Raw genomic sequence first — 57,671 nt, 5'->3', positions numbered from 1 at the left:
GCCTTGCAGAGCCAGGCCCTGGACACCGTGGCGCCTGGGGCGCTGCCTCGGCCTGGCCTGCTGCAACGTCTGTTCGGCGACCGGGAGACGCCGCAGGGGCCAGCGGCGCCTGTCCAGGATGCCGTGCCACAAGCACAGCCTGGCCCCGTTGATCCAGCCCCGACGGACGGGCCAGACCGACCAGAACCCTCCCTGCTGGCCGAGCCGGACATGCTCGACCTGACGTCGCCAGCACCTGGCATTGCAGCTATCGCGGTGCAAACCCCCGCCGCGACCGTCCAGGAAGAGCCGGGGCCAGCCGTGGCGAACGCGCCTCCAGGGCAGGTGCAAGGCGACGCCAGGCCAACGGCGCAGCACGGCAGCGGCGAACCTGCCGAGATGCCCGGCACGCACGCGCCAGGCTCGCCCGGCGACGGTGGGCAATCGAGCGACGCGTTCGATGACGGCCCCTATGCGCTGCCCGATGCCGTCGAACCCCCCTACAGTTCGGTAGCCGCGCACATCGAGCAGACCTTGCTCGGCCTGCTCGACGAGCTGGACCTGCCGGAACGTCACGAGGCCCAGGCCCTGGCGATGCGCGAACGGGTCGCCCGTGGCTTGAACTGGTATGAACTGATTCCGGTACTCGATGATCTCGCGGTGTTGCTACTGGCAGTCAATGACAGTGGCCAGCATGAGTTCGAAGCCTATCTGCAGCAGCTCAACGGCCGGCTGGAAACCTTCCAGAGCCATCTGCGCGAAGCCAGTAGCGGGCATGCCGACAACAGCTCGGCTTCGCGCGAGCTCGATGACCAGCTGCGCAGGCAGGTCGACGGCTTGCAGAGCAGCGTGCATGGCGCGGTCGACCTGGCCAACCTCAAGTCGCTGCTCGAAGGTCGCCTGGAAGACCTGCTCGGCACCATCGATGCGCACCAGCGCAAGCGCGACCTGCGCGAGCAGGAACTGGCCGAACACCTGCAAGGGCTTGCGCAACGGGTCAGCCACATGGAGCAGGAAGCCCTGGAGTTTCGCGAGCATCTCGAAGAGCAGCGGCAGAAAGCACTGCTCGATCCGCTTACCGGGCTGCCCAACCGGGCGGCCTGGGCCGAGCGGCTGGAGCAGGAAATGCGCGCCTGGGACGGGCAAACCGGCGAACTGCTGATAGCGATCCTGGACATCGATCACTTCAAGCGCATCAACGACAGTTATGGCCACCTGGCCGGTGACAAGGTCCTCAAGATCATCGCCGGGCAGCTGCGCAAGCGCTTGCCGGCCCAGCACTTCATGGCCCGTTTCGGCGGCGAGGAATTCGTCCTGCTGCTGCCTCGAACCTCAGCGCTCGCCGCACTGCAACAGCTCGAAGCCTTGCGCGCCGCCGTGCAGGGCTGTCCTTTCCATTTCAAGGGGGAACCGGTGGTCATCACCGTGTCGATCGGCATCAGCTTGCTGCGCGCTGGCGAGCCTGCCGAAACGGTGCTCAAGCGCGCCGACCAGGCGCTCTACCGTGCCAAGGCTCAAGGCCGCAACCGGGTCGAGGCGTGCCCGTACCTGCCCACGCCTGGGCGCTGAGCAGCGCGCCGACGACCCGGCGTGCGCCGCCTGGACAGGTCGGTATACTGGGGCGCTTCACTAGCCCAAGCCGACAGATGCTCTCTTCATGAAAAGATTCCTCATAGCTTCCCTGCTGTCATTGCTGGCCGGCTGTGCGTCGGGCCCGCGCATCGACCGCAGCCATGTCTCGGCCAATCACGACAACCGTGTCCAGTTCGTCGTGCTGCACTACACCAACGCTTCGCTGGAGCGCTCCCTGGCCTTGCTGACCCAGGGCGAGGTCAGCAGCCATTACCTGATCGGCGATGGCCCCGCGACCATCTATCAGCTGGTCGATGAAAGCCGCCGCGCCTGGCATGCCGGAGACAGCCAGTGGCGAGGTCGGACCTGGCTCAACTCCAGTTCGATCGGTATCGAAATCGTCAATCCCGGGTTCACCGACACGCCGGCCGGACGGGTCTGGCACCCCTACAGCGAAGCGCAGATCCAGTCGTTGATCGTCCTGCTCAAGGACATCGTCCAGCGCAACGGCATCGAGCCGCGCAACATCATCGGGCACAGCGACATCGCCCCGCTGCGCAAGCTCGACCCCGGCCCGCTGTTCCCGTGGAAACGCCTGGCCGATGCCGGGCTGGGCATCTGGCCGCAAGCTTCGGCGGTTGCCAGGCAACAAGCCTATTTCCACGCCAACCCGCCAGGCATCGCCTGGTACCAGCAACAGCTGGCACGTCTGGGCTATGGCCTGGAACAGACGGGGGTCCTGGACCAGGCCACGCGCAGTACCTTGGCAGCCTTCCAGATGCATTTCCGCCCGCAACGCCACGATGGCATGCCAGATGCGCAAAGCGCGGCTATCCTGCATGTGCTGAACAGCATGCGTTGACGCCGTCGGGATGGACAGGCCGACTTGCCGGACAGTTGCCTTGACCCATGTTACCCAGGCGGATGTTGCCGATGTCAGCTTCTCTCATCTTGCGTCATGTGCTCGAACGCCCCTGGCTGCTGTCCGGCATTGCCACGCTGGTCAGTGGCGGCTTGCTGCTGCTGGTCAGCCTGGTGCTTACCGTGCAGCAGGCCAAGCAGAACGAGAGCGCCCAGATGAGCGCCCGTGGCGTCCGCTTCCTGGAGCGGCTAGAACAGGTCTTCGGCCAGTTGCGCGAAGGCGTCGACCAATTGCAGGTGCAGCCGCCGGGGCCATGCGACGCGGCGATGCTGGCTGCCCTGCAGCAGCCGGGCCTGAGTTACCGGTTCGTCTATGAAGCGGCCTATGTCGACGGCACGATCGTCTGCTCCAGCCGTGGTGTCGAACGTCAGGGCACGGTGCTGCGGGCGCCGGATATCCATGGCCCGACCTACAGCATCTGGCTCAATACCAGCGCCGAGCCGAACGACGACCGCGCAGCCTTGATGCTTGGGCGCGGCCACTATCTGGTCTCGACCTCGCGTGGGCACTTGACCGATGTGGTCGACCTGCCAGCCGGCGGCAGCCTGCTGGTGCTACTGGACCATAGCAGCCGCGCGATCCCGGTCCTGGGCCCGGTCCAGTCCTGGCCTCCCTTGCCTGATTGGGACCCGAGCTCCGAGCAATCGCCGATCGAGCTGCCCGATCGGTTGATCTACCGGATGCCTACCAAGTCGCCGGATTACCAGCTGGCCCTGATCGTCCCGCGTACCGATGTCCCCCTGGAAACGAGCGGCATGCTCTGGCTGCTGTTTCCCGGCAGCGTGCTGATCGCCAGCTGCATCGGCTGGCTGGTGCTGCAACTGGCCGAGCAGCGTCGCTCGATGAGTTCGGCGCTGCAAGGGGCCTTGCGCCGTGGCGAGTTGCAGGTGCTCTACCAGCCCATCTTCGAACTCGACAGTCGGCGTTGCGTGGGCGCTGAGGCGCTGGTGCGCTGGCGTCGGCCGGATGGCAGCCTGACCAGCCCGGAACTGTTCATCCCGCTGGCGGAAAACACTGGGCAGATCCGGCAGATCACCGACTTCGTGCTGCAACGGGTACTCGAGCAGCTCGGCCAGTTGCTGCGTAGTCATCGGCATTTGTACATCTCGGTGAACCTGGCCGCTTGTGACGTCACGGTGCCACGCATCGGCGAGGTGGCTGCCCGCCTGTTGGCCCGGCATCGCGTCGCCGCCCACCAGATCGCCTTCGAGGTGACCGAGCGCGGCCTGGTCGATGTGGTCGTGGCGCGCGACAACCTGCAGGCATTGCGCAACGTCGGCCATCCGGTGCTCATCGATGACTTCGGTACCGGCTATTGCAGCCTGGCCTACCTGCAGACCTTGCCGGTGGATTGCCTGAAGATAGACAAGGCGTTCATCGACGCTCTGGGCCATGACGCCGCCAGCAGCGGCGTGGCTCCCCATATCATCCGCATGGCCCATGCCTTGCAGTTGCGTGTGATCGCCGAAGGCATCGAGTACGAGGACCAGGCCGAGCTGCTCAGCAGCGAAGGGGTCGACTATGGACAAGGCTGGCTGTTCGCTCGTCCCCTCAGTGCCCGCCAGTTCACCGAACTGGTCGTGCACGGCCGGCGATGAACCAGGCGCGCCAGCGGCTGCCGTGACGGCTCAGGTCGGCAGCGCCATGTAGAACTGGGTGCCTTGCCCGGGTCGGGAAAACACCCCCATGCGCCCGCCATGCAGTTGCACGATTTCCTTGCACAATGCCAGGCCCAGACCGGCGCCACCCTTCTTGCGTCCGACTTGCACGAAGGGTTCGAAGATCCTGCCTTGCTGGCCATAGGCGATGCCTTCGCCATTGTCCTCGACACTGATGATCACGCGTTCGGCGTGGCGTCGGGCATGCAGGCGGATCCGCCCGCCAGTGCCCGTGTGGCGAATGGCATTGTGCAGCAGGTTGTCCATGACCCGGTCCAGCTGGCCGCTGTCCGCCTGGATGCGTGGCAGCGGCAGCTCGAGCTCGGTGAGCAGCTCTATCTGCTTTTCGGCGGCCTGTTCCTCGAAGCGCGCCAAGGCCCGCTCGAGCAGGTCATCGATGGCGCACGGCGACAGTTCCAGTTTCTGCAATCCGCTCTGGTAGCGTGAGAAATTCAGCAAGTCGTTGATCAGCTGGGTCAGGCGCTGCATTTCCTCGCCAATCGTCTCGAGAAGATCGCTTTCGCGCGCCTCGGCAGGGAACTTGACCCGTTCGCGCAGCAGGCCGAAGGCCATGTGCATGCCGGTGATCGGGGTGCGTAGCTCATGGGAAGCACGCAGGACGAATTCGCTACGCACGCGTTCGAACGCACGTTGCTCGGTCACATCATGCAGCACCATCACGGCCCCCAGAATAGGCCCTTGGGGGTGGCTGACCGGGGTCAGGCTGTAGGTGAGCAGGCGCGACTCGTCATCCACCGTCAAACTCAGATCCTCCGGTGGCCGGTCCAGGCTGCCGCCGCGCAGCACCTGGCGCAGCTGCTGTTCCAGTTCCGGGCGCTGCAAGGCTTCGGCCAGGCCGGCCCCCAGGCGACTCTTGTCCCAGCCCAGCTGGCGCTGGGCCACCGGGTTGAGATGCTCCAGTCGGCCCTGGCGATCGATGATCAGCAGCCCATCGTCGATACTGTCGAGTACCGCTTGCAGACGCTGCTGGCCGGCCAGCAATTCGTCGATGTTGGTTGCCTGGTGCCTGCGCAAGGCATCGGCCATCAAGCCGAAGCGCTTGGTCAGCAGGCTCAGTTCGCTGGCCTGGGTGACAGGCAGCGTGACGTCGAAATTCCCCTGCCCGACCTGGTCGGCTGCCTTGGCCAGCGCCTCTATCGGTTGCCCGAAGCGTCGGGCGATATTATGCGCGGTGATGAAGCCGAGGATCAGCACGGCCAGGCCCATGAAGCCAAGCAGGCCGCTGACCAGCAGGGCACGGTCCTGGGCCTGTTTTTCGCCGGTGGCCATCTGCGCGATGGCCCGCTGGTGGGACTCGATCAGCCCGCCGCGCAGCTGGTTGAAGGCCGCGCCGAGCGGATCGTCCGGCCCCATGTTGCGGGCCGGTTCCGGCGTGCTGCGGTAGATCTGGCGGAACGCCTGGTAATCGCGGCTGGCCTTGTCGAAACCGTTGCGTCTGCCGCCCTGCTCAACGCCTTGGTCGAGCAAAGCCTGGAACTTGTCCTGCAGGGCGCTCACCCGCTGCGCATCGACGTCCTTGTCGAGGATCAGCGCCAGCTGGTCGCCCAGGTTCTGCCGAAGCTCGATCCCCAGCTGCAGGGTCTGGGTGATGTCACGCACCTGGACTTGCTGGACCGCAGCCATCTGCAACACGCTGACCAGGCCTAGCAGCAGGCCCAGCAAGGCCACGCTGACCAGTGCCGAGATGCTGAGGAAAAGCCTCGTGCGCAGTTTGATGGTCCATCTCATAGGTGATACTGCTTGCGCTTGCGATACAGGGTCGAGGCGTCGATGCCCAAGGTCCGAGCAGCCTGTTCGAGGGTGTCGCTGGTCGCCAGGACCGCGCCGATATGCGCGCGCTCCAGTTCATCGAGACTCAACGAGGCGCCAATGCGCGGGGCATTGCTCGACGGCTGCTCGGCCATGCCCAGGTGGGCCACCTCGACGCGCTCCTGGGCACAGATGATGCTGGCCCGTTCGATCACGTTGCGCAGCTCCCGGATGTTGCCAGGCCAGCGGTAGTTGAGCAGCGCCGCACGCGCCTCGTCACTGAAGCCACGGGCCGGGCGCGAGTAATCCTTGACGAAACGGGCCAGGAAGCGGTCGGCCAGGGTCAGGATGTCCTCGCTGCGCTCGCGCAAAGGCGGCAAGTGCAAGGTGATGACGTTCAGGCGATACAGCAGGTCTTCACGGAATCGACCTTCGCGGACCATTTCCTCGAGGTTGAGATTGGTTGCGGCAAGGATTCGCACATCGGCGCGACGGGTGACCGGGTCGCCGACACGTTCGTATTCCTTGTCCTGGATGAAGCGCAACAGTTTCGGTTGCAAGGTCAGGGGGAAGTCGCCGATCTCGTCGAGGAACAGCGTCCCGCCGTCTGCCTGGTTGACCCGTCCCAAGGTGCTTTCGCTGGCTCCGGTGAAAGCCCCGCGACTATGGCCGAACAGCTCGCTTTCCATGAGTTCGGCGGTCAGCGAGGGGCAGTTGATCGTCACGCAGGCCTTGCGGGCGCGCTTGCTCCAGCCGTGGATGGCCCGCGCCAGCTCGCCCTTGCCAGTGCCCGACTCGCCAAGGATGAGAATGTTGGCATCGGTGGTGGCCACCTGGCGCGCAGTCTCGAGCACGGCCATCATCGCCGGGCTATGGGAATCCAGGCCGTCCTTGGGCTTGCGGATCTCGCCTTCCAGCGCTTCCAGACGGGCGGACAGCTGGCGCACCTCGAGCTGCTTGGCCGTCGCCAGGCGCAGCTGGTCAGGGCTGCAAGGCTTGACCAGGTAATCGGCCGCCCCGGCCTGGATGGCATCGACAGCGGTATCGATCGCCGAATGCGCGGTAACGATGACCACGCGCATCCAGGGCGCCTGGATACGCATCTGCGCCAGGACATCCAGGCCATTGTCTTCACCCAGGCGCAGATCGAGGAAGCACAGGTCGAATACCTGCCGTTGCAACAGTGCCTCGGCCTGCGCGGCGCTATTGGCCGTGGCGACACTATAGCCTTCGTCTTCCAGGCAATACCGGAACGTGCGCAGGATGGCGGATTCGTCATCCACGAGCAGTATGCGGCCTTGGCTGTCCTGGGCTGACTCCATTTCCTACGCTCCTTTGGGATTTGTCTTGGTTAGTGTCGGAAAAATCGGGCAAGTTGCATGGTCAATTCTGATTGATTTTGCTGATTGCATGCTAGCTGCTTGATGTCGCAGCTGCTAACTCTTTGATTTTGCAAAGATCATGTCATCAGACGGCTTGGTACACCTGTTGCCAGGGCTTTTCCCTTTATGCCTCAGAGGAGTTCCCCTATGCCTGCATCCAAATCAAACATGGCGTTGCTTGCCGGCCTGCTGCTTGGGCATGCCTGGCTGTCGCCTCTGGCACAAGCCGATGAAATCGCCGATGCACGTCTGGAGGGCTCGCTGAAGACGGCCTTGTCCCTCAACAGGGTGCTCAATCCCTTCCGCATCGAGGTGCAGGTCAAGGACCAGACAGTGCGTTTGGCTGGAGAAGTGGAGAACGAGGTAGAGCGAGCCCTGGCCGAGCGGGTGGCCTTGGCCACGCGAGGCATCGATCGGGTGGACAACCAGTTGCAGGTCGACCCTCAGCTGGTGGAGCAGCCACTGGAGCTTCGAGCCTATGCCCAGAGGCTGGAGGATGAAACGCTGGCCGCGATCGTCCGTTCGCGTCTGGTCTGGAGTCGGATCACCCAGAAGGCGCCGATAGAAGTGCAAAGCCGCGAAGGCGTGGTGACGTTGCGCGGCAAGGTCGACAGTGTCGAAGCCAAGGAATTGGCCGGCGTGCTCGCCGAGGGCACCGAAGGCGTCTACCTGGTCAACAACCTGGTCAGTCTGGATACCGCAGCCATGGCCAAGGCTCGGGAAATGCCCGTGGATGCGCCGTCGGGTCCGCAACCGAGCGACAGCTGGGTAGTGGCCAAGATCCAGCAAAGCTACCGTTTCAGCCGCCATCTGGACGGGCTGAACATAAGGATAAGCAGCGACCAAGGCCTGGTTCGCCTGTCCGGCGAAGTGGTGAGTCGCGAGCAGAAGAACATCGCCGTCGAGGTGGCACGACAGATCGTGGGTGTACGTGGCGTGGATGCGGACATGCTGAAGATCGCTACCAAAGTTCAAGGGTGATCGTGCAAAAAGCACGAGATTCTAGCGCGCATCGTGCAGGATACGTCCTGGCTTCTACCGAGTGTCTTGACCAACCCATTGTTTTATAAGGGTTTTTCAGTTTTTAAAAGGCTGGCATGCAGGCTGCACTGTTCACCGTACGTGGCACATAAAAAGTACAGCAGGAGGAGCCGGCATGAACCGTCAAACCATCGATCGTGAGCAGACCACCACCGTGTCGCTGACCCAGGTGCTGTTTCTCACCCTCGCGATGATGCTGACGGTGGTCGCTGGCCAGCTCTACCACACCTGGCAGGCCGCCCGACTGGCAGATCAGGTGGCGGCCCAGACCGCGGTGCTCGCGCAGATCCAGGCCAGCCGTGCCAACACCTTGGTCAGGGCCTCCGAACAAACGCCCGTGACAGAGGCTTCACCGGCCACGCTGGAAAGCGTGGTGCCCCAGGGACGTTGGGTCTTCTGATTCCGACCTGGGCAGATTTCGAAAAAAGGAAACAAGGAGAATCACCATGCTGAGTTGGGCTATCACGTTCCTGATCATCGCCATCGTCGCCGCTGTACTAGGCTTCGGAGGTATCGCGGGCGCAGCAACGGGGATCGCGAAGATTCTGTTCATCGTCTTCCTGGTCCTGTTCGTCGCTTCCTTCTTCTTCGGTCGTGGCAGGAGATAGCAATGAAGGCAGCACTCTGCCGGGCCGTGGCCGTAGCCTTGCTAGGTTGCAGTGCCACGGCGCTGGCGGCCAATGATGGTCAGGTCCGGGTCAACCAGTTGCTTGGCTCGGACCAGGAGTACCGGGAAACCTGGCAAGGCGTGGTCAAGGGGCAGGAGCGTTTGCCCGATTGGGTGATCAACCTGAGCGGTAGCTCGCCACAGCAGATGTCGGCGGTTACCGAGGAGGGCGACCGATATCTGGTAGGGCCGCTCTGCGAGGCCGAAGGCAAGTGCACCTACAAGCGCCTGATCGTGGCTTTCAGTTGGGACAAGGAAGATGCCTACGGCATGTTGGTGGAGGTGCCGGAAGGCCTGCCCGGCGACAAGTCGCCGACTCGGCACGCCAGCTACAGATGGCTGGGCGATCCGGATGACGGCATGAAGGCATTGCTGCAAGAGCAGCTCAAGCGCGATCCGAACTGGTACTGACCAGCGGTCAAGGTTGTAACGAAATGGAAGCTGAACCTTTTTATGATTACAGCTTCTATGCTGCGTCGTACCGAGGAGGCACGACGCATGACCAGGGGGCCGGGCTGCTCTGATCGTTACAGGATCGGAGCGGCCTAGGGGTACAGGGAGTACCTTCCGTATGGGGTCGGGTCAGGTGAAGCGGCATCGGAAGCTACAGGCCAGTCGGGTTCACACCAATCCTACGACTGGCCTGGCTTCCGAAGCGCTACTATACGATCGCTTGTCCTCGAGATCGCCAGGACTCGAAAGGGCTGCGCTTTTCTACCGCGCATCAATTTTTTTCTTTCCCCCTTTCCTTCGAGAACACTTTTCTCACGTCTGTCGAAGCGGCGTTCGGATTGTCGAACAAGAAGCTGTATGGCTCGAAAAGACATGTAGAAATGCCAATTGGTGGCGGGAATGGCCTGTTCGGAAACCCGAATACACATTTTCGGGTGAATCTCAGCTTCCAAAAATTAGATGTTTCTTCATGCCGAACACGCATGGGGTAGTCATTTACGGCATTAGACTGGTCGGGTTGGCCATCGCGATAGTTGCCGCCTTTTTCACCGGCCCGAGCGCCTTTCGTCTGCTTGCGAAGATCCTGAATGTGATGTTCGAAGCAGAACCTGAACCATTGGCCAGCGCACGTAGTATCTGTCCGCATGGTTCGCTCGGAGCCCCCTGATTACCAGAAAAACGGGTGGAAACATGAAAAAGGCAAAAGTGAGTCTTGCCTGGCAGATCCTGATCGGCTTGGTCCTGGGCATTGCCATTGGCGCGCTGCTGAATCATTTCGACGCGCAAAAGGCCTGGTGGATAAGCAATGTGCTTCAACCGGCCGGTGACATCTTCATCCGCCTGATCAAGATGATTGTGGTGCCCATCGTGATTTCCTCGCTCATCGTCGGCATCGCCGGGGTGGGCGATGCGAAGAAGCTGGGCAGCATCGGGCTCAAGACGATCATCTACTTCGAGGTCGTCACCACCATTGCCATCGTCGTGGGCCTGCTGCTGGCCAACCTGTTCCATCCGGGCGCGGGTATCGACATGAGCACCCTGGGCACCGTGGATATCTCCAAGTACCAGGCCACCGCGGCGGAAGTGCAGCACGAACATGCGTTCATCGAGACCCTGCTGAACCTGATTCCCTCGAACATATTCGCGGCGCTGATGCGTGGCGAGATGCTGCCGATCATTTTCTTCTCGGTGCTGTTCGGCCTCGGTCTGTCGAGCCTGCAGGCCGACCTGCGCGAGCCGCTGGTACGCACGTTCCAGGGCGTCTCGGAAACCATGTTCAAGGTCACCCACATGATCATGAACTATGCGCCGATCGGCGTGTTCGCGCTGATCGCCGTGACCGTCGCCAACTTCGGCTTCTCCTCGCTGCTGCCGCTGGCCAAGCTGGTGCTGCTGGTCTACTTCGCCATCGCCTTCTTTGCCTTCATGGTGCTGGGCCTGGTGGCACGCCTGTTCGGCTTTTCCATCATTCGGATCATGCGCATCATGAAGGACGAGCTGATCCTGGCCTACTCGACCTCCAGCTCGGAAACCGTGCTGCCGCGCATCATCCAGAAAATGGAAGCCTATGGCGCGCCGAAGTCGATCTGCAGCTTCGTGGTGCCGACCGGCTACTCCTTCAACCTCGACGGCTCGACGCTGTACCAGAGCATCGCGGCGCTCTTCATCGCCCAGTTGTACGGCATCGACCTGTCGATCAGCCAGCAACTGCTGCTGGTCGTGACCCTCATGGTCACCTCCAAAGGTATCGCGGGCGTGCCAGGCGTCTCCTTCGTCGTGCTGCTGGCTACCCTTGGCAGCGTGGGCATTCCGCTGGAGGGCCTGGCGTTCATCGCCGGTGTCGATCGCATCATGGACATGGCGCGGACCGCGCTCAATGTGATCGGCAACGCCCTGGCGGCGCTGGTGATCGCGCGCTGGGAGGGCATGTACGATTCGGCCAAGGGCGAACTGTACTGGAACTCGCTGCCGCACCTGGCTGACGGCAAGTCCGCGCAGGCTGGCGAGACCGTGCGTCGTTGAGCTGACACGAGCGCAGCGCAGCCCCGATTCGTCGGGGCTTTTCATTTTCCGGGCCAGGCACCGCGATACGTTATCATCCAGGGCATTTTTCCAAGGGGGATCACAGGATGCTCAACGGCCTCTGGCTCGGTTTCTTTCTGGTGGCCACGGTATCGGCGCTCGCCCAGTGGCTGGTCGGTGGCAATGCCGGGATCTTCGCGGCGATGGTGGAAAGCCTCTTCGCCATGGCCAAGCTCTCGGTCGAGGTCATGGTCCTGCTGTTCGGCACGCTCACGCTGTGGCTGGGCTTTCTGAAGATCGCCGAGCAGGCCGGCATCGTCGAATGGCTGGCCAAGGTGCTGGGGCCATTGTTCGCCCGGCTGATGCCGGAAGTGCCGCCGGGTCACCCTGCCCTGGGCCTGATCACCATGAACTTCGCCGCCAATGGCCTGGGCCTGGACAATGCTGCCACGCCAATCGGCCTGAAGGCGATGCGCGCCTTGCAGGAACTCAACCCCAGCGCGACCACGGCCAGCAACGCGCAGATCCTGTTCCTGGTACTCAATGCCTCTTCGCTGACCTTGCTGCCAGTGACCATCTTCATGTACCGAGCTCAGCAAGGCGCGACCGATCCGACCTTGGTGTTCCTGCCGATCCTGCTGGCCACGAGCGTCTCGACCCTGGTCGGCCTGCTTTCGGTGGCGATCATGCAGCGACTGCGGCTCTGGGATCCGGTCGTGCTGGCCTATCTGGTCCCCGGCGCCTTGCTGCTGGGCGGCTTCATGGCCTTGCTCGGTACCCTCTCGGCGGCCGCGCTGGCGAGCCTCTCATCGCTGCTTGGCAACCTCGTGCTGTTTGGCGTGATCCTGCTGTTTTTGCTGGTTGGCGCACTGAAGCGGGTCAAGGTCTACGAGGCGTTCATCGAAGGCTCCAGGGAAGGCTTCGACGTGGCCAAAAGCCTGTTGCCCTACCTGGTGGCCATGCTCTGCGCGGTAGGTGTGCTGCGCGCCTCGGGCGCCCTGGAGTGGGCGCTGGACGGTGTGCGCTATGCGGTCCAGGCGATGGGCCTGGATACCCGTTTCGTCGACGGCCTGCCCACGGCGCTGGTCAAGCCGTTCTCCGGCAGCGCGGCGCGCGCCTTGCTCATCGAGACCATGCAGGCCCATGGCGTGGACAGCTTCCCGGCACTGGTGGCCGCGACCATCCAGGGCAGTACGGAAACCACGTTCTACGTGCTGGCGGTGTATTTCGGCGCGGTCGGTATCCAGCGCGTGCGCCATGCCGTGGGCTGCGCCTTGCTGGCAGAGTTTTCCGGAGTAGTGGCGGCGATCTGCGTCTGTTACTGGTTCTTTGCCTGAGGCCGCCAGCTATCGAGACCGCGCTGGGGCCGTCGAGCGACGATGGCTGACGGATGCCCATGCCGGGGCATGGGCAGGCGCAGTTGTAGCCGCATGACCTTCATGCCGCGGGTTCTTGCCCGTTCTCGACCACCTTGAAGCGCAGCACGCCGATCACCTGGCCATCCTCGGTCAGCACCCTGACCTGCCAGCGCCCGACCGGATCGGGCGGGAAGTTCTGCTTGTGGGTCCAGGCACGGTAGCCTTCCTTGCGACCGCCATGGATATCCAGGGCGATACGGTCCACCTCCTGGCCGTTGTGCTGCCACACATGATAGATGCGCTCGTTCAGTCCGCGTGGCGCGTTGATCGCCGTGTAGGCATACAAGCCATTGCCACGGATCTGGCTGGCTTCTATCGAGTCCAGCGGCTTGCCCGGCTTGCGGTCCTGCACCTGGGTACTGACCGCCACTTCGGTCATCCAGAGCGTGGCAGGCGGCACCCAGGAGCGTAGCAGCCACCCGCCGCCGCCCACTGCCAGGGTCAGCAGCACCAGGGTCAGCGCACGGCGCCAGTGCGTGATGGGAAAGCTGCTGACCAGGCTCGGGAAGGACAGCAGCATGGCTGCGCCAAGGGCCAGCTTGAAGCTTTGCGCGGTGGTCAGGTGAAGGATGATCGGCAAGGCTGTCAACAGCGCGGCGAACAGGGTGAAGGTATGCAGCGCCATGAACAGCCAGCGCCTGGGAGCCAGCCACTTGTAGTAGAGCGGGTCGACGATGGAGACCAGGCCGGCCGCGCCCAACAGGCCGGTGAATACCAACTGGCCGCTGTTCCAGGTCGTGGTGATGAAGAAGAACGGCAAGACGAAGAACAGGCTTTCCTGGTGGATCATCTGGGTCGCATAGCGCAGCAGCGGCTGCGGTATTTCGCGCTTGAAGACCCTGGCGAACAGGCCGGTCAGGCTGTTCTCCAGCATCAGCCAGACCCAGCTGACCAGCATCAGGATGGCGATCCAGCTGGCCAGGCTCGCCTGGCGATCGACCAGGACGAAGCTGCCGATGCCGGACAGGAAACCGCCCAGCGCGATGACGCCGGGATAGCGCTTGAGCAACTCGATCAGGCGCTGGATGAAACGAGACAGTGCGGGCATGGAGGAGAACTGCATGGAGAAACCCTCGTACGATACCGCCTCCTCATCGCTGGCGTGTAGCTCCGCTGGGACGAGGGGCTGGCTGGCGCCGTCGGCGCAGCAACGCCGCGGCCAGTAGCAGGCCGACCACCAGCGCGACAAGGCCGTAAAGCTCGTCATAGCCAAGCAAGGGCTCCTCGATGCGCAGGTAGCCCGGCTCGTTCAATAGATCGTGCAGCGCCGCGTCGGCCTCTTCCAGGCTGACCTCGCGCAACATCCGTGCCGGATCCTTGAAGCGGCCATCGGTATAGGTGTTCAGGGCGCCCCAATAATAGTCGGCCAGGGCACTGTTGCCCTGGGTCGTCCAGCTTTCACGGGCGATGGCGGCCTGCTTGATCCGTTCGAAGGTCTGCGCGTCCAGGCCCTTGTCGCGCAGTTGCTCGAACAATGCCTGAAGCGCCTGTACCGCTTTCTCGACATCGGCACGTTCGAGGTCGGCATTGAGGCTGAGCATGCCACTGTTGCCGAAACTTTCGCGCTGCACCGATGGCCCGTAGGAAAGGCCATGACGAAGCCGCAGTTGCTCGTACAAGGCCCAGTCGAGGTAGCGTGACAGCAGCTCGAGGGTCGAATCATGGGCGTTGTCCAATACCGGCTCGATGAACAGCCAGTGCAGTTTGACGTTGTCGCCCAGCCAGCCACGGGTCAGGTCGCGCCGCTGTTCGGCCTGTTCGGAGATGCTTTCCAGATCGCGCCGCTCCTGCGGCTCGGTGGCTGGCAATTCGCCATAGGTACGCTCCAGATAGGCCGGCAGCAGCCGATCGAGCCCGCCCACCACGATCAGGCTCATGTTGTTCGCGGCGTACCAGCGTTCGCGCAGGGCTTGCACCTGCTCCAGGGTCATGTCGTCCAGGGCGGAGCGCTCGCTGCACTTGAGGCCCAGCTCTACGGCCAGCTGGCTGCTGGCAGGATGACCAATGTCCTGGCGATCGAGCCAGCGCTGCAGATGACCATAGTGTCCGCCATCCTCGCGCTCGATGATCTTCTTCGCCGTCACCAGGTCCTGTTGGTCCAGCCGGGTCTGGCTGATCGTCTCCAGCAGCAGGTCCAGCACCTTGCGCTGGTTGCGCGCCGGAGCTTCGATGACGAACGTGGTGTCGGCGTTGCTGGTATAGGCATTCCACTCGCCGCCCAGCGCCTGCATGCGTGCTTCCAGTCCACCCTCCCCGGTCTCGTCGAGGCCGCTGAACAGCAAGTGCTCGAGCAGATGGGGCAGCTCTTTGCGCGGACAGTCGAAGTCATCCAGGCCGACCCCGACCACCAGACGAATCGACACATGGTCGCGTTCATATCCGGACTTGAGGATGACCTGCAGGCCGTTGGGCAACAGATAGCCTTCGACGCGTGAGCGATCCAGGGCAAGGGTAGGCAAGGTAACAAACAATAGGCAAAGCAACATCAGGTAGCGCACGAGGCAACGCATGGGCGAACTTCCGGGCCGGTCTGCGTCAGGGACGCGTTCAAGGCAGGCGGGCTTCATCCGGCACGCTATCGAGCATCAGCCCGCCCGTGTCCGAGCCACCCAGTACCACATAGGCACTGCTGCAGAACAAAGAGTTCAACCGTTTCATGTCAGCGATCAGCTCCAGGTGCAGCGAACTGGTCTCGATGCTCTGCGGGATCTTGCGTTGCAGGCGGCTGACATGGGCGTGCGCCAGGCGTCGTTCCTGCGCGCGAAAACGGCGTTTTTCACGCAGCAGCTGGCGGGCGCCCTGGGGGTCGGAGCTGATGAATACCGACAGGCCCAGACGCAGGTTGGCCTGCAACTGCTGCTGCAGGCTGGTCAGTTCCTGCAGGCCGACCTGGGAAAATTCGCGTCGTTGCGCGGTTTTCTGCTGCTGCACCTTGCGCAGCATGCGCTCGATCAGGTCACTGGCGAGCTTGAGGTTGATGGCCAGTTCGATGATCTCGGCCCAACGGCGATTGTCCTGCTCGGCGAGGTCCTCCCGTGGCATGCGGGCCAGGTAGAGCTTGATGGCGTTGTACAGCGCTTCAGCGTCTTCGCCCAGGACACGGATCTGCTGGGGGAGCGCCGACTGGACGCCACGCAGCGCATTGAGCAGGCCGTCGAGCATGGTGTCGACGATATCGCCCAGGCGCAATGTCTCGCGCATGGCATTGGCCAGCGCCAGGCTGGGTGTGTCGAGGGCAGCGGGGTCGAGGTGGCGTGGTCGCGTCTGGCCATTGGCTGGCTCGCGCTCCGGCAGCAGCGTCTGGCAGAGCCTGGCCATCGACCCGGTGGTTGGCAGCAACAGCAGGCAACGCAGGGTGTTGTAGGAGAGATGGAAGCCGATCACCAGCTCCTGCGCACTGAAGGGCAAGGTGCCCATCCAGCGTACCAGGGGATCCAGTGCCGGCATCACCAGCAACAGCCCGACCAGCTTGTACAGCAAACTGCCCAGAGCGACCCGTCGACCGGCGGCGTTCTGCATGCTGGTAGTGAGAAAGGCCAGTAGCCCGCTGCCGATGTTGGCCCCGATGACCAGGCCGATGGCCACCGGCAGGCTGATGACGTCCGCGCCGGCCAAGGTCGCGGTGAGCAGCACCGCGGCCAGGCTCGAGTAGGAAACCAGGGCGAAAAGCGCGCCGACCAGCGCATCGAGCAAGAGGTCGCCGGTCAGCGAGGCGAACAGGATCTTCACTCCTTGCGCCTGGGTGATTGGCGCTGCGGCCTGGACGATCAGTTGCAGGGCCAGGATGATCAGCCCCAGGCCAATGCCGACACGCCCCAGCTGCCCGGCGCGGGTCTGCTTGCGCGACAGGAAGAAGATCACCCCGAGGAAGATCAGCAGCGGCGACAGCCATGACAGGTCGAAGGTCAGGATCCGAGCCATCAACGCCGTGCCGACATCGGCGCCCAGCATGATCGCCAGCGCGGGCGTCATCGTCATCAGGCCTTGCCCGACGAACGAACTCACCAGCATGGCGGTGGCATTGCTGCTCTGGACCAGGGCGGTGACCAGGATACCGGCGACGAATGCCAGCGGACGCCGGCCCATGTTGCGGTCCAGTACCCGGCGCAGGTTCGAGCCATACACGCGCAGGATGCCGGTGCGCACGATATGCGTGCCCCAGACCAGCAGGGCGACGGCGGACAACAGATCGAGCAGCGTCAGCATTACCCAGAGCCCTCCTGGCGTGGCCGCAAGCAAAGATCCTCGACGCTTGCCTGGCGACAGGTGCCGGGGATGCCTGTTCTAAGCTGTAGTCGCTCGCCGGCCGGGGCGCCAGCCGGACCGCGACGCAAGGGGGCGCTGCCGCGCCCGGCACGAACCGCGGGGCAGTCCGTTGCGCCAGGCGCCAGCCATCAACGCCCGGCGTTATCCTTGCGCAGTTTCACCGCGGCAGGCTCCTGGCCCTTCTTGCGAGCCATGGCGGTGCGCATGCGGATGTTGATGGCTTCCACTGCCAGCGAGAAGGCCATGGCGAAGTACACGTAGCCCTTGGGCACATGCACGTCGAAGGACTCGGCGATCAGTACCGTGCCCACCACGATGAGGAACGACAGCGCCAGCATCTTCAGCGACGGGTGCTTGTCGATGAAGTCGGCGATGGTCCCGGCGCACAGCATCATCACCAGTACCGCGACGATGATCGCGGCGATCATCACCGGCACGTGGGAGACCATGCCCACCGCAGTGATAACCGAGTCCAGCGAGAACACGATGTCGATGATGGCGATCTGGATGATGGTGTAGAGAAACTTGCCTCCTGCCCCTTTCGGTTCATCCGTGGACTCTTCCTCGCCTTCCAGGCCATGGAAGATTTCCTGCGAGCTTTTCCAGAGCAGGAACAGGCCGCCGAAGAACAGGATCAGGTCGCGACCGGAAATTCCCTGGCCGAGGACGACGAACAGGTCCGCCGTCAGGCGCATGACCCAGGTGATCGACAGCAGCAGCATGATGCGCGTGACCATGGCCAGGGCCAGGCCGAAGATCCGGGTGCGCGGCTGCATGTGCTTGGGCATGCGGCTGACCAGGATCGAGATCATGATGATGTTGTCGATGCCAAGGACGATCTCGAGCGCCGTCAGTGTGAAAAAGGCAACCCAGATTTCCGGGCTGGTCAGCCATTCCATGTCTATTCCTTCGAACGATGAGGCCAAGCCCCGTGCGTCCGGAGCCTGGCGGTTAGGCGGTACGTTGTATTACAGACTACTGAACAGCGGGAAAATCCCCATCAGCAACGCGGCGAACATTATGCACAGGCACACCAGCACTGCCCATTTGAGCGTGAAGCGCTGGTGATCGCCGAATTCGATGCCGGCCAGGGCGACCAACAGGTAGGTGGATGGTACCAGCGGGCTGAGCAGGTGAACCGGTTGCCCGACGATCGAGGCCCGTGCCATTTCCACCGGGCTGATCCCGTAGTGCGCGGCCGCTTCCGAGAGGACCGGGAGCACACCGTAGTAGAAGGCATCGTTGGACATGAAGAAGGTGAATGGCATGCTGACGATCGCGGTGATCACCGCCAGGTAAGGCCCCAGCGCATCGGGAATGATCGCCAGCAGACTGTTGGACATGGCATCGACCATGCCGGTGCCGGACAGGATGCCGGTGAAGATGCCGGCGGCGAAGATCAGCCCGGTGACCGCCAGGACGCTGCCGGCATGGGCGGCGATGCGGTCCTTCTGCTGCTGCAGGCACGGGTAGTTGACGATCATGGCGATGCTGAAGGCGATCATGAACAGTACCGGCAGCGGCAGCACACCGGCGATCAGGGCAGTCATCAGTGCCAGGGTCAAGGCCGCATTGAACCAGATGAGCCTCGGCCGCCGGGCCTCGGGGAACTGCGATACGCTGATTTCGCTGTGGTCGATGTCATCGGTGGGCAGGTGCAGCTCGCCCAGCCGGGCACGCTCGCGCTTGCCATAGAAGTAGGCGATGGCCAGGATCGCCACCACGCCGAAGACCATCGCCGGGATCATCGGTACGAAGATCTCGGAGGGGTCGACATGCAAGGCGCTGGCTGCCCGGGCCGTCGGCCCGCCCCAAGGCGTCATGTTCATCACCCCGCCGGCCAGGATGATCAGGCCAGCCATGATCCTTGGGCTCATGCCCAGACGGCTGTACAGTGGCAGCATGGCGGCGCAGCAGATCATGTAGGTGGTGGCGCCGTCGCCATCGAGCGAGACGACCAGGGCCAGGGCCGCGGTGCCGACCGAGACCTTCAGCGGGTCGCCCTTGACCAGCTTGAGGATCTTGCGCACGGCAGGATCGAACAGCCCCGAATCGATCATCAGGGCGAAATAAAGGATGGCGAACATCAGCATCACCCCGGTGGGCGCGAGCTTGCTGATGCCTTGCAGCATCATCGGACCGATCTCGGCCGAGAAGCCGCCGAACAGGCCGAACAGGATGGGCACCAGGATCAGGGCGATCAAGGCCGATAGGCGCTTGCTCATGATCAGGTACATGAAGGTGACGACCATGGCAAAGCCGAGGAAGGTCAGCATGGCGATACTCCAGGCGAGGCGCGGCGAAAGGTTGGACGATTCGGGCGGGTCAGCGCGTCAGGCGCTGTGCGTGGAGACGCAGGAGGGCAAGGGCATGCAGGCGGGCACAGAAAAGCATCGGAATCACCATTGTTGTTGTTGATTGGGCCAGACCTAGGAAATTTCCGAGCATCTGGCTGACCGGTCTTACGCCGGCGGTGTCTTTATCCTATTGGCGAAAGCTTTCACCCAGCTTTCGCCCGGCTAAAGCGATGGGAGGAACGCTATGTCTGAAGTTCTGGAAGGAGGGTGCCATTGCGGTGCCCTGCGCTATCGGCTCGAAGGCGAACCGTCGGACGTCGCCCATTGCCACTGTTCGATCTGCCGACGTGTCAGTGGCGGACTGGTCGTCACCTGGCTGAGCCTGCCTCGCGCGGGCTTCCAGTGGCTCAAGGGCACGCCACGCTGCCATATCGCTCCGCCGAGCTGCAGCCGTTACTTCTGTGGCGACTGCGGAGCACATGTGGCGTTGATGACCCGGCACAGCCCGGACACGGTCGACATCACCGTCGCCACGCTCGACCAGCCCGAGCGGGTCAGACCGCGCCGGCATATCTGGACCGACAGCCGCCTGCCCTGGCTGCACCTGGACGAGCATCTGCCGGGCGAGGCCGGCGAGACGGCAAGCGGCGATCTATTCGATGATCACGCCGCCGAGGGCCTTGGGCGTATCGAATGAGGCGCCCTGGCGCTGGCTGCGCAGCTGCTCGGCCTGGCGCAGGATGTTCTGGGCCTGGCGATTGCTCGGATCCTGCCGCAGGACAGCACTGGCCAGGGCTCGGGCAGCATTGGCATCGCGTCGGGCCAGGGCGTTGCGGGCCTGTGACAGCTGCTGGCCGACCAGGCCTGGATTGATCGGTGCCTTGGCCTGGCGGGCAGCCGGCGGCGTGGCCTGGGCCTGGGCCTGGCGTTGGCGCTCCAGGTGCTGCTGTTGCTTGCGGTTGGCCTCGGCCTGCTGGTCGAGCAGTTCCTGCAAGGCCTTGGCCTGGCTGGCCTTGGTGCGTTCGCTGGCCAGGCGCTGCTGCTCGGCCAGTTCACGTGCCTGGCCATCGCGGCGCGCCTGCTCGGCCGCAGCCTGACGTGCCTGCTCGGCGGCGGCCTGAGCCCGAGCCTGAGCCTTGGCAACGGCGGCTGCCTGAGCCTTGGCGTCCTGCTGGCGCTGTTGGCGCTCCAGGCCAGCTTGGGCACGCTGCAACAGGCTGATGGCGCGAGGATCCTTGCTGTCGATGCCCAGGGCGCGTCCGGCATTGTCCAGGGCGCAGTCGAAGCGTTCACTTCGCAGGCACGCCTGACCTGCCGCCAGGTCTGCCTCGAACTGCTGCAAGGCCTTGCCTGCCCTTGCCTGGTAGGCGGCATAACCGCCAATCGAGACCAGGACCAGGGCCGCCAAGGCCAGTTGGCGCCCCCGCCCGCGCGGCTTGGCAGGGGCTTCGGCCATCACTGGGGCTGGAGCTGGAGCCGAAACTGGGGTTGGCGTGGCTACCTGTCCAGGCGCGCTGGCACCACCCGCGTCAGCAGCCGTTGGCTGCTCGACAGCCGGCCGTGGCGTGGCTGCGGCTGCCGCTCCGGACCTGGTCGGTGAAGGGCTGACAGGCGCTGCCGGGGCACTGGCTAGCGGGGCCGCCATCGGCGCCTGGGGGGTGGCACAGTATGGGCAGAAGCGCACAGGGCCCTGCAGGCGCTCGGCGCAAGCGGCATTGCTGCACTCCAGCGGGTACGCCGGTGTCTTGGCGGATGCGGACATAGACGGCCAGCCTCGCTCAGTTCAGGGGTGGTGGCGCCACCGGCGTGACCGGGGGCGGCGTGCTCGCTGCAGGCGCGAGCGGGGCGAACAGGGCGGCGAGTTCGAGTATCTGCTCGGCGGGCAGCCAGGCTGGCATTCCTTCGCGCCATAGCATGCTCTGGCGAGTGACCTGCTGACTCTGCACGTACTGTTGCAGTTGGCTGAAGGTATACGGGCCATAGTTGTTGCCCGCCACGTTCAGGTGATAGCTGTACTGTGGCGCCGCCATCGCTGGCGGCGGTACGATGCCCGGCGCCGACGGTGGTGGCGGTGGTGCCAGGCCGGGCGCGGCGGCCGCCGGCTGGTACAGCGCCTGGACCCAGGCGCTGTCGAAGAACGCCTTGCGCAGGGTGCGCTTCTCGGTGTGCTGGTCATGCACTTCGTCGCTGTACACATCGGCACGCGAACCGGGGATCACATCGGTGAACTGCTCGAGCAACTGGCGTGCCTGTTCCGCCAGGCGCTCGGCCTGCTCGGGAGCCTGGCGTTCGAGACGGCTGACGTACTCGTTCTTCAGCAGCTCGGCGATCTTGTAGGGGAAGGTCTGGTACAGCGAGGAGACGCCGATCTCGTCATGGCGCACCTGTGGCTTGTAGGTGCTGCGGCGCATGTCGTCGAACAACGCCACCATGCCAGCCAGTTGCTCTACGCAGCGCAGTTGCTCGTAACGCTTGCGCAGCTGATCCTCGATGTCCTTGCGCTGCAACTGGTTCAGGCCGTTCTGGCGAATGGCGAACTCGTCGCCCACCGTGAAATAGTCCTGGTCGATCATGAACTCGTAGCGATCGTTCTGGGTGCGTCGCAGCACGCCGAGGGCGACGGCGTGCAGGTACAGCTTGAAGTCCTCGGCGAACTGGCGGTACTGCTCCTGAGTGAACTGGATCGGCTGCACGAACTGGCTGATGCGTTTGTGACTGTGCAGCGGAATGGTAGCGCTTTCCTTGCGGTAGCTGGCCAGGTAGGTCGGTAGCGGGGTCAGTGCTGGCAGGGGGAAGCCGCTGAGCTCGGTGAAGCAGATCAGCTTGCCCGGCACGCCCGATTCGACGAACTGGATCTGACCGGCGGTCAGCCCGGTGCCCTGGGGCAGGCACTGTCCGAGCATGGCGCCATAGGTACGCTTGAACTCGGCGGCATCGTTGACACCTACCAGGCAGGTATAGCGATCCTTGGCGATGCCGAAACCACCGTTGAGGTTCAGCGGTGCCCATGGCATGGCGCGTTGCAGCAGCTGGCGGAACTTGTCGCGCTGCTCGTCCGGGGTCAACGCCGCCAGGGCGGTCAGCAACGGGTCGGTGCCTTGCGGCTGGCGCGGCAGCTGTTGTACGGCCTTGTTGCGCAGCTTGGCCAACAGCTCTTCCTGGCCCTCCTCGTCCTGCAACTTGGCAAACAGCGTCCTGGAGCCGCCGAAATCCTTGAAGGCCTCCTTGGCCCATTCGCGCACCTGCTGGGAATCGACAGGCTGCTCCTCGCCACCTTGCACCTGCGCCAGCGGAATCAGCGTGGCGTGCTTTTCCTTGATGCTGGCATCGATCTTCTCAATATCGCCTTCGATCCGGCGCAGCAGCTGATCCACGGCGTTACGGCCGTCCTGCAGGCGTCCGACGAAGCCGTTCCAGACCGCTCGACCGTTCTGGTCGACCGATTCCTTGCGACCGAGCCACTCGGAGACGTCGCGCAGCAACTGCGCCGCTTCACGCGCGGCAACGAAGCGGACGTAGAAGAGCAGGCTGTCGCGCAGGGTGTCCTTGACCTGGGCGAGCACGGTATCGGCCTGTTTCTCCTTGCCACTGAGCCGGGCCATCAGGCCCCCACCGGTGGTCTCCTTGAGCCGCTCGAACTCGCGGCCCAGCTCCGAGGACTCGAGCTTCTCGGCCAGTTCCCTGAAGCGCGCGGCATTCCTTTCCAGGGCCGGGATGATCCCGCTGCCTTCGTTTTCCAGACGATCCTTGAGCATTTCCACCAGCGCCAGGGTATAGTCCAGGCCGCCGCGCTCGTCGTCGTCCAACCGCCGGAAGAGCTTTTCCGGCAAGGCATCCTCGCGGACCAGTTCGGCCAGGCGACGGACACGGTTTTCGCGAATGCGCACTTCATGGTTGCGCTCGGCGCTGTCGACGCTGTTGCCCTTGGTATCGCGCTCGAGCTGCTGCTGGATCTCGCGTACATGGGTCAGCCACTGGTCCTTGTCGGCACCGCTGCTGTGCAGACGCTCGAAGAGCGTCTCGACCTTCTGCTCGATCTGCGCGGTGATGCTGTTGTCGCCTTCGACCAGCAGCAGGTCATCGGCCAGCTGGTAGTGGGTGAACTCGCCAGTGGCCAAGGTCAGCTCCACACGCGAGAGAAAATCGGGCAGCTCGGTGAAGGTCCGTGGGGTGATGTCGAGCTGCTCGCGCAGGAAATCGTCACGTTCGCGATCGGTGGGGCGATTGTCGTTCAGGCCACTGTTGGCGATGCCGAAGAAGGCCTTGAGCATCTGTTGTACCTGGCGGCTCAGGCGAACGTTGCGCCGCGCGTCGATCTGCGTGTCGAGCACCGCTTGGCCCACCGAGGAATAGGCGCAGGGGAAGCGCAGCTCGGTGTCGTCACCATAATCCTGCGGCAGTCGCACGGTATAGGAACGGATCTTGTGCTGGTTCTGGTTGACCGCGATCGACCGCTTCTTGTTGGCGAAGTCCTGGGAGGTGAAATCGGTGAACAGCACGTCCGAGAGCATCTCGTAGACGTCTTCCTGCTCGCTGGTCTTGGCCTGGGCGACGTTGCTGTTGTCGATGATGTAGACATCGTCGTACGGACGGTTGTCGATGAACAGGTTGTCGGTGGCATCCCAGTGGCGGACCAGGCGATTGCCGCGCATGCAGGTTTCCAGTTCCATCAGCGCCGCATGGCCGTTGGCCTGGACGCGCTCGGTGTTGTACGCATGGAAACCACCGGGCAGGACGAAGAACAGGTCGACCTTGCCGGCGATGTTGTGCTCCTTGAGGATCGCCTTGGCCAGGTAGCCCATGTCGAGGAACGAGCCTGAGCCCGTGCCCCCTGCAGCGGAACCGCAGATGACGATGCGGATCTTGCCGGGATCGATTTCCAGGCCAAGCTTCTTGAGCTTGTCGGCATTGCCACCAATGTTGCTCAGCAGGCGGCCGACCTTGTCGCGCAGCTTGTCGCGGATCACTGGGTACTTGTCGAAGAAATACAGGCGCGACAGCGCACGGATCTGCCCGGCGCCCTTGGAAGGGTCGATACCCAGGGCGCGGATCTTGTCCGGGGTCAGCGGGAACCACTGGGCCACTTCACGGTGTCGGTTGAGCTCGTCCATCGAGTGGGTGTACTTGCTCAGGTTGAGCGGCTCGATGATCTTTTCCTCGGAGGTGAAGGCCACCTGTTCGGCCAGCACATCGGTCTTCACCGACTTGCCGTCCTGGGTGACTTCCCCGGCGTCCAGGTCGAAGTTGACGAACTGCACCAAGGGGAAGTCGGCAATCTGCCGTACCTGGTTGTTGCCACCCCAGATGGCGTTGAGGATCCGCCGACGCAGGCGGATATTGACCTTCATGCCCGTGCCGCCCAAGGCGATGAATAGGGTCGGGTGGATCTTTTCGCTAACCGCGTTGGGTGCCGATGGGGTGGAAACGTGTGCTTGATCGTTCATCGTGAACTCCATGAGTCCTGGCGGGACTGGCCGGCGCAAACCGGCAGACTTGTCCCTGGATCGGGTTGTAACGGCCAGCGCGCCCGTGATGCCGTTCGCTCCAGGCAAGCCTGCGCAACGGCCTTCGTCTCGCGAGGCGAAGGCTGGCGACAGGCTTGGCTGAGCGCGTGCATGACGAGCGGGCCGGCCCTGGGGCCTGTGCCGGTCTCAGCGCCTGGCCGAGAAGGTCATCAGCCAGGCGACCAGCGAGATACCGGCGACGCCTGCCAGGGGCGCCAGGTACAGCGGCGTGAGGAACTGGCCGGCGTTGATCACCGCCAACACGGCCATGGCCGAGACCATCAACAGGCCGAGGAACAGGAACCAGCCCGAGGCGTTGGCCCGGCTGGGCGCCACACGCTCGCGCACACGCCAGTTGGCGTAGGCGTTCTTGATCACGAAGAACACCACGGCCAGCACCAGCAGGACGGCGACGCCAATCAGGGCGTCACGGCTGTCGACCTTCTTTGGCCCCAGGTCCAGGACCTGCGCAGGGACACTCAGGGTCGAGGTGCTGGTGGTGGCAGGGGCTTGGCTTTCTACAGGGGCTGGCAGTGAGCTGGTTTGGGCCATTTCGCAGGTTCCAGGATTTCCTAAGGTTATTTGAGACGGACGGCGACATCGCCGGCGAGCTTTTCCAGGGACGGGCCGAACAGCCCGCGCCTGACGGTGGCGACCTTGTTCTGGCGATCGTCGTAGACCGTGGCGCGGGTGAACGGCTTGAGCGGATACGTGTGCGCCACGCCTTCCACCAGGACCGTCACCGGCTTCTTGCCCGCCAGCACGGCGAAGGCCAACAAGGCGCCGAGCAGGACGAGGATCAGCAGGCCGAGCAGGAGCATGACCGGGCCGAGCGGGTAGTTGACCTGCAGCACGATCGGCAATCGGGTGGAAGAGGAGCTGGCTTCGCTCGATGGAATGAACACATCCGGCAGCGCGTCGTTGGGGAAGAGTTCGTTCATGCGCTCGATGAATTGCCGGGAGATCTGCAAGCGCTGGTCATCAAGGTGAATCTCGATGGCTCCAGTGCGCTGGTAACCACTGGACATGAGCACTTCGCTGGACCACTGCGACGGCAGGGCTGGCAACTGCAGGCTGATGTCCAGTTCGTCGGAGCGCGCGCCAGGTTGCAGGTTCGTCAGGCGTTGGGTGGAAATCGCCGACTGCAGCGCTTCGCCTGGCACGTCCAGGTGCAGCGAGACCTTGGCCGAGCGAATCTCGTAGGGGTTGAACTGGTTCTCGAAGCGTCCGACCAGCACGGCAGTCTTGGGCGAGCCATCGACATCGATGTCCAGGACCAGGGTCTGCTGGTCCGAAGCCAGCGAGGCGCTGACGTCGGGGGCGTCCTTGACCCCGGTGGGGATGAACCGGACCGCGGCCTGGGTCAGCGGCTTTAGACGCACCCGGTCGTCCTTGAGCAGGGCCGCCAAGGCGGGCTGGGCCAGGACCTGCTCGAGCGCGATGCCGGCTTTCTCGCCGTAGGCGATGGCATAGATCATCAGGCCATTGGCGCTGAAGTTGCTGCTCTTGACCGGCATCTTCTGCGCGAAGGCAGCGATGCGCGTGATTACCGCTTCCTTGTGCAGCAAGTCGTAGAACTCGCGGTTCCTGGCCTGGGTCTGGCTGTCGTTGTTAGGGCTGTTCTTGTTGTTGGTGATGAGCCAGATGATGCCCTCGCGTCCTTCCAGACCGGTCTGGATCGCTGCCAGCAAGGCCTCCTTGAAGTCGGTGTCGGCATAGGCGCCGCTGGCCTTGCGCGCCAGTTGCAAGGCTTGCACGCTTTCAGCCAGGCGCGCATGGGTGCCGGGGCCGCGGTAGGTCCACTGCGGAGACGGATGCTGGCTGTCGGCCTGGTTGAAAGCACCGATCACCACCTCTCCATCGCCGGCGGCCGTCGCCGCCAGCTGGCTGACCAGTGGCTTGAAGGTGGAAGTCGGGTCCAGGTAGAACGGCTCCATCCAGCCTGAATTCTGCACCAGAAGCACCTGGCGCAAATCGTCGGCCTGAACGCTCATGCCGGCCAGGCCGAGGAAAGACAGCGCAGCGCTGCACAGAAGGCGGATCAGGCGGTCCATCGGTAAAGCACTCCCGTCGAGTCGATATACAGCCACAAGGCGTTGTCGAAGAAGAACCACTGCGCATTCCAGGGCTGGGCGACCTTGAGCAACAGGCTCAACGGCGGTTCGCCGATACGTTCGAGACGGTATTCGGTGTCGATCGGCTGGCTGTTGTCGAACAGTTTCTGCAGGCCCGAGGTGTCCTTGACGCAGAAGGAAAGCAGATAGCGAGTGTCGCTGAATTCGATGAACGGATAGACCACGTCGCGTGTGGCAGGGTTGGTGTACTCATCGTTCTCTGCCCATGGGGCATCCAGTCGCGCCCTGAACTTGAAGCTCAGGTGGCCGGTGCCAAGACGCGACCCGCGGACTTCCCTGCGTTCGTCCGAGTCCAGCCGCAGGCAATACTGCTGCCCGCCCTCCTCCAGCAGCTGTTGCCAGGTGCCGTAGCCATCCTCGAACGGTGGACCATGTTCCGGTTGTGCCTGGGTATGCTCCGGCCAGCGCAACCACTGGGCACTGACCTGCTCGCCCAGGCGCAGGCTGAGGTAGCCGTGACGGCCGATCCATAGCAGGCGTCGGGCGGAAGGCTGGGACACTGGCGCGGCGAGCGTGTCGAGCAACTCGTCGGCGGCATCGATAGGATGGCTCTGCCAGCCTTCGGCCGTGCGCTCGATCACCACTGGCCGGCCATCAGGCAAGCGCTGGGCGACAAAAGTCCGACCTTCGAGGTTGCCTGGTGCGCCTAGCGCCCTGCCCGCGCACCTGTCCAGGCGGTAGCTGCCAGCCACCGGCTCGACCTCGACTTCACAGGCGCCTTCTGCGCCTGCCAGGACCAGCCGCTGTTGCTGGCCTGCGCTGCGCAAGGCCACGCCCCAAGCCCAGGAAGGCAGGTGAGTACGACCAATCGGCAAGGTTTCAGGTAACAGCGTGCGCCATTGCCCTGCCCGGGCCTGCCAGAGAAACAGGCCACCCTCGCGATCGAGGGCGAACAGGGCTTCGCGGTGGCCGCCGAGATTGGCCACCAGGAAATTCAGGCCGTTGCTGCGTGGCGCGACGATCTGGCTGCAGTGGTCATTGAGATTGCGCTGGGGGCTTGCGCCAATGCCATGCAGCAGAGCACCCAGTGTCGCCTCTGCGGCTTCGAGCCGGCAGCCGGCATCGACCACGCGACGAGCGCTACCAGTCCCATAGGGCGGCAGCCACTGGCGTCGAGGCGTGGCAGCGACTGGCGGCAAGGGCTGGCCAGTGTTCGGGCAATGTTTGAAGGCTGCAGGCAAAAAGCCCGTGCCATCGAGTGAGAGGCGGGCTCCGACGAGAAAGTCCAGGTCCTGGCCTGCTTCCACCGCTTGGCCATGAACCTGCTGCAAGGTGAAATGGCCATGGGCGTCCTGTACCCAGTGCTGACTTTCGAACGACCAGGCGTATTGCTGGTCGTCACCAACTCCGTTCATTTCTGCCACCTAGCCAATGATCATCCATGTCCGGCCAGGTGCAGCGATTGGCAGGCCGACGTGTAGAGAGATAAGTTCGAGCCGGGCACTGGCGAAACCACCCGGAAAATGACCGAGGCCTCGTACGAAGCATGCCTGAGCGCGCTCGGCGATTTTTCGTACAGACCCCTAAGCCATTTTTTAGCGGCGAAATAGTGGCATAGACGCCCGCAAAGTCAACCCGTGTTCAAGGCAGTTGCAACCCGCCAGAGGCTTTGTGCAACGCCCTGAGGTGTTCGCCGATCTGGCGTATGTTGGTTTCGACCGCGGCGATCGCGTTGGCGCGTGCCGGTTCGAGCAAGGCTCGGATTTCCTTGTCGAGGTTGTTGCTCATGCGGTTGAGCTGCGCCTGGCGCTCGCGACTGAGCGCTTCCAGGGTGGTGCGCTCCTGCTGTTGCGGCAGCCCATAACCGGTATCGGGCAGCAGTTCGGCGGGGCGGCTGAGGAAACCGCTGTTGGCTAGGATCTGCTGCAAGGCAGCGTTGGCCTGGTCGACAGTGCCATCCTCGAGCGCCTGGGCATTGAGGTAGCGCTGCTTCACTTCGTCCTGGGCCAGCAGCAACTGACGTCGCAGGCTGGCCTGCTCGAGCAGCAGCAAGGCGGCGCTGGTGCGCAGGTCGGCGCGCTCGAACCATTGTCGGCGCTCCTCGGCATCGAGCGCCAGCCAATCCTCCACGGCGCTCTGGCTGATCGGCAACTGCTGCCGCAGGACCTGGAACATGGCTTGATAGCGATCACGGTAGGAGTCGAAGCGATAGCCCAGGCGCAGTGCCTCGCGAGGGTCGTCGAGTACGCTGGTATCGGCCAGCCCGCGGGCTTCGAGCACTTCCAGCAGGCCGTTGGGCATGATGCTGTCCAGGTCGCCCAGCTGGGGATTGCCGGTGCCGCTGCGAAGCAGCTTCAGGGTTTCCACGGCACAGTTGTTGGAGAGGAAATAGTAGCTGCCGTCGTAGCTCCAGTGCATTTCGGCGGCCTGGCGGACCAGGTTCTCCAGCTCCTGGCGGGTCAGCGTGAGCGGAACGGAGGCAAGGCTGCGCAACTCGGTCTTGGTGTACTCGTCTATCACCTGGCCCAGGGGCAATACGAACAGGCGCGAGGGATAGGCGCCCATCAAGCCGTCCCAGCTCGACAACTGGACGTCGTTGACGAACGCGCGATAGGACAGCACCAGGTGCTGGTCCAGGTCAAGGCGGCAGGCCGGCCCACGCGGGCGGCCGGGGGCACAGATGACCAGCCGCAGCATGCTGTGGCCCCAGCGGCTTGCCCAGTTCTGGTTGGCCTCTGCCAGCAGGTAGTCGACCGCATAGACCCGCTCCGGATCGATCTGGCCCAGCGGTTCGCGGGCAAAGTCGTTGCCTGCGTTGAGAAACGGCAGGCCCTTGGCGCAGTTCGCCTGCCTCGGCGTCCAGTCGAAATGCGCCTTGAGGTACTGGTTCATGGCCGGACGCCGGCAGGCGTAGCTGGGGTCGAGCAGGAAATATTCCATGTTGACCGCAATGAATTCCTTGGGACTGCTGAGTTCGTAGCTGTCCGGGCTGCGAGCGACCTGCCCGTTATGCTGCTCGCGCTCGCCGCGCTGGCCGACAGCCTGGGGCCAGCCTGCCAGGTCGAGCAGGCGTGGGTCGTCGCTGAGCGTGAAGCGGCGGCTGGTCTGGCCGCGGCAGGCCTGCGGCAGGCCGACATCGCCCAGGCTGCCATGCTGGCGCTTGCACTGATTGATCAGGCGGCGCTGGTCCTGCGGCCAGAGCCGGGCTCGATCATAGATATGGGTGAGTTCGTGGAGTACCGTGGCCAACAGTTCCTGGCGCACGGTGCCATGGGAGCGTCCGGTTCGCTCCTGGGCGGCGCTGCCATCCACCAGGCTGGGCAGCAGGCGTCGATTGAGTTCCAGCGTGGCTACCGGGGAAGCCTGGCCATAGGCATCAGAGCGCATGCCTGCGCTCCAGCTGACCTCGATCCTGCGATCGAGTCGCTGCCTGAAGGTGGGTGGCAGCTTGTCCAGGGCTTCGTCGAGCAGCGCCTGGGAAGCCTGGCGCTGCGAGGTATCCAGCCCTGCAGGTAGCAGGACCAGCTGCAGGTCGGCCAAGGCGGGCGTGCCGAGCAGCGTCAGGGCGCAGCCGAGCAGCCAGGCACGCAGGGACATCACAGTGCGAGGATGGCTTCGGCCAATGCCTGGTCGGAAGCATTGCGCGCCTCGGGAACGCGCTCGCGCAACGCGCCGAAGGCAGCCTCGAGCTGGGCTGCGCGAATGTCGCCGCGGCTGGCGATGAAGCTTGCCGCATCGTCACGGGCTTCACGCACGACCTTGGCATCACGTATGGAGGTAGTGGTATCCGAGGTGAAGTCGATCGAGCGGGCAAAGGCACGCACGATGATGTTGCTGGTGGCCACCAGGGTCTGCGCCTGGGCCACTTCGGCCAGTAGCAGGAAGCCGAGGGTGGCGGCGATCAGCGGTTTACGCATGGAGCATCTCCGAACGATACAGGGAGTGGAAAGTGGTCATTGGACGAGAATCGCCTGCGCCAGTTCAAGGTCGCTGGCCGATTGCCCATGGCTGGCCTGACGCAGCGCCTCGAGCGCGGCTTCCAGGCGTGCCCCGCGGATCTGGCCAGCGCTGGCGACGAACAGTGCGGCATCGTCGCGGGCCTGGCGGACCCGCTTGTCGTCGAACGGGCCGGTGGTGACCTGGCTGGTCGCGTAGCCAGAGACCACCAGGCCCTGGGTGGCGGCATCCATCGCCTGGGCGCTATCGAACATGACGAGCAGGAGTGACAGGAAAAACAGATGACGCATGGGACGTTCAGTGGGCTTGGTCAGGAAAGGTTGGCCGCTGCCCCGGCTTGCCAGGGGAGCGGTGGGACGGCACGGCTCAGAGCGAAAGGATAGCCTGGGCCAGCTGGGCGTCGCTCGCCTGCAGGGCCGGCAGTTGCTGGCGGATGTGCACCAGGGCGCTTTCCAGCCTGGCGCCGCGAATGCCACCGTGGCTGCCGACGAAGCTTGCCGCGTCGTCACGGGCGGCCTGGACGATCTTGTCGTCACGCAGCGAGGACGTGGCGTCGGAGGTGGCATTGGTGGACGCCGCGACCGCGTCGACGACCGCGTCTGTCGTGACGATGAAGCTGGAGGCACTGGCATTGCCGGCCAGGGTCAGCAGCAGCGCTGCGCCGAACAGGTGGGAACGGGACATGGTCGATGAGCTCCTGCAGGTCTATTGAATGAATGATACACAGGCATGGCCATGCGGTACGCTCCGCTGTCCAGCACGGCCAAGCGTACCATGCGCCCGCGCCCAGGGAAGCAAGGACAAGCCAGGTGGTAGCTCTGTACTGGTCATTTTAATTTTCTATGAAACTGTTATGGTCAGATGTATGGCCGTCTGTTTCATCATGGCAAAAAAAACCCGCCGCGGTTGCCCGCGACGGGTTTCGGAGTTCAAGCACCGGTACAGGACCGGTTGGCCTGATCAACGCCAGAAGGGCTTGCTCAGCTCTTCCTGGCGCTGGGCTTCGCTGATACCGGCATCAGCCAGCAGACGAGCGTCCAGTCGAGCCAGTTGACGGCGGCTGGAAACGCGGCGCTGCCACAGCAGGAGGGCAGACAGGGCGCGCAGTGGCAGCGAAGTGGTGGATTCTTGGGTGTGGGATTCGAAGACCAGACCGGAACTGAGGGTACGTTCCATGATGTTTCATCCTTCCGCTTGTGGCGGCATCGAGTAAGTGATTTCAACTGGTGCCAATCATCCTCTTCTGCCGTCCACAACAGTAGATACAGTTCGCAAGCAAAGCACTGCTCCAGTTAACTGTTTATAGGCACTGTTGCACTCGAAATTGGCAGAACTGTACTGGTCCGCACCGATATGGTGCATTTTGAGGGCTGTCGAGGGAGGGAGTCTGAAAAGAGGTGATGAAAATCACCGGTACAGTAGCACAGTTCTATGATTTCGGAAGCGGCTGGTCGTCAGGCGTTGCGCCTGACGACCACCGGTCAATCAGCTGGCCAGCATGCGGCCGGAGATTTCCAGATTCTCATGCCACGACAGGGCTTCGCGCAATAGATGAGGCGTGTGGCCGCCGCGTTCGCAGGCGCGTGCGAAGTAGTCGTTCAGGGCTTCGCGGTAGTCCGGATGCACGCAGTTGTCGATGATCGCGCGGGCGCGCTCGCGAGGCGCCAGGCCACGCAAGTCTGCCAGGCCTTGCTCGGTCACCAGGATGTCCACGTCATGTTCGGTGTGGTCGACATGGCTGACCATTGGCACCACGCTGGAAATCGCACCGCCCTTAGCGATCGACTTGGTGACGAAGATGGCCAGGTGCGCATTGCGGGCAAAATCGCCGGAGCCGCCAATGCCGTTCATCATGCGGGTCCCGCAGACGTGGGTCGAGTTGACGTTGCCGTACAGGTCGAATTCCAAGGCCGTGTTGATGCCGATGATACCCAGTCGACGCACCACCTCCGGATGGTTGGAGATTTCCTGCGGACGCAACACCAGCTTGTCCTTGTAGCGCTCCAGGTTGCCGAAGACGTCGGCATTGCGGCGGCTGGACAGGGTGATCGAGCTGCCCGAGGCGAAGCTCAGCTTGCCAGCGTCGATGAGGTCGAAGGTCGAATCCTGCAGCACTTCGGAATACATGGTCAGGTCTTCGAACGGCGAATCGATCAGCCCGCACATGACCGCATTGGCGATGCTGCCGATGCCTGCCTGAAGTGGGCCGAGCCGGTTGGTCAGGCGACCGCCTTCGACTTCGCGCTTGAAGAAGCCGATCAGATGGTCGGCGATGGCCTGGGTCTCGTGGTCAGGCGGCAGGACCGTGGAAGGAGAGTCAGGCTGCTCGCTGATGACGATACCGACGATCTTGGCCGGGTCGATCGGGATCGCCGTGCTACCGATTCGATCGTCCACCTTCACCAGTGGGATCGGGGTGCGGGTAGGCCGATAGGTCGGGATGTAGATGTCGTGCAGGCCTTCGAGGTTGGCATTGTGCGAGAGATTGATCTCGACGATCACCTGCTTGGCGAAGATGGCGAAGCTGGCCGAGTTGCCCACCGAAGTGGTCGGCACGATATGCCCCTGCTCGGTGATCGCCACGGCCTCGATGACCGCAATGTCCGGCAGCTTGAGCTGCTGGTTGCGCAGTTGCTCGACGGTTTCGGACAGGTGCTGGTCGATGAACATCACCTGGCCGTCATTGATGGCCTTGCGCAAGGTGCTGTCGACCTGGAACGGCATGCGCCGCGCCAGGACCCCTGCTTCGGTCAGTTGCTTGTCCAGGTCGTTGCCCAGGCTCGCGCCGGTCATCAGGCTGATCTTCAACGGTGTCTGCCGGGCACGCTCGGCCAGTGCGTGGGGAACAGCCTTGGCCTCGCCAGCGCGGGTGAAGCCGCTCATGCCGACGGTCATGCCGTCCTGGATCAGGCCAGCGGCATCAGCCGCACTCATGACCTTGCCGTGCAAGGAGGGCAAGCGAATTCGATCACGATACATGGATTGTTATCTCAGGCTACTCAAGCTAGATGCGCAGTCTAGTGATTTCGCCCTTCCCCGTCCCGCGACCAAGGTCGAATGCCCCGCTCGAAACGCGCCGCCCCGCGCCCCGTGCTGGCTACTCGACGGCCTTGACCATGTCCTCGATCACTTTCTTGGCATCACCGAAGACCATCATGGTCTTGTCCAGATAGAACAGCTCGTTGTCCAGGCCGGCATAGCCGCTGGCCATGGAGCGCTTGTTGACGATGATGGTCTTGGCCTTGAACGCCTCGAGGATGGGCATGCCGGCGATCGGCGACTTGGGATCGTTCTTGGCCGCAGGGTTGACCACGTCGTTGGCGCCAAGCACCAGCACCACGTCGGCCTGGCCGAACTCGGCATTGATGTCTTCCATCTCGAACACCTGGTCGTAGGGCACCTCGGCTTCGGCCAGCAGCACGTTCATGTGTCCAGGCATGCGCCCGGCCACCGGATGGATCGCGTATTTGACGGTAACGCCGTTGTGCGTCAGCTTCTCGGTCAGTTCCTTGAGGGCATGCTGGGCGCGGGCGACCGCCAGGCCATAGCCGGGCACGATGATGACGCTGTCGGCATTGCTCAGCAGGAAGGTGGCATCGTCTGCCGAGCCGGACTTGACCGGACGTTGCTCTTTCGTCCGCTGCGCCGAGCCGGCATCGACATCGCCGCCGAAGCCGCCGAGTATGACGTTGAAGAACGAACGGTTCATGGCCTTGCACATGATGTACGAAAGGATCGCACCGCTGGATCCGACCAGGGAACCGGCGATGATCAGCATCGAGTTGTTCAGCGAGAAGCCGATACCCGCGGCTGCCCAGCCCGAGTAGCTGTTGAGCATGGATACCACCACCGGCATGTCGGCCCCGCCGATCGGAATGATGATGAGTACACCCATGATGAACGCCAGCACGAGCATCAGGGTAAAGGCGCTGTAGTGACCGGTGAAGGTGAACAGCAGGCCCAGGGCGATGGTTGTCAGGCCGAGAATGAGGTTGAGCTTGTGCTGTCCGGCGAACTGCACCGGTGCGCCCTGGAACAGGCGGAACTTGTACTTGCCAGAGAGCTTGCCGAACGCGATCACCGAACCCGAGAAGGTGATCGCCCCGATGGCCGCGCCGAGGAACAGTTCCAGGCGGTTGCCGGTGGGAATCGGATCGCTCATGCTGGCGACGATGCCCAGCGACTGGGGCTCGAGCACTGCCGCGATGGCGATGAATACCGCCGCCAGACCGATCATGCTGTGCATGAAGGCGACCAGTTCGGGCATCTTGGTCATCTCGACGCGCCTGGCCATGATCGAGCCAGCGCTGCCTCCGACCAGCAGGCCGACGATCACATAGCCGATGCCGGCGCTGGCCAGTTCCGCGCCCAGCTTGTAGATGAGGCCGACCGTGGTCAGGATGGCGATACCCATCCCGAGCATGCCGAACAGGTTGCCGCGACGTGACGTGGTGGGGTGCGACAGCCCCTTGAGGGCCTGGATGAAGCACACCGAGGCAACCAGATAGAGAAGCGTGACCAGATTCATGCTCATGGCTGTTTCTGCCCCTCGGCCTTGGTTTTCTTCTTGAACATTTCCAGCATGCGGCGCGTGACCAGGAAGCCGCCGAACACGTTGACCGCGGCCAGGGCCACGGCCAGCGTGCCCATCAGCTTGCCGGCCGGCGTGATGGTCAAGGCGGCGGCGAGCATGGCGCCGACGATCACGATGGCCGAGATCGCATTGGTCACGGCCATCAGTGGCGTATGCAGCGCTGGAGTGACGTTCCAGACGACGTGGTAGCCGACGTAGATGGCCAGCACGAAGATGATCAGGTTGTAGATACCATCGGAAATCAGCATGTCTTGCATTGGCGTGCTCCTTAGCCGTTCTTGCGCACGACTTGTCCGTCGCGGCACATGAGACAGGCCGCGACGATGTCGTCTTCGAGATTGATCAGCAGTTCACCGTCCTTGCCGCACAGCAGTTTCAAGAAGTCCAGCAGGTTGCGTGCATACAGTGCCGAGGCATCGGCTGGCAGTTGCGCCGGCAGATTGGTCGGGCCGACGATGGTCACGCCGTGCTCGACCACGACCTGGTCGGCGACGGTCAGCGGGCAGTTGCCGCCTTGGGCAGCGGCCAGGTCGATCACCACCGAGCCGGGCTTCATCTGCGCGACGGTTTCGGCGCCGAGCAAGATCGGCGCCTTGCGTCCGGGGATCAGCGCGGTGGTGATGACGATATCGGCTTGCCTGGCGCGTTCGTGGACGGCCTGGGCCTGGCGCTGCATCCAGCTGGCCGGCATGGGGCGTGCGTAGCCGCCCACCCCTTCGGCGCACTGGCGCTCTTCATCGGTCTCATAGGGAACGTCGATGAACTTGGCACCAAGCGATTCGATCTGCTCCTTCACCGCCGGGCGTACATCCGAGGCTTCGATGACCGCGCCCAGCCGCTTGGCGGTGGCGATGGCCTGGAGACCGGCCACGCCCGCGCCGAGAACCAGCACGCGAGCGGCCTTCACGGTGCCGGCGGCGGTCATCAGCATCGGCATGAAGCGTGGATAGTGATGTGCCGCCAGCAGCACGGCCTTGTAGCCGGCGATGTTGGCCTGGGACGAGAGCACGTCCAGGCTCTGCGCCCGGGAGGTGCGTGGCGCGGCCTCCAGGGCGAATGCAGTGATGCCGCGTTCGGCCATCTTGCCGATCAGCTCGCTGTCGAAAGGATTGAGCATGCCTACCAGCACGGCGTTGCTGTCGATCTGCGCCAGTTCCTGGTCATCTGGCGCAACCACCTTGAGTATCAGCCGAGCGCCGAAGACATCGGCCGCGCTGCCCAGCAAGGCGCCCGCAGCCTCGTAGGCGCCATCGGGAATGCTCGCCTTGAGCCCTGCCCCGCGCTGCACGGTGACCCGATGGCCTTGTCCGACCAGTTTCTTGATGGTTTCCGGGGTTGCCGCAACCCGCGTCTCACCGTGATGTGTTTCCAGGGGGACACCAATATGCACGACTCTTCTCCTGCGGTGACCTTTTGTAGTTGTGCGTCGCAGTCATGACTTCGCAGCCCGTCAAGCCTGGGCGTTACGGAGAGTAAAAGAAAAAACGGAAATTTTAAGAGCGATAGCGTGATTGCAATCGTGGGCGTCGCAAATGACCGCGAAGCCTTCGCAATCCAGGGCTCAGCTCAGGTTGTACGATGAGTGATGACGTATCTCCGGGCGACTGCATGGCTGATTCCAAGGTGTTTAAAATTGTTTACTGAGCTTTTCCGCCATCGCTGTCCAACCGATATTGGCCGGCTTGTGCGATCAGCCAATCTCGAAACGCCTGCAAGCAAGCCGATTCGATCTTGCGCTCGGGGATCATCAGGTAATACGCCTTGGAGCTGAGCAGGGCATGCTGGTTGGCGATGACCAGCCTGCCTTCTTCGAGATCGCGCTGGATCAGGAAAGGCGGGATCAGCGCGATGCCCATCTCGTGCGTGGCCGCCTGTGCCAGCATCGAGAATAGTTCATAACGCGGGCCTGTCATGTCCAGGGCGACATTCAGGCCCTGGCTGGCGAACCACTGTCGCCAGGCATAGGGGCGCGTAGCTTGCTGCAACAGGCAAAGCTGGCCGATGCATGCGGCGCTCAGCGTTTCGTTTCCTGCCAGCAGGCCAGGGCTGCAGACGGGCAGCGGGCTTTCGCCCATGAGCCGGTAGGCATGGGTGCCTGGCCAGTCGCCGTCGCCAAAATAGACGGCGGCGTCGAAGACGGTATCGGCGAAAAGAAAGGGCCGTGTGCGATTGGTCAGGTTGACCGTGACCTCGGGATGGCGCCTCTGGAAGTCCTTCAGTCGTGGTAGCAGCCACTGGGTGCCGAAGGTCGGCACGACCGCCAGCTCGAGACTGCTGGCGCCCTGCTGGCGCATGACCGACAAGGTATCCCGCTCGACCGCATCCAGTTGCGCCGCCACCTGGCGACTGTACGAGAGGCCAGCTTCGGTGAGTTTCACGCCTCTATGCGTACGACGGAACAGCTCTACATTCAGGAACGACTCCAGGCCGCCAATCTGGCGACACACCGCGCCCTGGGTCAGGGCCAGCTCGTTGGCGGCCTTGGTGAAGCTCTCGTGGCGCGCGGCCGCTTCGAAACAGATCAGTGCGGTAGTACTGGGGATGTTTCGACGCATGTCATGCAACCTCACTATGTAGGCGGGAAAAGCTTGGATTCTAGTCCTTGCGGAGTGAGTGAAGCTCACTCGTGCGTGCGTAATCCTCGTTTGTTCGATACGTCATCCCTCACTAGGATCGATGCAGTTCCTGTTCAACGATACCGAGGACCGTGCCCATGGCCAGCAAGGCAAGCTTCAACTGGATCGACCCGCTGCTGCTCGATCAGCAGCTCACCGACGAAGAACGCATGGTTCGCGATAGCGCCTTCCAGTTCGCCCAGGACAAGTTGGCACCGCGTGTACTGGAAGCGTTCCGCCATGAGCGGACCGATCCTGCCATCTTTCGGGAAATGGGCGAGGTCGGCCTGCTTGGCGCAACCATCCCTGAAGAATATGGTGGCAGCGGGCTCGGCTATGTTTCCTATGGCTTGATCGCCCGGGAAGTGGAGCGCATCGACTCCGGCTATCGTTCGATGATGAGCGTGCAGTCTTCGCTGGTGATGGTGCCCATCCATGAGTTCGGTAGCCCGGAGCAGAAGGAGCGCTACCTGCCGCGACTGGCCAGGGGCGAGTGGATCGGCTGCTTTGGCCTGACCGAGCCGAACCATGGCTCCGATCCCGGATCGATGATCACCCGGGCCAGGCAGGTCGACGGTGGTTATCGTCTTTCCGGTAGCAAGATGTGGATCACCAACAGCCCCATCGCCGATGTGTTCGTCGTCTGGGCCAAGGACGACGCCGGGGACATTCGTGGCTTCATCCTGGAAAAAGGCTGGGAGGGGCTCGCTGCGCCGGCAATTCATGGCAAGGTCGGGCTGCGCGCTTCGATCACGGGTGAAATCGTCATGGACAATGTGTTCGTGCCGCAAGAAAACGTCTTTCCTGAAATCAGGGGGCTCAAGGGGCCGTTCACTTGCCTCAACTCCGCGCGCTATGGCATTTCCTGGGGCGCGCTGGGCGCGGCGGAAGCGTGCTGGCACACCGCTCGGCAATACACCCTGGATCGCCAGCAGTTCGGCCGGCCACTGGCTGCGAACCAGCTCATCCAGAAGAAGCTGGCAGACATGCAGACGGAAATCACCCTTGGCCTACAGGGCTGCCTGCGTCTTGGCCGAATGAAGGACGAAGGGTCGGCAGCCGTGGAGATCACTTCGATGATGAAGCGCAACTCCTGTGGCAAGGCGCTGGACATCGCCCGCATGGCCCGCGACATGCTCGGCGGCAATGGTATCTCCGATGAGTTCGGCGTCGCTCGCCATCTGGTCAACCTCGAGGTGGTGAACACCTATGAAGGCACCCACGACGTGCATGCGCTGATTCTCGGGCGCGCCCAGACAGGGATCCAGGCTTTCTATTGATCGAAGGAGGCGGGACATGGGAGCGCTTTCGCATCTTCGGGTACTGGATCTGTCGCGGGTACTGGCCGGGCCATGGTCAGGGCAGATCCTGGCGGACATGGGGGCAGATGTCATCAAGGTCGAACGGCCCGGCACGGGCGACGACACCAGGGCCTGGGGGCCCCCTTTCCTGAGGGATGCCCAGGGTCGCAGCACGAGCGAGGCGGCTTATTATCTGTGCGCCAACCGCAACAAGCGTTCGGTGACCATCGACTTCACGCGCGCGGAAGGCCAACGCCTGGTGCGTGAACTCGCCGCCAGGTCGGACATCGTTCTCGAGAACTTCAAGGTAGGTGGCCTGACGGCCTATGGCTTGGACTATGAGAGCCTGAAGGCGGAAAACCCGCATCTGATCTATTGTTCGATCACCGGCTTTGGCCAGACCGGTCCCTACGCCAGCCGTGCCGGATACGATTTCCTGATCCAGGGGCTTGGCGGACTCATGAGCGTCACTGGCAGGCCGGACGACGAGACGGGAGCGGGGCCGATCAAGACCGGCGTGGCGCTGACAGACATCCTTACCGGGTTGTATGCAACGGTCGCCATTCTTGCCGCCGTTGCGCACCGCGAGCGCACCGGGGCTGGCCAGCACATCGACATGGCCCTGCTCGATGTCCAGGTGGCCTGTCTGGCAAACCAGGCGATGAATTACCTGGTGACTGGCACTGCACCTCGCCGTCTTGGCAATGCCCATCCCAATATCGTCCCCTATCAGGATTTTCCCACAGCTGACGGGGATATCATTCTTGCCATCGGCAATGACGGTCAGTTCCGCAAGTTCGCCGAAGCGGCTGGACGGCCAGAATGGGCCGAGGATCCACGGTTCGCTGGCAATGCCCAGCGCGTGGCCAATCGCGGCGTCTTGGTCCCGCTGATTCGCCAGGTCACGGTGTTCCGAACCACAGCCGAATGGGTAAGCCTGCTCGAGGCGGTTGGGGTCCCATGTGGGCCTGTCAATGATCTGGCCCAGGTGTTCCAGGACCCTCAGGTAGTGGCGAGGCAGCTGGCGTTGACCCTTGCCCACCCATTGGCGGGCAGCGTTGCGCAAGTGGCCAGCCCGATCCGACTGTCGCGCACACCGGTGGAATACCGCAGGGCGCCTCCGTTGTTGGGGGAGCATACGGACGAAGTGCTAGGGCAGTTATTGGGCCTGAATCAGGAAGCGCTTGGCAGGCTTCGCGCAAGCCAGGTCATCTAGATGTAGAGGAGGTAAGGCTGCGTTGAAACCTTCTTGAAATAAAAGCTTGACGGCCTTTCGAATCCCCTTATAATGCGCACCACTTCCGACGCAGTCGAAACGGAAAACTCCTTGAGAATCAAAGGGTTGGACGGATCAGGCAGGCTCGGGAGGGCTTCGGTCGACTGATCGGCAGCGGTGAACAAGGTGGTTGACAGCAGGTTTCAACGCTGTATGATTCGCCTCCCGCTACGAGCAATCGCCAGCGAGTCAAGTGGTTGAAGTTGAACGAGATTCTCGGCAAATACTTCGAAATAAACGCTTGACAGACGATGAGGACAGCGTAGAATGCGCGGCCTCGGTTGAGACGAAACGCTCTTGGCCAAACGCTCTTTAACAAATCGAATCAAGCAATTCGTGTGGGTGCTTGTGAGTTTGGACTGATAGTCACCAAGATTATCAGCATCACAAGTGACACATGAGCAATCATAGTAGTCATTTGAGATTGCTGAGCCAAGTTTAGGGTTTCTTAAAAACCCAAGCAGTATTGAACTGAAGAGTTTGATCATGGCTCAGATTGAACGCTGGCGGCAGGCCTAACACATGCAAGTCGAGCGGATGACGGGAGCTTGCTCCCGGATTCAGCGGCGGACGGGTGAGTAATGCCTAGGAATCTGCCTGGTAGTGGGGGACAACGTTTCGAAAGGAACGCTAATACCGCATACGTCCTACGGGAGAAAGCAGGGGACCTTCGGGCCTTGCGCTATCAGATGAGCCTAGGTCGGATTAGCTGGTTGGTGAGGTAACGGCTCACCAAGGCGACGATCCGTAACTGGTCTGAGAGGATGATCAGTCACACTGGAACTGAGACACGGTCCAGACTCCTACGGGAGGCAGCAGTGGGGAATATTGGACAATGGGCGAAAGCCTGATCCAGCCATGCCGCGTGTGTGAAGAAGGTCTTCGGATTGTAAAGCACTTTAAGCCGGGAGGAAGGGCTGTAGGCTAATATCCTGCAGTTTTGACGTTACCGGCAGAATAAGCACCGGCTAACTCTGTGCCAGCAGCCGCGGTAATACAGAGGGTGCAAGCGTTAATCGGAATTACTGGGCGTAAAGCGCGCGTAGGTGGTTGATCAAGTTGGATGTGAAAGCCCCGGGCTCAACCTGGGAACTGCATCCAAAACTGGTCGGCTAGAGTACGGTAGAGGGTGGTGGAATTTCCTGTGTAGCGGTGAAATGCGTAGATATAGGAAGGAACACCAGTGGCGAAGGCGACCACCTGGACTGATACTGACACTGAGGTGCGAAAGCGTGGGGAGCAAACAGGATTAGATACCCTGGTAGTCCACGCCGTAAACGATGTCAACTAGCCGTTGGGATCCTTGAGATCTTAGTGGCGCAGCTAACGCATTAAGTTGACCGCCTGGGGAGTACGGCCGCAAGGTTAAAACTCAAATGAATTGACGGGGGCCCGCACAAGCGGTGGAGCATGTGGTTTAATTCGAAGCAACGCGAAGAACCTTACCAGGCCTTGACATGCAGAGAACGCCCCAGAGATGGAGCGGTGCCTTCGGGAACTCTGACACAGGTGCTGCATGGCTGTCGTCAGCTCGTGTCGTGAGATGTTGGGTTAAGTCCCGTAACGAGCGCAACCCTTGTCCTTAGTTACCAGCACCTCGGGTGGGCACTCTAAGGAGACTGCCGGTGACAAACCGGAGGAAGGTGGGGATGACGTCAAGTCATCATGGCCCTTACGGCCTGGGCTACACACGTGCTACAATGGTCGGTACAGAGGGTTGCCAAGCCGCGAGGTGGAGCCAATCTCACAAAACCGATCGTAGTCCGGATCGCAGTCTGCAACTCGACTGCGTGAAGTCGGAATCGCTAGTAATCGCGAATCAGAACGTCGCGGTGAATACGTTCCCGGGCCTTGTACACACCGCCCGTCACACCATGGGAGTGGGTTGCACCAGAAGTAGCTAGTCTAACCTTCGGGAGGACGGTTACCACGGTGTGATTCATGACTGGGGTGAAGTCGTAACAAGGTAGCCGTAGGGGAACCTGCGGCTGGATCACCTCCTTAATCGACGACATCAGCCAGCTGATGAGCCCCCACACGAATTGCTTGATTCCTTGTAGAAGACGATCAAGACCCTGCATATAGGTCTGTAGCTCAGTTGGTTAGAGCGCACCCCTGATAAGGGTGAGGTCGGCAGTTCAAATCTGCCCAGACCTACCAGTTTCTGGGGCCATAGCTCAGCTGGGAGAGCGCCTGCCTTGCACGCAGGAGGTCAGCGGTTCGATCCCGCTTGGCTCCACCACCTTGCCTGTCGTCAGAACCTAGACATGAGTCTTCCTCGTGAAGATTGATGTCTGGCTTTTGTCAGATCGTTCTTTAAAAATTCGGATGTGTGATAGATATAGACTGATGATCCCTTTCACTGGGGGTGATCAGGCTAAGGTAAAATTTGTAAGTGGCTCATGCGAGCCATGCGAATTTTCGGCGAATGTCGTCTTCACAGTATAACCAGATTGCTTGGGGTTATATGGTCAAGTGAAGAAGCGCATACGGTGGATGCCTTGGCAGTCAGAGGCGATGAAAGACGTGGTAGCCTGCGATAAGCTTTGGGGAGTCGGCAAACAGACTGTGATCCAGAGATCTCTGAATGGGGGAACCCAGCCAGCACAAGCTGGTTATCTTGCACTGAATACATAGGTGCAAGAGGCGAACCAGGGGAACTGAAACATCTAAGTACCCTGAGGAATAGAAATCAACCGAGATTCCCTTAGTAGTGGCGAGCGAACGGGGACCAGCCCTTAAGCCGGTTTGAGATTAGTGGAACGCTCTGGAAAGTGCGGCCATAGTGGGTGATAGCCCCGTACACGAAAATCTCTTGCCGGTGAAATCGAGTAGGACGGAGCACGAGAAACTTTGTCTGAACATGGGGGGACCATCCTCCAAGGCTAAATACTACTGACTGACCGATAGTGAACCAGTACCGTGAGGGAAAGGCGAAAAGAACCCCGGAGAGGGGAGTGAAATAGAACCTGAAACCGTATGCGTACAAGCAGTGGGAGCAGCTTCGTGCTGTGACTGCGTACCTTTTGTATAATGGGTCAGCGACTTATATTCAGTGGCAAGCTTAACCGTATAGGGGAGGCGTAGCGAAAGCGAGTCTTAATAGGGCGTCAAGTCGCTGGGTATAGACCCGAAACCGGGCGATCTATCCATGGGCAGGTTGAAGGTTAGGTAACACTGACTGGAGGACCGAACCGACTACCGTTGAAAAGTTAGCGGATGACCTGTGGATCGGAGTGAAAGGCTAATCAAGCTCGGAGATAGCTGGTTCTCCTCGAAAGCTATTTAGGTAGCGCCTCATGTATCACTGCTGGGGGTAGAGCACTGTTTCGGCTAGGGGGTCATCCCGACTTACCAAACCGATGCAAACTCCGAATACCAGCAAGTGCCGAGCATGGGAGACACACGGCGGGTGCTAACGTCCGTCGTGAAAAGGGAAACAACCCAGACCGTCAGCTAAGGTCCCAAAGTCATGGTTAAGTGGGAAACGATGTGGGAAGGCTTAGACAGCTAGGAGGTTGGCTTAGAAGCAGCCATCCTTTAAAGAAAGCGTAATAGCTCACTAGTCGAGTCGGCCTGCGCGGAAGATGTAACGGGGCTCAAACCATGCACCGAAGCTACGGGTGTCACCACCAGGTGACGCGGTAGAGGAGCGTTCTGTAAGCCTGTGAAGGTCAGTCGAGAGGCTGGCTGGAGGTATCAGAAGTGCGAATGCTGACATGAGTAACGACAATGCGAGTGAAAAACTCGCACGCCGAAAGACCAAGGTTTCCTGCGCAACGTTAATCGACGCAGGGTTAGTCGGTCCCTAAGGCGAGGCTGAAGAGCGTAGTCGATGGAAAACAGGTTAATATTCCTGTACTTCCGGTTATTGCGATGGAGGGACGGAGAAGGCTAGGCCAGCTTGGCGTTGGTTGTCCAAGTTTAAGGTGGTAGGCTGGGATCTTAGGCAAATCCGGGATCCCTAGGCCGAGAGCTGATGACGAGTTGCCACTAGGCGACGAAGTGGTTGATGCCAGGCTTCCAGGAAAAGCTCCTAAGCTTCAGATAATCGGGAACCGTACCCCAAACCGACACAGGTGGTTAGGTAGAGAATACCAAGGCGCTTGAGAGAACTCGGGTGAAGGAACTAGGCAAAATGGCACCGTAACTTCGGGAGAAGGTGCGCCGGCGAGGGTCAAGGACTTGCTCCGTAAGCCCATGCCGGTCGAAGATACCAGGCCGCTGCGACTGTTTATTAAAAACACAGCACTCTGCAAACACGAAAGTGGACGTATAGGGTGTGACGCCTGCCCGGTGCCGGAAGGTTAATTGATGGGGTTAGCGCAAGCGAAGCTCTTGATCGAAGCCCCGGTAAACGGCGGCCGTAACTATAACGGTCCTAAGGTAGCGAAATTCCTTGTCGGGTAAGTTCCGACCTGCACGAATGGCGTAACGATGGCGGCGCTGTCTCCACCCGAGACTCAGTGAAATTGAAATCGCTGTGAAGATGCAGTGTATCCGCGGCTAGACGGAAAGACCCCGTGAACCTTTACTATAGCTTTGCACTGGACTTTGAACTTGCTTGTGTAGGATAGGTGGGAGGCTATGAAGCGTGGACGCCAGTCTGCGTGGAGCCATCCTTGAAATACCACCCTGGCAACTTTGAGGTTCTAACTCAGGTCCGTCATCCGGATCGAGGACAGTGTATGGTGGGTAGTTTGACTGGGGCGGTCTCCTCCCAAAGAGTAACGGAGGAGTACGAAGGTGCGCTCAGACCGGTCGGAAATCGGTCGCAGAGTATAAAGGCAAAAGCGCGCTTGACTGCGAGACCCACACGTCGAGCAGGTACGAAAGTAGGTCTTAGTGATCCGGTGGTTCTGTATGGAAGGGCCATCGCTCAACGGATAAAAGGTACTCCGGGGATAACAGGCTGATACCGCCCAAGAGTTCATATCGACGGCGGTGTTTGGCACCTCGATGTCGGCTCATCACATCCTGGGGCTGAAGCCGGTCCCAAGGGTATGGCTGTTCGCCATTTAAAGTGGTACGCGAGCTGGGTTTAGAACGTCGTGAGACAGTTCGGTCCCTATCTGCCGTGGACGTTTGAGATTTGAGAGGGGCTGCTCCTAGTACGAGAGGACCGGAGTGGACGAACCTCTGGTGTTCCGGTTGTCACGCCAGTGGCATTGCCGGGTAGCTATGTTCGGAAGAGATAACCGCTGAAAGCATCTAAGCGGGAAACTTGCCTCAAGATGAGATCTCACTGGAGCCTCGAGCTCCCTGAAGGGCCGTCGAAGACTACGACGTTGATAGGTCGGGTGTGTAAGCGCTGTGAGGCGTTGAGCTAACCGATACTAATGGCCCGTGAGGCTTGACCATATAACACCCAAGCAATCTGCAGCGCAGGTTGCGGTGAGTGAAGACGCAGCACCGAAAATTCGCACCTTGCATCACACATCCGAGTTGGCCGACACGTCCCCTGGACGGATCGGCACCGTTTTTCTTGGCGACCATAGAGCATTGGCACCACCTGATCCCATCCCGAACTCAGCAGTGAAACGATGCATCGCCGATGGTAGTGTGGGGTTTCCCCATGTGAGAGTAGGTCATCGCCAAGATTCATTCCGCAAAACCCCTGACTGCGACCGCAGCCAGGGGTTTTGTCTTTAAGTAGAAACCCAAAATTTCGCAGGTTCGTCGCTCGACGTACCCGCATACCGGATTTCTTGACGACCATAGAGCATTGGCACCACCTGATCCCATCCCGAACTCAGCAGTGAAACGATGCATCGCCGATGGTAGTGTGGGGTTTCCCCATGTGAGAGTAGGTCATCGTCAAGATTCATTCCGCAAAACCCCTATCTGCGAAGGCAGGTAGGGGTTTTGTCTTTTCAGGCCGGCTAGAACGTGTAGCTTGCCGTCGCGCTGACGTTGCGTTCTTCACCCATGTAGCAATAGTTCAGGCTCGCACACGAGGTGATGTAGGTTTCATTGGTCAGGTTGTTGGCATTGAGGCGTATATCCAGCCCCTTCAGGCCAACTTTGCCTAGATCGTAGCCGATGGACGCGTCGAACAGCGTATAGGAAGGCACCTTCATATCGTTCTCGGCATCGACCCAGCTATAGCCTACGTAGCGTACCCCTGCGCCGAGCCGCAAGCCATCGAGCGGCCCGTGGCGGACGTCGTAGTCGGTCCACAGCGAGGCCATTTGCTTCGGCGCCTGGGTCGGTGAATTGCCTTTGTTGTCCAAGCCAGGAACTACAAGGCTGGGCATGCTCTTCGAGTATTCGATGTCAGTGAAGGTATACCCCGCCAGCAGCTTCAGGTTGTCGGTCAGCTGCATATGGGCCTCGAGTTCCAGGCCTTGCGAGCGAACCTCACCTACCGCGCGGTAGAACTCTTCATTCGGTTGCTTGGAGGCGAGGTTCTCCTGTTCGATACGGAACACGGAAGCTGTGAACAGGTTGTCGGTACCCGGCGGCTGGTATTTGACCCCGACCTCCCATTGCGTACCTTCGGTCGGTGCAAGCGGGCGGCCTTCCTGGTCCGATACTGTATTCGGATTGAAAGACTCCGAATAGCTGGCATAAGGCGCGATGCCATTATCGAACAGATACAGCATCCCGGCACGAGCGGTGGACTTGCCACGGTCGTCGCTGATCTTCGAATCGGTATCACGGTTCTCTTCCGATACCTTCACCCAGTCCTGACGCACGCCCAGCGAGAAGCGCCATTGATCAAGCTCAACCAGATCCTGGACGTATGCCCCCGTCTGCTGCAAACGGCGCAAGTAATGATTTTCACCGGTGATCCGCAGGTTGCCATCACCATACCGGGGGTTTCCCGCATCCAGCGGATCGACCACACCATAGCGCCAGTCTACCGCGGCCTTGCGCCGCTGATAGTCGACGCCAATCAGCACGGTATGCTTTGCGGCGCCGGTGAACAGCTCGGCTTGCAGCATGTTGTCGACGATGAATGAATGCAGCCGCTCATCCCCACCGGTATACGCCCGATTGAGCAGATTGCTTCCCGCATCGGCCCAGCCGGCCGAGTACACCTGGTCCATGGACACATCCGAATCCTGGTAGCGGAAGTTCTGGCGAGCCGTAAGCATGTCATTGAAGCGGTGTTCGAACTGATAGCTGAACGACTGCTGGGTGCGCTCGTATCGATCGATGCCCGGTTCACCTTCGAAGAAGTGATCCGAAAGACGCAACCCGTTGCGTGGGTGCAGCATTCCGAATGCCGGATTACCGCCGTGGTAGCCGCCGTCCGGGTCGTGTTGCAGATAAGCCTGCAGTGTGAGCGAAGTGTCTTCGGAAAAGTCGATGCTGACAGCCGGCGCTATTGCATAGCGTTCTTCCTCGGCATGGTCGAACTGAGTATCGGAACTGTCCGCCAGCCCAGTCAGACGATAGGCCACACGCTTGTCATCATCCAGGGGGCCGCTGAAGTCGAAGCCCAGCCCCCGTTGACCTTGCGTGCCTACCATGGCCTGGACCTGGCGATAGTTATCGAACAGCGGCTTCTTACTGGTCAGGGCCACCAGGCCGCCAGGCGAGCTGCGACCATAGAGCACGGAGGAGGGACCCTTGAGGATATCGATACGCTCCAGGAAATAAGGATCGACCTGCATCGTGCTGTAGGTACCGTTATCCCCCATGGATTTCAGACCATCGAGGTAGATGTTGTCGACCGAGCCGTCGTTGAAGCCACGCATCGCCACGTAATCGTAGCGATGCGTGGCTCCATAGGGGCTGGTCATGACACCAGGTGTATAACGCATCGCCTGGGCTACCGTCTGCGCGCCTTGGTCATCCATCTGCTGACGCGTCACGACCGAGACCGACTGGGAGGTTTCGAGCAAGGCGGTACTGGTCTTCGTCGCGACCTGGCTATGGGTGGCGTTGTAGCCTTCCATGCTGCCCAGAGCGTTGCCAAGCGTGAAGCCGCGCACCTCGACGCTTGGCAAGGCCAATGCGCTTTCTTCGGAGCGAGCTTGCAGAACATAGATACGACCGTCCTGGCTGACAGCCTCGACCCCGCTGCCCTGAAGCAAGTAGTGCAATGCCTGATCGATGGAATAGTCGCCTTGCAGTCCAGGTGAGCTGATGCCCTGGGTCAGCTGCGGCGTGCCGGACAGGGTGATTCCGGACTTGCGGGCGAACTGGTTGAGCACATCGTCCAGCTTGCCGGGTGGAATGGCATAGGAATGGTCGAGCGAGGCCGATTCGGCCGCCTGGGTGACCATTGGCAAACCCTGAAGACCGATGGCAGCCCCGAAGATCGCGGCGCGTATGGCACTGCCGAGACTGGCTGGGCAAGACTCGGGCAGAGAGGGCTCATTATGCTGCAAGGGCAGCGCAGGCAAAGCGTTCGGCATGAAGGCAGTCCGTGATCCGTGGAGGAAAGAGGTTCCTGTCCTAGCCGGATTACAGCCAAAAACCCGCCAGAAAATCAGGCCGAACGCTCGACCCGCACCCACCAGCGGGTGCGGTAGCTGATCTGGACCGGCAGCGTGCGAGGTAGCACGGCCAGCAGCGCGTCGGTGTCTTCCAGGCGGTACACGCCGGAAAGACGCAGGTCGGCGATGTCCTGGCTGCAGCCCAGGTAGCCGTGCCTGTAGCGGCTGACCTGGGCGAGAAAGTCCTCCAGGCGCATGTCGCGCGTGACGATCAGGCCCTCGATCCAGGCCGCGCCATCCATGTCGAGTCGTTCCAGCCGGTATGCACCTCGGGCATCCAGGCGCCAGGACTGGCCTGGCGACCACCAGAGCAGCGGTTGATCGCTGCCACGCCGGGCGGCCATCTGGCCTTCGAGGACGGTGACCTGCGTGCAATCCTGTTCCTGGCGCACCACGAAGCGTCCAGCGAAACCTTGCAGCAGCGCGTCATGGCTTGCGACCAGCAAAGGCTGCAGCTCATCGCTCGTCGTGCGGCAGTCCAGCATCATTTCGCCCCGCCTCAGCCGGATCACCCGCTGCCGGCCAGTGTAGGTCAGCTGCGCTGCGCTTCGCGTATTGAGCTGCAGTACGGCGCCATCTGGCAGGACGAAGCGGCGACGTTCGCCCGTTGCGCTGGCATAATCCGAAGTCCAGGCATCCAGTACCTGCAGATCCTTGCCCAGCCAGGCAGCCGATCCAAGCAGCAGAGTCCCGCCAAGCAGTTTCAACGCCTGCCTTCGACGCAGCCGTCGACTTCCTCCATCCAGAACGCGCAAGGCCGCGCTGGAGCCTGGAATGTCTCGCAGGTCGAATTCCTGTTCGAGTTCGCTGATACGCTGCCAAGCCAGTTCGTGCTGGTGATGAGCCATACGCCAGCGCGCGCACTGGGCCTGCAAGCGTGGATCGTCCTCGTGCTTGCGCAGCTTGAGCATCCATTGGATCGCTTGCCTGACCACTTGTGGCGCAGGTGGCTCGTCGGCGATCGACTCAGGCTTCATCGCTGTAGCGCAGTAGGTAGCAATGGTAGAGCGCATCGGCGACATAACGCTCTACCGAGCGCAGGGATATGCCCATCTGCGCAGCGATTTCCCTATGACTCAGGCCCTCGCATTGGGCCAGCAGGAAAGCCCGCCGCACTTTCGGCTTGAGGCCATCGAGCATACGGTCGATACGCTCGAGCAGCTCCAGCAGCACTTCGCGCGTCTCGACGCACGGAACCTGGGCTGGCGGCAGGTTGGCCAGCGCCTCGAGGTAAGCGCGTCGCAGCTCCTCGCGGCGCCAGTGGTCGATCACCAGGCCACGGGCCACCGTGCGCAGGAAGGCTCGCGGCGCCGCGAGTTCAGGCTGGTCTCGATGCTGCAGCAGGCGCAGGAAAGTATCGTGCGCCAGATCGGCGGCATCGGCGGCACTGCTCAGCTGACTGCGCAGCCAACTGTGCAGCCAGCCATGGTGTTCGCTGTACAACGCACACACGGAATCTTGAGAGGGCATGGTGACGTGTCACGCTCAGGGCATGAATGATAATTAGTCTCATTGTTGGCTTCGGCAAAATATTTTGCAACCTTCGCAACGGCAACCAACGGCCCGGCACATCAGGACGACGCACCGGGCCGGCGAGGCTCGAGCTGTCAGCCGAGCAGATTGCGTACGTTGTTCATCGCATCATCGGCGAACTGCTGCAGGAAGGCCTGGAAACCAGGCATGGCTTCCTGCCCACCCTGCCAAGGTTCTGCCTGGATGGTCCAGGTCACGCGGCTGCGCCCATCATCGAGTGCCTCGACCTGCATGGCGGCCCAGAGATTGCCAATGTTCAGGCTGGTGTAGATCAAGCTCCAGGTCATGCACATGGCCTGTTCGTCACGACTGTTGAGCTGTTCGATCACCACGTTGCCGTCCTTGAACAGCTTCTTGCGGACCGATCGCACACCGGCCCCCGTCATTTCGATATGGGCCAGTGCCGGTATGAATACCGGGAAGCCCGCGAAGTTGCCGACAATGTTCCAGGCTTCGCCCGCGGCTGCGGCCACCTCGACGCTGGAGACTACCTGGCAACCTTGTGGGTTGCGGATGAGGGTATCAGGCTTGAGTGCTTGCATGATTGACGCTCCTTCTTTGGGTGATGGATTCAGATGAAGCCGATGTCGCTCAGGTACTGGCAGCCGCGCTGCAACAGGGCAGGCGTCTTGGCCGGATAGTGCTCGCCCATGTTTTCCACGCCGGCGCGGGCATTGCGATGCGCTATGCACGAGATATCGCCTATGTCTTCCTCGAAGCCGTCCAGGTAGAAGCCCAGGACGTCGAACAGCGCATTGTCACGACCGACCTTGCCGAGCTGGCGCTGCCAATCGGCGACCTCGACCACCTCGAAGGTGTGGCCTTGTTCGCGGAAGGCGTCCAGGTATCGCTCCCAGCGCAGCGGTTGTGGATTGTGCAGATTGAAGACACAGGCCTGCGGCTGATGCCGGCTAGCGTGGAAGGCGATGAAGCGAGCCAGGAAGTCCACTGGCATCAGGTCGAAGTCGATGTCCAGGCGGGGCAGTTGGCCCAGTTGCAGCGATCCCTTGAGCATCAGCATCAGACGGTTGCGCCCCGGCTGGCTGATGCCGGTACGGCTGTCGAAGGTGATGTTGCCCGGGCGGAACAGGTTGACCCGCACACCTTGGGCGCGAGCCCGTGCCAGGATGCGTTCGCCAACCCACTTGCTCAGGTTGTAGCCATTGCGGATGTAGACCGGTGGCGTCGCCACGGGGTCTTCTTCCAGCACCTGCCCCTGGCCGTCCAAGGCACTGCAGGCCGACAGCGTGGAGACGAAGTTGAAGATCTTCTTGCGCTCGCCCTCGCACAAGCGCAGGCATTCGAACAACGGCTCGACGTTGTCCTTGGCCAAGGACGGATAGTCCAGCACATGGTTGACGTGAGCGGCGTTGTGCAGCAGGACGCCGAAGTGCGCATCGAGATAGCGGTAGTCCGTCTCGGACAAGCCAAGCCTTGGGCGACACAGGTCCGCCTCGAAGACTTTCACCCTGGCCAGGTCCAGTTCGATACGGTTCTCCTGCATGGCTTGCGCAAAGCGCTGTGCAGCGTCCTGCTCCGTGCCGCGGCGTACCAGGCATGCCACTTCCGTTGCGCCCCAGTCGAGCAGGGCCTCCACCAGGTGGATGCCAAGGAAGCTGTTGGCCCCCGTGACGATGACCCTGTGGACGTCGCCCATGCAGCCCAATGGACGTACCTGCAGGTCAAGATCACGCTGGGCATCCTGTTCCAGTTGAGCGAGCAGGTCGTGCGCGGCGTCGTCCCTACCGTCGAGCAATGCACCCAAGTGGCGCAAGGTCGGCCGCTCGATGAAGCGATTGATCGTCACGCCTCGTCCGAATCGCTCACGCAGTTCCAGCAGCAGTCGCGACAGCAGGATCGAATGCCCGCCCAGGTCGAAGAAACTGTCGTCGATGCAGATGGCCTGTTCAGGCAGCTCCAGCAATTGGCTCCAGAGCTGGCAGAGGCGCTGCTCGGTCGATGTCCGTGCATGCATGCGCGGGCGGCTTGGCAGCGCCAGCGGCCGAGCCAGCAGTGCCTGGCGATCGAGCTTGCCATTGGTGGTACCGGGCAGTTGCTCCAGTTCCTGGTAGAAGACGGGCTGCATGTAGTCAGGCAACAGGCGTCGGGCATGTTCGCGCAATGCCTGTCCCGCCTGCTCGCTCAGCGGCCGGGCGACGAAGGCCAGGACCCGGCGCTGCTCATCGATGACCACCGCCACCTGGCCGTACGAGCGGCTTTCGCGCAGGCAATGCTCGATCTCCTCGGGTTCGACGCGAAAGCCGCGGATCTTCACCTGGTTGTCCCGGCGACCGCACAGCTCGATGCCGTCCGCGGTCCACTTGCCCATGTCACCGGTACGATAGGCGCGCACCCGCTGGCCATCCGGCAATGTCAGGTTGACGAACCGCTGCGCGGTCAGCTCGGGCTTGTTCAAGTAGCCGAGGCCGACCCCAGGTCCGACGATGTACAGTTCGCCCGGAACCTGGTCCGCCGTCGGTTGCAAGTCGTCGTCGACGATCAGTACCTGGGTGTTGGCGATTGGCCGGCCCAGGTTTCGGACATTGTCGCCAGGCGCGAACAGGCGGGTGGTCGCCAATACTGTCGTTTCGGTCGGCCCATAGATGTTGTGCATCTGGCACTGGCCGGCCAGACGGGCCACCACCTGAGGCTCGCAGACATCGCCACCGGTCACCAGGTGGGCCAAGCCAAGGTGTTGCGCCGCAGGCAAGACGCTTAGCAGCGCTGGCGGCAGGAAGGCATGGCTCACCTCCCGACGGTGCATCAGCGTGACCAGCGCCTCTGGGTCGCGTCGCTGCGTCTCGTCGGGTATCACCAGCGTAGCGCCCTGGACGAAGGTCGGCAGGATGTCCAGCAACGAAGCGTCGAAGCCGATGGTCGAGAACTGCAACACCCGGCTGTTGCGGTCCAGCTGGACATGCTCGGCGTACCAGTTCACGAAATGTGCCAGGTTGCCTTGACTGAGCAGGACGCCCTTGGGCTGGCCGGTGGTTCCCGAGGTGTAGATGACCACGCAAGGCTGGCCCGCATCGGCTTGGCCAACCGATAAGCCAGGTAACGATCCGTCCACGGCAGCTGCCAGCTCGCGCACATCGAGCGATGGCATCTCCAATGTCGCCTGGCCGTCGTGCAAGAGCACACCGGCCGAGGCGTCCTGAAGAATGTGTCGAAGCCGTGATGCAGGCGTTGCCGGGTCCAGCGGCAGATAGACGGCGCCGCATCCGAGTACGGCGAGCATGCTGGCGTACAGGTCCGGCGACTTGCCCATGCATACCGCGACTACTGGCCTGTCATCCTTGCCGGCAGGCAGCAAAGGCTGCAAGGCACGCTGGATGGCCACGGCCTGGGCATGCAGCTGCCGGTAGGTCCGACACTGCCCATCCAGGACGAGCGCTGGCCGATCGGCGTAGGTATGCAGCGCATGGTCGAGCATCCCAGGCAGAGCGCGCCGTGTCGCGCCGAGCAGGTCGGCACGCGTGGTCTGGTTGAATACATGGGCGAAGGCGAGCGTCTCCAGCCAATCCAGGCCATGCTCGTGGTCATGGCCACCGGCACTGATGCAAGGCGCTTCGCCAAGTGCCTGTGGAGAGCGGGAAAAGCGCGCCACGAGCGAGGCGAGCATATCGAGGAGGGTGTCCATGGCCTGTTCGCGCAACTGCTGGCCGTTCACCGATGCTGCCGGAACCGGCACTGCGCTGCGTTCGATCAGGCGCTGAGCTCGCAAGTCGCCGCTCCAGCACAACACGTCCAGCCTGGGCAGGGTCGGTGTCGTGCTGGCGCCCATGCGCAGCCCCAGTATCGGCGTGTCGCGCGGCAGTCGCTGCTGCAACTCCGCCAGCGGCAGGCTGCCATCCTCGATCACCAGACCAGTCCCAGCCCGGCCTGCCAGGCGCAGGTCATCCAGCGCGTCGAGGGCGTCGGCATGGCATACCCCGTGCCCATGGTCTTCGAACAATCCGGCCAGGCGCTTCAAGGCGCCGCTGCGGCCAATCAACAGTATGTCGAGGCGTCTCATGGCGTGTTCCTTAAGGAAGATAGCCGCGCAGCGCCTGCTGCACGCAAGATGAGTCGAGCATCGAGCTGCTGCGCAGGAAGCGCAGGATGTTGCCGAGCAGCGGATGCTGGTGATTGATCGGATAGGCCATGGCGCGGACTTCCTCGCGCAAGGCCTGGCGTACAGGCGTCGCCACCGGCAGGGCATCGACCAGGCGCGAGTCGAAGTCCTGCTGGATGTCGCTGGTCAAGTACTGGGCCAGGAACATGGGGAGTACCTGGGCAATGGCCTGGCGTTCATCCTCGGGAGCCGCTTGCCAGTAGATCCGGGTCAGTCGCGCCCAGAAGCTGGAATGGCGACCCTCGTCGAGCAGGTGATCGGTCATCAGCCCCTTGACCGAAGGCTTGACGCTGTCGTCGCGAGCGAAGGCAGCGACATCGTCCGTCAGCGTGTTCTCGGCAATACCGACGCAGACCAGCTCCAACGCATCGCGCAGGTGCGGCGGGACCTGTTCGAGCGCGGCCGGGATGGCGCGGCTGAGCTCGATTTCCCCAGGCAGCTCGAGCGGTTCGATACCCGTCAGGGCGATGGTCTGCTGGAGGAAATCCATGGCGACCAGCGCGTGATAATCCTCGTCCACCACGACGGTCATGGCGTCGTAGCGGCAAGCGAAAGGAAAGCGAATGGCGAAACGGTCCTTGGCGATCCGCCTGGCGGTGCGGTCGACGATCTCGGTTTCGAAGATCACCACGTCATTGATGAACTTGTAGAGACTCTGCACCAGCACGAAGTCGCGCAGCTCGGGACACTCGCGCTGGAAGGTCTCGCCTAGGACCAAGGGCTGGCGGCTCAGCGGATAGATCAGCCGCTGGTCATCCTCCACCAGCCGCCGTGGTCGGGTGCGAATGGTCGCGCGCGCTTCCCAGGTGTCGGCGAAGGAACGATAGTCGCGCGCGTTCATGAGGCCACCTCGACGGCTTCCACGCGCAGGGTGTCGCGCAACTGATCCCAGAGCCTCATGCGGCTGTCGATCGCCGCCAGCGCCGCCTGGCATACCTCTTGCGCGCGTAGCGCATCGCCATCCACCAGGCGGGCCAGCAGCTGTTCTGCTGCAGGGCCGTGGTCCTCGGAATCGACTTCGATATGGCGCTGCAGATAGTAGCGGAAGGTAGGCGCCTGCTGTGTGCCAATGCCCCATTCATCGAGGATCTGCTGGAACATCGTGGGTATGACGCTTTCCCGGCCATGCAGGAAGGCTGCGGCCACTTGATGGGCCGGCGCTTCGAGCGCCACGGCCAAGGTGTCCTTGACGAACAGGCTCGCGGCCTGGCTGGCGCCAGAACGCTCGAGCGCGATGTGATGGTCGACGCCTTGCTGCTGAAGCTCGATGAACTGGTCGATGGCTCGCGTGCTGGCACCGACTTCGCGCATGGCGTCCAGGTACAACTCGAAGTGACTGTAGTGGCCATGTTCGAGCCGATCATCGCTTTCTTCGCCAAGCACGATTTCATTGATCAGCCGTGCGGCGGCCGGATCCCGGGGAGGAAGCCAGGGCAGCTTCACGCAGGTGAGTTCCTGTTGCAGTCGCTTGGTCAGCGACATGAAATCCCAGACGGCAAATACATGGGTTTCCATGAAACAGCGCAGGGTGCTCAGCGAGCGGATTTCGGAAAACAGCGGATGACTGGAAAGTTCTAACTTGCGTGCGGCAAGCCGGTTGTTCGAAAGGTCCATGAAGCACTCCTCGTTTCAGTGGGTCGGTTCAAAGTGGCGGCCTCGTTGATCCTGGACTTTCTTCGGGGCGAACGAAGGCTCCGAAGGCAGAGCCGGATCAAACTTTCGAGAACGGTCGACACATGTGAGTTTTGCCATGTAGCCCAGCGTTTGCGCAGGCCAGCGCTGTCGACGGGGTAGAAGTTAGAACAGCCTTAAAGTTGTTGGCAACTCTTTTGTTTATTATTTTAAAAGTTATGATTTTTCGATATGAAAGTGTCGCGCTAAAACTTGATTCAAAGTTTTATCGGGGATGAGCGTGCTCCTTTCGATCATCAATGATCAAAAACAAGTCATGGATGAATGCTTCACCCGAGCACGAACAAGCGGAGGTGGGTTCGAGTTTGGATATTCAGGGCGGCTGATCGGTGCGCGGTCCCATTGCCCGGTGGCAGACTCCTTCTGCAGGTTTGGAAAGCGGTCGACCAGGCCCGCCCTTTCGGCGATCAGCAGTCGTACCTGGGACAAGAGTGTGCTTGATTGTTCATTACCGCCATGGGCAAACGTCCAGCATCGTGTCGAGAGGGCGCTTGGCTGGCATAGACACTGACCGTCCGGTGCGCCGCGGGACTTGCTCAGCAAAGGCTGGGTCGTTTGCAAGGGCTCGCTCAGCCAGCGCCAGGGCGGTGGCCTGGAGGCATGATCAACAGCCGCCTGCGACCTGTTCGGTGGGGGATGGCTGCGGGTACGGCGCTGGGCACCGGACAGGCTGGAGAAGATCACGACCGCTTGCACGCGGCCGTCTTGCGCAGGGGGTTGGGTGTTTCAGCCTGTTACAGCCAGAAACAAACAAGCCGGCGTCCGGCCTGACAACGCCGTACTCCGATACCAGGTGCTCACTTGGCTGCCTGGCGGTCCAGGTAGTTTCGGATGGCGAGGGCCGCGTTGTTCAGGTGCCGTTCCAGGATGCCGACCGCCTCGTCGACCAGCCCGTCGCTGGCAGCATCCACCAGCGCGTTATGGTCGTCCTGGGTCAACTTGCCCAGCCCCATGGACGACAGATGAAAGCGCAGGAAACGCTCTTCCTGGTTCAGCTCGTCCTCGATCAGGCGCAGGATCTTCTGGTTATGGGCCTTGTTGTACAGCGACATGTGGAACAACCGGTTCAGGCGTCCGATCTCGGAATGCCGTGTCTCGTTTTCCAGCTCGGTG

General features: G+C 62.1%; 42 protein-coding genes, 2 tRNA genes and 4 rRNA genes (2 of these 48 running past the window's edge). 18 read left to right on the top strand and 30 right to left on the bottom strand.

Going from position 1 to position 57,671, the window contains the following annotated elements:
• The 3 genes from ACY8GK_RS15515 to ACY8GK_RS15505 all read left to right on the top strand — a co-directional run.
• Positions 1-1,548, top strand: the 3' portion of a protein-coding gene (locus tag ACY8GK_RS15515; RefSeq protein WP_196175531.1) for a GGDEF domain-containing protein. Its footprint begins 435 nt before the window's first position; only the last 1,548 of its 1,983 coding nucleotides appear in the window; the start codon falls outside the window, past its left edge; it ends in the stop codon at positions 1,546-1,548.
• An 88-nt stretch (positions 1,549-1,636) separates the two neighbouring features.
• Positions 1,637-2,413, top strand: coding sequence for an N-acetylmuramoyl-L-alanine amidase (locus ACY8GK_RS15510; RefSeq protein WP_196175533.1), 777 nt, complete (start codon positions 1,637-1,639; stop codon positions 2,411-2,413).
• Between the two features lie 71 nt (positions 2,414-2,484).
• Entirely contained in the window at positions 2,485-4,071 is a 1,587-nt protein-coding gene (locus ACY8GK_RS15505) for an EAL domain-containing protein (protein ID WP_462401583.1), read from the top strand.
• Between the two features lie 30 nt (positions 4,072-4,101).
• Here the strand turns inward: ACY8GK_RS15505 and ACY8GK_RS15500 are convergent, their stop codons facing one another.
• Positions 4,102-5,880 (bottom strand): KinB sensor domain-containing domain, encoded by a 1,779-nt coding sequence (locus ACY8GK_RS15500; protein WP_462401582.1) that lies wholly within the window; start codon positions 5,878-5,880, stop codon positions 4,102-4,104.
• On the bottom strand, positions 5,877-7,223 hold the full coding sequence (gene algB / locus ACY8GK_RS15495; RefSeq protein WP_196175539.1) for a sigma-54-dependent response regulator transcription factor AlgB: 1,347 nt from the start codon (positions 7,221-7,223) through the stop codon (positions 5,877-5,879). The genes ACY8GK_RS15500 and algB overlap by 4 nt, the downstream gene beginning before the upstream one ends.
• Positions 7,224-7,451: 228 nt before the next feature.
• Between algB and ACY8GK_RS15490 the strand changes: the two genes are divergently transcribed.
• The 6 genes from ACY8GK_RS15490 (at position 7,452) to ACY8GK_RS15465 (ending at position 12,803) form a co-directional block, all read left to right on the top strand.
• Positions 7,452-8,264 carry a BON domain-containing protein gene (locus tag ACY8GK_RS15490; RefSeq protein ID WP_462403032.1) on the top strand — a complete coding sequence of 271 codons (813 nt, stop codon included), beginning with the start codon at positions 7,452-7,454 and terminating at the stop codon, positions 8,262-8,264.
• 175 nt (positions 8,265-8,439) lie between these two features.
• Positions 8,440-8,724 (top strand): hypothetical protein, encoded by a 285-nt coding sequence (locus tag ACY8GK_RS15485; RefSeq protein WP_462401581.1) that lies wholly within the window; start codon positions 8,440-8,442, stop codon positions 8,722-8,724.
• Between the two features lie 46 nt (positions 8,725-8,770).
• Positions 8,771-8,932, top strand: coding sequence for a DUF1328 domain-containing protein (locus ACY8GK_RS15480; RefSeq protein WP_023532363.1), 162 nt, complete (start codon positions 8,771-8,773; stop codon positions 8,930-8,932).
• A gap of 2 nt (positions 8,933-8,934) precedes the next feature.
• Positions 8,935-9,402 (top strand): inhibitor of vertebrate lysozyme family protein, encoded by a 468-nt coding sequence (locus ACY8GK_RS15475; RefSeq protein ID WP_196175545.1) that lies wholly within the window; start codon positions 8,935-8,937, stop codon positions 9,400-9,402.
• A gap of 732 nt (positions 9,403-10,134) precedes the next feature.
• Positions 10,135-11,466: a glutamate/aspartate:proton symporter GltP gene (gene gltP, locus ACY8GK_RS15470; RefSeq protein ID WP_196175547.1), complete on the top strand. Its 1,332-nt coding sequence runs from the start codon at positions 10,135-10,137 to the stop codon at positions 11,464-11,466.
• 107 nt (positions 11,467-11,573) lie between these two features.
• Complete coding sequence (locus ACY8GK_RS15465; protein WP_196175549.1) at positions 11,574-12,803, top strand: nucleoside recognition domain-containing protein; 1,230 nt, start codon at positions 11,574-11,576, stop codon at positions 12,801-12,803.
• A 100-nt stretch (positions 12,804-12,903) separates the two neighbouring features.
• Here ACY8GK_RS15465 and ACY8GK_RS15460 read toward each other — a convergent pair whose 3' ends face one another.
• The 5 genes from ACY8GK_RS15460 to ACY8GK_RS15440 all read right to left on the bottom strand — a co-directional run bounded on the left by ACY8GK_RS15460 (position 12,904) and on the right by ACY8GK_RS15440 (position 19,426).
• Positions 12,904-13,932: a DUF5924 family protein gene (locus tag ACY8GK_RS15460; protein ID WP_196175604.1), complete on the bottom strand. Its 1,029-nt coding sequence runs from the start codon at positions 13,930-13,932 to the stop codon at positions 12,904-12,906.
• Positions 13,933-13,975: 43 nt separating this feature from the next.
• Positions 13,976-15,382, bottom strand: coding sequence for a M16 family metallopeptidase (locus ACY8GK_RS15455; RefSeq protein ID WP_462403031.1), 1,407 nt, complete (start codon positions 15,380-15,382; stop codon positions 13,976-13,978).
• Between the two features lie 49 nt (positions 15,383-15,431).
• Positions 15,432-17,090, bottom strand: a complete 1,659-nt coding sequence (locus ACY8GK_RS15450; protein WP_462401580.1) for a Na/Pi cotransporter family protein — start codon at positions 17,088-17,090, stop codon at positions 15,432-15,434.
• 188 nt (positions 17,091-17,278) lie between these two features.
• Positions 17,279-18,049 carry a TerC family protein gene (locus ACY8GK_RS15445; RefSeq protein WP_196175555.1) on the bottom strand — a complete coding sequence of 257 codons (771 nt, stop codon included), beginning with the start codon at positions 18,047-18,049 and terminating at the stop codon, positions 17,279-17,281.
• A gap of 69 nt (positions 18,050-18,118) precedes the next feature.
• Positions 18,119-19,426, bottom strand: coding sequence for a CitMHS family transporter (locus ACY8GK_RS15440; RefSeq protein WP_196175557.1), 1,308 nt, complete (start codon positions 19,424-19,426; stop codon positions 18,119-18,121).
• A 265-nt stretch (positions 19,427-19,691) separates the two neighbouring features.
• On the opposite strand from ACY8GK_RS15440, the gene ACY8GK_RS15435 reads away from it, so the two are divergent.
• The gene (locus ACY8GK_RS15435; RefSeq protein WP_196175559.1) at positions 19,692-20,144 is read left to right on the top strand and encodes a GFA family protein; all 453 of its coding nucleotides are present in this window, start codon (positions 19,692-19,694) and stop codon (positions 20,142-20,144) included.
• On the opposite strand, the gene ACY8GK_RS15430 is transcribed toward ACY8GK_RS15435, so the two are convergent.
• From ACY8GK_RS15430 to ACY8GK_RS15360, 15 genes are all read right to left on the bottom strand, one after another.
• Positions 20,100-20,903 (bottom strand): hypothetical protein, encoded by an 804-nt coding sequence (locus ACY8GK_RS15430; protein ID WP_462401579.1) that lies wholly within the window; start codon positions 20,901-20,903, stop codon positions 20,100-20,102. The genes ACY8GK_RS15435 and ACY8GK_RS15430 overlap by 45 nt on opposite strands.
• A 322-nt stretch (positions 20,904-21,225) precedes the next feature.
• On the bottom strand, positions 21,226-24,891 hold the full coding sequence (locus tag ACY8GK_RS15425; RefSeq protein WP_196175563.1) for a tubulin-like doman-containing protein: 3,666 nt from the start codon (positions 24,889-24,891) through the stop codon (positions 21,226-21,228).
• Positions 24,892-25,098: 207 nt separating this feature from the next.
• Positions 25,099-25,503 carry a hypothetical protein gene (locus ACY8GK_RS15420; protein WP_196175565.1) on the bottom strand — a complete coding sequence of 135 codons (405 nt, stop codon included), beginning with the start codon at positions 25,501-25,503 and terminating at the stop codon, positions 25,099-25,101.
• A 26-nt stretch (positions 25,504-25,529) separates the two neighbouring features.
• Positions 25,530-27,005: a hypothetical protein gene (locus ACY8GK_RS15415; RefSeq protein WP_462401578.1), complete on the bottom strand. Its 1,476-nt coding sequence runs from the start codon at positions 27,003-27,005 to the stop codon at positions 25,530-25,532.
• Positions 26,993-28,441 (bottom strand): hypothetical protein, encoded by a 1,449-nt coding sequence (locus ACY8GK_RS15410; protein ID WP_462401577.1) that lies wholly within the window; start codon positions 28,439-28,441, stop codon positions 26,993-26,995. Before ACY8GK_RS15410 ends, ACY8GK_RS15415 begins: the two co-directional genes overlap by 13 nt.
• A gap of 226 nt (positions 28,442-28,667) precedes the next feature.
• Complete coding sequence (locus ACY8GK_RS15405) at positions 28,668-30,626, bottom strand: DUF7844 domain-containing protein (protein WP_462401576.1); 1,959 nt, start codon at positions 30,624-30,626, stop codon at positions 28,668-28,670.
• On the bottom strand, positions 30,623-30,943 hold the full coding sequence (locus ACY8GK_RS15400) for a DUF2388 domain-containing protein (RefSeq protein ID WP_196175573.1): 321 nt from the start codon (positions 30,941-30,943) through the stop codon (positions 30,623-30,625). The genes ACY8GK_RS15405 and ACY8GK_RS15400 overlap by 4 nt, the downstream gene beginning before the upstream one ends.
• 36 nt (positions 30,944-30,979) lie before the next feature.
• Positions 30,980-31,273 (bottom strand): DUF2388 domain-containing protein, encoded by a 294-nt coding sequence (locus ACY8GK_RS15395; RefSeq protein WP_196175575.1) that lies wholly within the window; start codon positions 31,271-31,273, stop codon positions 30,980-30,982.
• Positions 31,274-31,349: 76 nt separating this feature from the next.
• On the bottom strand, positions 31,350-31,667 hold the full coding sequence (locus tag ACY8GK_RS15390; protein ID WP_196175577.1) for a DUF2388 domain-containing protein: 318 nt from the start codon (positions 31,665-31,667) through the stop codon (positions 31,350-31,352).
• 276 nt (positions 31,668-31,943) lie between these two features.
• Positions 31,944-32,159 (bottom strand): DUF1127 domain-containing protein, encoded by a 216-nt coding sequence (locus tag ACY8GK_RS15385; RefSeq protein WP_196175579.1) that lies wholly within the window; start codon positions 32,157-32,159, stop codon positions 31,944-31,946.
• 309 nt (positions 32,160-32,468) lie between these two features.
• On the bottom strand, positions 32,469-33,962 hold the full coding sequence (locus ACY8GK_RS15380) for an acetyl-CoA hydrolase/transferase family protein (RefSeq protein ID WP_196181628.1): 1,494 nt from the start codon (positions 33,960-33,962) through the stop codon (positions 32,469-32,471).
• Between the two features lie 118 nt (positions 33,963-34,080).
• On the bottom strand, positions 34,081-35,517 hold the full coding sequence (locus ACY8GK_RS15375) for an NAD(P)(+) transhydrogenase (Re/Si-specific) subunit beta (protein WP_196181629.1): 1,437 nt from the start codon (positions 35,515-35,517) through the stop codon (positions 34,081-34,083).
• Positions 35,514-35,834: an NAD(P) transhydrogenase subunit alpha part 2 gene (locus ACY8GK_RS15370; protein ID WP_196181630.1), complete on the bottom strand. Its 321-nt coding sequence runs from the start codon at positions 35,832-35,834 to the stop codon at positions 35,514-35,516. The genes ACY8GK_RS15375 and ACY8GK_RS15370 overlap by 4 nt, the downstream gene beginning before the upstream one ends.
• Positions 35,835-35,845: 11 nt before the next feature.
• Positions 35,846-36,967, bottom strand: a complete 1,122-nt coding sequence (locus ACY8GK_RS15365) for a Re/Si-specific NAD(P)(+) transhydrogenase subunit alpha (protein ID WP_462401575.1) — start codon at positions 36,965-36,967, stop codon at positions 35,846-35,848.
• 247 nt (positions 36,968-37,214) lie between these two features.
• A complete protein-coding gene (locus tag ACY8GK_RS15360; protein WP_196181632.1) occupies positions 37,215-38,132 on the bottom strand; it encodes a LysR family transcriptional regulator in 918 nt (305 codons plus the stop codon).
• A gap of 158 nt (positions 38,133-38,290) precedes the next feature.
• On the opposite strand from ACY8GK_RS15360, the gene ACY8GK_RS15355 reads away from it, so the two are divergent.
• The 8 genes from ACY8GK_RS15355 (at position 38,291) to rrf (ACY8GK_RS15320) (ending at position 46,592) form a co-directional block, all read left to right on the top strand.
• On the top strand, positions 38,291-39,472 hold the full coding sequence (locus tag ACY8GK_RS15355; protein ID WP_462401574.1) for an acyl-CoA dehydrogenase: 1,182 nt from the start codon (positions 38,291-38,293) through the stop codon (positions 39,470-39,472).
• A 16-nt stretch (positions 39,473-39,488) separates the two neighbouring features.
• A complete protein-coding gene (locus ACY8GK_RS15350; RefSeq protein ID WP_462401573.1) occupies positions 39,489-40,709 on the top strand; it encodes a CaiB/BaiF CoA transferase family protein in 1,221 nt (406 codons plus the stop codon).
• A 528-nt stretch (positions 40,710-41,237) separates the two neighbouring features.
• A 16S ribosomal RNA gene (locus ACY8GK_RS15345) occupies positions 41,238-42,773 on the top strand.
• Between the two features lie 79 nt (positions 42,774-42,852).
• Positions 42,853-42,929: transfer RNA gene (locus ACY8GK_RS15340), tRNA-Ile, on the top strand.
• 6 nt (positions 42,930-42,935) lie between these two features.
• Positions 42,936-43,011: transfer RNA gene (locus tag ACY8GK_RS15335), tRNA-Ala, on the top strand.
• 227 nt (positions 43,012-43,238) lie between these two features.
• Positions 43,239-46,130, top strand: a 23S ribosomal RNA gene (locus ACY8GK_RS15330).
• A 123-nt stretch (positions 46,131-46,253) separates the two neighbouring features.
• Positions 46,254-46,369 (top strand): 5S ribosomal RNA (gene rrf / locus ACY8GK_RS15325).
• A gap of 107 nt (positions 46,370-46,476) precedes the next feature.
• A 5S ribosomal RNA gene (rrf, locus tag ACY8GK_RS15320) occupies positions 46,477-46,592 on the top strand.
• Together the 16S, 23S and 5S rRNA genes with 2 tRNA genes alongside form the textbook arrangement of a ribosomal RNA operon.
• 59 nt (positions 46,593-46,651) lie before the next feature.
• Here rrf (ACY8GK_RS15320) and ACY8GK_RS15315 read toward each other — a convergent pair.
• The 8 genes from ACY8GK_RS15315 to ACY8GK_RS15280 form a co-directional block, all read right to left on the bottom strand.
• Complete coding sequence (locus tag ACY8GK_RS15315) at positions 46,652-49,006, bottom strand: TonB-dependent siderophore receptor (RefSeq protein ID WP_462403030.1); 2,355 nt, start codon at positions 49,004-49,006, stop codon at positions 46,652-46,654.
• Between the two features lie 206 nt (positions 49,007-49,212).
• On the bottom strand, positions 49,213-50,196 hold the full coding sequence (locus ACY8GK_RS15310) for a FecR domain-containing protein (RefSeq protein ID WP_462401572.1): 984 nt from the start codon (positions 50,194-50,196) through the stop codon (positions 49,213-49,215).
• Positions 50,186-50,689, bottom strand: a complete 504-nt coding sequence (locus ACY8GK_RS15305; protein WP_196181577.1) for a sigma-70 family RNA polymerase sigma factor — start codon at positions 50,687-50,689, stop codon at positions 50,186-50,188. The genes ACY8GK_RS15310 and ACY8GK_RS15305 overlap by 11 nt, the downstream gene beginning before the upstream one ends.
• Before the next feature lie 137 nt (positions 50,690-50,826).
• The gene (locus ACY8GK_RS15300; RefSeq protein WP_462401571.1) at positions 50,827-51,294 is read right to left on the bottom strand and encodes an SRPBCC family protein; all 468 of its coding nucleotides are present in this window, start codon (positions 51,292-51,294) and stop codon (positions 50,827-50,829) included.
• Positions 51,295-51,323: 29 nt separating this feature from the next.
• On the bottom strand, positions 51,324-54,767 hold the full coding sequence (locus ACY8GK_RS15295; protein ID WP_462401570.1) for an amino acid adenylation domain-containing protein: 3,444 nt from the start codon (positions 54,765-54,767) through the stop codon (positions 51,324-51,326).
• A gap of 10 nt (positions 54,768-54,777) precedes the next feature.
• Entirely contained in the window at positions 54,778-55,707 is a 930-nt protein-coding gene (locus ACY8GK_RS15290) for a diiron oxygenase (RefSeq protein ID WP_462401569.1), read from the bottom strand.
• Positions 55,704-56,480: a DUF3050 domain-containing protein gene (locus tag ACY8GK_RS15285; RefSeq protein WP_462401568.1), complete on the bottom strand. Its 777-nt coding sequence runs from the start codon at positions 56,478-56,480 to the stop codon at positions 55,704-55,706. The genes ACY8GK_RS15290 and ACY8GK_RS15285 overlap by 4 nt, the downstream gene beginning before the upstream one ends.
• An 875-nt stretch (positions 56,481-57,355) precedes the next feature.
• Positions 57,356-57,671 carry the final stretch of a GntR family transcriptional regulator gene (locus ACY8GK_RS15280; RefSeq protein ID WP_196181582.1) on the bottom strand. It continues 377 nt past the right edge of the window, so only the last 316 of its 693 coding nucleotides appear in the window; the start codon falls outside the window, past its right edge; it ends in the stop codon at positions 57,356-57,358.

It is taken from the genome of Pseudomonas sp. Marseille-QA0332 (assembly GCF_054950175.1).
Note: the sequence above shows the minus strand (reverse complement) of the source record. Positions and strands in the feature narration are given on the sequence as shown.

Coding starts and splice junctions, on each gene's coding strand:
- ACY8GK_RS15510 (WP_196175533.1), top strand. CDS start 1,637: ATGAAAAGATTCCTCATAGCTTCCCTGCTGTCATTGCTGGCCGGCTGT.
- ACY8GK_RS15505 (WP_462401583.1), top strand. CDS start 2,485: ATGTCAGCTTCTCTCATCTTGCGTCATGTGCTCGAACGCCCCTGGCTG.
- ACY8GK_RS15500 (WP_462401582.1), bottom strand. CDS start 5,880: ATGAGATGGACCATCAAACTGCGCACGAGGCTTTTCCTCAGCATCTCG.
- algB (WP_196175539.1), bottom strand. CDS start 7,223: ATGGAGTCAGCCCAGGACAGCCAAGGCCGCATACTGCTCGTGGATGAC.
- ACY8GK_RS15490 (WP_462403032.1), top strand. CDS start 7,452: ATGGCGTTGCTTGCCGGCCTGCTGCTTGGGCATGCCTGGCTGTCGCCT.
- ACY8GK_RS15485 (WP_462401581.1), top strand. CDS start 8,440: ATGAACCGTCAAACCATCGATCGTGAGCAGACCACCACCGTGTCGCTG.
- ACY8GK_RS15480 (WP_023532363.1), top strand. CDS start 8,771: ATGCTGAGTTGGGCTATCACGTTCCTGATCATCGCCATCGTCGCCGCT.
- ACY8GK_RS15475 (WP_196175545.1), top strand. CDS start 8,935: ATGAAGGCAGCACTCTGCCGGGCCGTGGCCGTAGCCTTGCTAGGTTGC.
- gltP (WP_196175547.1), top strand. CDS start 10,135: ATGAAAAAGGCAAAAGTGAGTCTTGCCTGGCAGATCCTGATCGGCTTG.
- ACY8GK_RS15465 (WP_196175549.1), top strand. CDS start 11,574: ATGCTCAACGGCCTCTGGCTCGGTTTCTTTCTGGTGGCCACGGTATCG.
- ACY8GK_RS15460 (WP_196175604.1), bottom strand. CDS start 13,932: ATGCCCGCACTGTCTCGTTTCATCCAGCGCCTGATCGAGTTGCTCAAG.
- ACY8GK_RS15450 (WP_462401580.1), bottom strand. CDS start 17,090: ATGCTGACGCTGCTCGATCTGTTGTCCGCCGTCGCCCTGCTGGTCTGG.
- ACY8GK_RS15445 (WP_196175555.1), bottom strand. CDS start 18,049: ATGGAATGGCTGACCAGCCCGGAAATCTGGGTTGCCTTTTTCACACTG.
- ACY8GK_RS15440 (WP_196175557.1), bottom strand. CDS start 19,426: ATGCTGACCTTCCTCGGCTTTGCCATGGTCGTCACCTTCATGTACCTG.
- ACY8GK_RS15435 (WP_196175559.1), top strand. CDS start 19,692: ATGTCTGAAGTTCTGGAAGGAGGGTGCCATTGCGGTGCCCTGCGCTAT.
- ACY8GK_RS15430 (WP_462401579.1), bottom strand. CDS start 20,903: ATGGCCGAAGCCCCTGCCAAGCCGCGCGGGCGGGGGCGCCAACTGGCC.
- ACY8GK_RS15425 (WP_196175563.1), bottom strand. CDS start 24,891: ATGAACGATCAAGCACACGTTTCCACCCCATCGGCACCCAACGCGGTT.
- ACY8GK_RS15420 (WP_196175565.1), bottom strand. CDS start 25,503: ATGGCCCAAACCAGCTCACTGCCAGCCCCTGTAGAAAGCCAAGCCCCT.
- ACY8GK_RS15415 (WP_462401578.1), bottom strand. CDS start 27,005: ATGGACCGCCTGATCCGCCTTCTGTGCAGCGCTGCGCTGTCTTTCCTC.
- ACY8GK_RS15410 (WP_462401577.1), bottom strand. CDS start 28,441: ATGAACGGAGTTGGTGACGACCAGCAATACGCCTGGTCGTTCGAAAGT.
- ACY8GK_RS15400 (WP_196175573.1), bottom strand. CDS start 30,943: ATGCGTAAACCGCTGATCGCCGCCACCCTCGGCTTCCTGCTACTGGCC.
- ACY8GK_RS15395 (WP_196175575.1), bottom strand. CDS start 31,273: ATGCGTCATCTGTTTTTCCTGTCACTCCTGCTCGTCATGTTCGATAGC.
- ACY8GK_RS15390 (WP_196175577.1), bottom strand. CDS start 31,667: ATGTCCCGTTCCCACCTGTTCGGCGCAGCGCTGCTGCTGACCCTGGCC.
- ACY8GK_RS15385 (WP_196175579.1), bottom strand. CDS start 32,159: ATGGAACGTACCCTCAGTTCCGGTCTGGTCTTCGAATCCCACACCCAA.
- ACY8GK_RS15380 (WP_196181628.1), bottom strand. CDS start 33,962: ATGTATCGTGATCGAATTCGCTTGCCCTCCTTGCACGGCAAGGTCATG.
- ACY8GK_RS15375 (WP_196181629.1), bottom strand. CDS start 35,517: ATGAGCATGAATCTGGTCACGCTTCTCTATCTGGTTGCCTCGGTGTGC.
- ACY8GK_RS15370 (WP_196181630.1), bottom strand. CDS start 35,834: ATGCAAGACATGCTGATTTCCGATGGTATCTACAACCTGATCATCTTC.
- ACY8GK_RS15360 (WP_196181632.1), bottom strand. CDS start 38,132: ATGCGTCGAAACATCCCCAGTACTACCGCACTGATCTGTTTCGAAGCG.
- ACY8GK_RS15355 (WP_462401574.1), top strand. CDS start 38,291: ATGGCCAGCAAGGCAAGCTTCAACTGGATCGACCCGCTGCTGCTCGAT.
- ACY8GK_RS15350 (WP_462401573.1), top strand. CDS start 39,489: ATGGGAGCGCTTTCGCATCTTCGGGTACTGGATCTGTCGCGGGTACTG.
- ACY8GK_RS15315 (WP_462403030.1), bottom strand. CDS start 49,006: ATGGTCACCCAGGCGGCCGAATCGGCCTCGCTCGACCATTCCTATGCC.
- ACY8GK_RS15310 (WP_462401572.1), bottom strand. CDS start 50,196: ATGAAGCCTGAGTCGATCGCCGACGAGCCACCTGCGCCACAAGTGGTC.
- ACY8GK_RS15305 (WP_196181577.1), bottom strand. CDS start 50,689: ATGCCCTCTCAAGATTCCGTGTGTGCGTTGTACAGCGAACACCATGGC.
- ACY8GK_RS15300 (WP_462401571.1), bottom strand. CDS start 51,294: ATGCAAGCACTCAAGCCTGATACCCTCATCCGCAACCCACAAGGTTGC.
- ACY8GK_RS15295 (WP_462401570.1), bottom strand. CDS start 54,767: ATGAGACGCCTCGACATACTGTTGATTGGCCGCAGCGGCGCCTTGAAG.
- ACY8GK_RS15290 (WP_462401569.1), bottom strand. CDS start 55,707: ATGAACGCGCGCGACTATCGTTCCTTCGCCGACACCTGGGAAGCGCGC.
- ACY8GK_RS15285 (WP_462401568.1), bottom strand. CDS start 56,480: ATGGACCTTTCGAACAACCGGCTTGCCGCACGCAAGTTAGAACTTTCC.